Below are 52,906 nucleotides of genomic sequence, written 5' to 3'. Positions count from 1 at the left end.
AACCGTGACGGATGAGGAATTGACTATGATTGAAAACCGATTGAATCATCGCCCCAGAAAGCGACTAGGATTCAAGACACCTCACGAGGTATTCCATGCCTCGTTAAAGCGTGTTGCACTTCGTCCTTGAATCCGCCTTTGATGGCTATGCCATTGAGCGCCACGCCCCTTATGAGCGTGCGCGTGCCGGTATTGGCTACGTGCCACAGGGCCGCGAAATTTTTGCACGCTTGACGGTGGAAGACAACTTGCGCATGGGTTTGGCCACGCAGCCCGCAGGCACAGACATTCCTGCTGAGTTGTACGAATTGTTTCCAGTGCTCAAGCAAATGATGCACCGTCGGGGTGGTGATTTGTCGGGTGGACAGCAGCAGCAATTGGCGATTGCGCGGGCGTTGGCGTCGGGCCCCAAACTCTTGGTGTTGGATGAGCCGACCGAGGGCATTCAGCCCAGCATCATCAAAGACATTGGTCGCGTGATTCGGATGTTGGCCAACCGAGGTGACATGGCCATTGTGTTGTGCGAGCAGTACTACGACTTTGCCGAAGAGCTGGCCGACGACTATTTGGTGATGGAGCGCGGCGAGGTGATTGCACGCGGCCCGGGCTCAGAAATGCAGGCCAAGAACGTGCGCCAATTGGTCGCGATTTAAGCGCAGGCGAGGGGCAAAAATGGCCCCATTCGCCTGCTCACATCGCCCAGATTCGAGGCGGCTGGTCGTTCATGGTCCACAAACCTTTGCGCCATGCCGCCCACACGCTGCGCAGCAGCGTTTGCGCAGGTTCCACCAACGGTGAGAGGGTACGCAGCACGATCACGCGGGGGTGAGGTGCGGTGACCCCTGCATGCAGTCCCGCTGGTGCGTGTTCGGTGAACTCACGCGCAAGCGCCAAGGCTAGGTCGCGACGCTCACGGCTGAGGTCTGTACCGCAGGCAAACACCAAGGTCGCCAAGCACCTTGCCCCCGCTAGGCCGAGGGGGCCATTGAGCAGGCGCTCGTCTTGCGCGTCAATCAAACCACGCTCGAGCCAAACGCCAGCAATTTCAAGGTGCTGTTGCAGCTGACCTTTTTCAAACGGTAAGTTGGCATTGGGCAATCCGAGTGCCGTGATGTCCCACGCCATCAACTCTGCGGTGGGGGCAAGGTCAAACACGGCATGGTTCAAGCCATGGCAGCCGTTGTAGGCGATGGTTTCCAGCGGTAGCCATTCCAAGCGCGTGTGTTCGCCGAGGGTGGCATGTACCTTTTGCGTGGCCAAGCCTTGTTCGCTGCGGTAGAAACGCGTAGCGCCAGGCGTGGTGATCAAGCCGTGTGATTCAGGGGCCAAAGTGACGGTGATGTCCAACACGTCGCCGCCCACCAAGCCGCTAGGGGGGTGAACCAGCACGTTGTGGCACACCGCTTCGCCTTCGGGGTAGAGGCTTTGCAAAATACGCAGAGGGCCATCGTGTTCAAACCGTGCAACGGTTCGCGTGCCCTCTCGCGCGTAGTCCAACGCCAGTTTGGCGTGCCAGCCTTTGACCGTCATCGTCCAGCGGCTTTGTCGGCTTTCACCTGCTTGGCAATGGCCTCGACCTGTTCGTTAGACATGCCGTATTTGGCTTGCAATTTCTTGAGTTTGCGTTCTTCTTCTTCGGTCACGATGTCATCGGCCAACACTTCGCGAACTTCCATTTCATAGAAGGTTTCGCGGCGTTGCACTTGGGCGGTGTAAGCAGTGGCGACCACACCGGTCAAGATCGCGGCCAACGCGATGGCGAGTACTTGGGTCACCACGACCAAAATGGTGCCCACAAAGGTGACAGGGTCCACATTGCCCCAGCCTGAAATGATGGTCAAGATGAACCAATGCATGGCGGCGGGAATAGAGGGGAACACATCAGGTTGTTCATGGCCTTCAATGATGTAGATCAGCGAGGAAAACAACAAACAGCTGATGAACAGCAAAAACATGGCGGACGAAAAGGAATCACGCTCAGCTTTGACCGCTTCGAGCATGTCTTCCATGGCGCTGTTGTAACGCGACAGCTTGAAAATCCGCATCAAACGGAACATGCGCAACACGCGCAAGTCTGCACCCGGAAAGAGCAGTTGCAAGTAAAACGGGACGGTGCTGAAAAAGTCCACCAGCCCATAGGCACTGAACAGGTATTCTTTTCGGCCCTTCCAAGGCGAGTCGTTGTCTGCGGGGTATTTTTCGCTGTAAGACCATATGCGCAAGGCGAACTCGACCGAGAATACCCCCACGCTGACCAAATCAAAATAGTGAAAGAAGCCTTCATAGGCCTCATGAAATTGGTGAACCGATTCCAAGATGATGGCGATCACGTTGGCGATCACCAGCACCGCGATGAAAATTTCGCAGGTATGGCTGGCCTTGTCAGGCACTGCGCCATCCAAAATTTCGAAGGTACGGCGCTTGATGGCTTTGTAAGTACGCATGCTGGTCGGTGTCATTCTTGTGCCGCTTTCTTGTCGGCTTTCACGCGCTCAACCATGACTTGCACTTCTTCATCGGTCAAACGGAATTGGTTTTGCAGGCGCTTGAGGCTGTCACGTTCCGCATCACTGATGTTGTCATCGGCCAAGACTTGAATGAGCTGCTCTTGGTACGCCGATTTCTTGCGAGACATTTGTGTGGCAAAGGCAGAGGCCACGATACCGGTCATGATCGCGGCCATACACACGCCCAAAAAGCCAGTCAGCAACGCGATGATTTCGCCTGCATGTGTGACAGGTTCGACGTTGCCATAGCCCGAGGTGATGGTGATGATGGACCAGTAGATGGAGTGCGGAATGGAGCCAAAAAACTCAGGCTGTTCGTGGCCTTCGGCAAAGTGCATCAGCGAGGCAGACACGATGGTGGCGATCAACAACAAGAAGGCGGCAGAGCCAAAGGCGCGACGCTCTGAATGCACGGCTTGAAACAAGTCTTGCAGCGCAGTGTTGTATTTGGAAAGCTTGAGAATTCGCAGCAAGCGCAAGACACGCAAGATGCGCAGGTCGAGGTAGGGAAAGAACATGTGCAGGTAATGCGGCATGGTGGCAAAGAAGTCGACCAGACCAAAAACACTGAAGATGTAGCCACGACGACCGCGCCAAGCGCCGCCTTCTTCTGGTTTGTAGCGTGCACCCAAGGACCACACGCGCAAGATGTATTCGAGGGTGAAAAACATCACGCTCCAAAATTCCAACTCATGGAAGAAATCTTTGTAGATGGCGTGGATTTCAGGCACAGAGTCCAAGATCACGGCTGAGCAGTTGACCAACACCACGGTGGTGATGAGCAGTTCAACGTATTTGCTGACTTTGTACTTGTGAGATCCGTCTAAGACCTCCATGAGGGAGTGTTGGAAACCGGTAGTCATCGAAAAAAAGTCATCAATCTATGTATCAAAAGAGCCGAGCCACACGAAGGCGTCAAGCTTTGCCCTGAATTTTTTGCCACAGCGCGAATTCGGCATCTGACAAACGCTGGCCTTGCATGGCTGCTTCGTCAAATTTGCTGCTATCGGTTTGAATGCCCAGTTGTCGAATTTGGCCCAACAACATCTTGTAGTGTTCGACAGCCAACTCCGGTGTTTCTGCGATTTTGTGAATGGGTAACGGCGTGCGTTCTTCCAGTTCGTGCTCTTGAATCACTTGGTCAATCAGGGCGTTGATTTCCTCGGTCGACAGGTGCAGCCGTTTCGCTTCTGCACGAATGATGACGGCCTCATCCTCGTCAATACGACCGTCTTTGAGGATGCTGAACAAGTTGGCTTTCAACGCGTCACGTTCTTTCACCAACTCGTCGCTGAAGGCCGATGCCAGCAAGGCGGCAGGAATGGCGAAAATACCAATGCCCAACAACGCCAGCACGATGGTCAATGTACGGCCCACAGGGGTGACAGGCGAAATGTCGCCGTAGCCCACGGACGCCAAGGTGATCACTGCCCAGTAAATGGAGGTGGGGATGTTTTCGAACTTGTCGGGTTGCGCATCGTGTTCAAACAAGTAGCCGAGGCTGGCTGTCAAGATCACCAGCAACAACATGATGAAGGCCGAGGCACTCATGATGGGCCATTCACGCACGACCACTTTCACCAAGACGGCCGTGGCATCACTGCCGCGTGTGAGTTTGAGCAATCGGGCCAAACGGAAGACCCGCAAGAATCGCAAGTCAAAGAGGTGGTGCAAAAACACTTCCAAGTAGAAGGGCAGCACGGCCAAGAAGTCAATGAAGGTCGATGGCGATTTGGCCTGTTTGATGCGACCTAAGACGGCGCCTTTGTAGCCCGGTTCTTCGACACAGGAATACAAGCGCATGCAATATTCCACCGTGAAGATGGCGACAGCCACGGCATCCAAGATCACGAATTGCAAGTTCAAGATGTAGTGCACGCTTTGCACAGATTCCAAAACCACGGCCATGACCGACAGCAAAACCCAAACTGCGATGAACACTTCAAAAATGTTCTGCATGGTGCCGCCGTAGGGGCTGGGGAATACCAAGGCATGGATCTTTTGGCGGAATGTGCGATCTTTGTTGAGGCGTTTGAACTCGGCAATGGCAGGAACCACCACGCGGAACAATTTCAAAATTCGCAGCAATCGCAAGAATCGCAGAACGCGCAAATCAATGGGAATGAACGCCTTCAAGTAGAAGGGAGCGACAGCCAAAAAGTCGATGATGGCGAAAGGGCTGGTGGCAAAAGAAAAGCGCGCATGTTTGGCGGTTTTGAATTCTTCGTCTTCAGGCGCCAAATAAAATCGCAGCAGGTATTCGACCGTGAACACAGTCACGGAGAAGATGTCGAAGAAGTCAAACCAGTGCTTGTAGGGCTCGTACACCGCAGGCACATGCTCGAACATCAAGGTGAACAGGTTGCCTACGATGAGGAAACTGATCCATTTGTCGATGTCTTTTTGGAAATTCCCAGGTATGTGGGGATCCAACAGCCAAGCGTACAGCCACTTGCGCATGGGCAAGTCTTTGGAAATCTCAGCTTCTTGTGCTTGGCCAAGAATGGCCTGCATGTCGATGTCTTTGAGGAAATGGTTGGGTTTTGTCGCCATGATGAACCTCAGAATTCCAACTCGGTGATCTTGACGGGGTAGCCACCCTTGTCGCAAACCGTGATGCGCACCTGCATCTTGTAATCAATCGGATCGCTTTCAACCAAGGGCGTGACCACGAAGGGCACAGGAGAGCCGGGGGGCGTGGCCATCAGGTCTTCCAACACAATGGCGCCCATGATTTGACGGTCTGACGGTATGCATTGCGGCACCAGCTGAGGGAGCTCGTTAAAAAATGGGTTACGTAAATCTTTCAATTCCGTCTCGGCCATCAAGTAGGCCAAGCAGGCGCCCCACGTGCCAGCCACGGGGGTGTCCGATTTGGCGGGGTCTTGTGTGGGTTTGACGCCGCCTTTGCATGCAGGGTGTTTGAAGTCTGCATCAAAGCGTGCCCCGCTTGCCTCGGTCAACCAAACCGCCCAAGCTTCGCCATTGCGTTTGGAGTCTTCAGTCTTGTTACCTTCTCGGTAGTTCAAGACGCCGAGCCAAGTCACGCAGACCAAAACGCCTGCTAAAAACACCATAAACAAATAATCGGCGGTGGTGGGGCCGAGCGCTTTGTTCTCAGGCGTTGGGTCGTGGGGTGAGTCCATGGGGGTGCTGCCGTTGAGATAAAAAAATGGCGATCTTTGTTAAAAAGACCGCCGAGGCCATCTATTCATGATATTCGCAAATTTGACGAATATTTTGAATTTCCATCAAAAATGATGATAGTTTGAGAGGCTGATGGCCCTCTGACAAGCTGTCCACAAGGGCTTCTAAGCGTTCACCCCAGTTGCGGTTTTCAATGATCTTGCGATCCGCGATGTGCCCATCCGGTGGTGTGTTTTTCGATGTAGCTGAACAGCTCATACATCACCATCGCCATGGCGCCCACCACCACCAAGCCAGCAAAGGCCAAGCCCATTTGCATGGCAGAGCCTGCGGAGATCAGCAGATAGCCGATGCCTTCGTTGGCCGCCGTCATTTCTGACACGGTGGTGCCGACAAATGCCAAGGTGATCGCCACTTTGAGTGAGCCGTAAAAATAAGGCATGGAGCGGGGCAGGCCGACTTTGATCAAGACGTCCCAGCGCTTGGCACCCAAGACGCGCAACACGTCTTCGAGCTCTGGCTCCAAGGTGGCCAAGCCGGTGGCGATGTTGACCATGATGGGGAAGAAGCTGATCAAGAAGGCCGTCAAGATGGCTGGGCCCACGCCAATGCCAAACCACACCACCAAGATCGGCACAAAGGCAGCTTTCGGCAGCGCGTTGAAACCGGTCATCAATGGGTAGACGGCGGCATAGGCCAAGCGTGAGCTGCCAATGACGAAGCCCAACAGCACACCCACAACGATGGCAATGCCAAAGCCCACCATGGTCACCCAAAAGGTTCGCCAAGCGTGGGCCGCAATCACGTCACGAAATTCCACCATTTGTTGCCAAATGCGAATCGGTGAGGGGAAGATAAATTCAGACACATTGAAGATCGAGCACAGCGCTTGCCAAATCAGCAAGGTGGCCACGAGCAGGCCCCAAGGCGCCCAAGTTTCGAGTTGTTTTTGAGTCATGGTCTTGCGTTCGAATTACTGCTGAATGGCGGCGCCCGTTTTGCGCATGGCCCCGATGTGGCCGCGCAACTCATGCACGATGTTGGTGAACTCGGGGGTGTAGGTCACCTCTAAGTCACGCGGGCGTGGCAAGTCGATGTCGCGTTTGACCACAAAACGGCCTGGACTCTTGCTCATCACATAGACGGTGTCGGCCAAGAAGACCGACTCGCGCAAGTCGTGGGTGACCAAGATGACGTTGAACTTTTGCTCGGCGTGCAAGTCGCGCAGCGTGCACCACAGCTCTTCGCGGGTGAACGCATCCAACGCGCCGAAGGGCTCGTCGAGCAAGAGCATCTTGGGTTCATGAATCAGCGCGCGGCAAATGCTGGCGCGCTGTTGCATACCGCCCGACAACTCCCACGGGAACTTGCGTTCATAGCCGCCCAAACCCACGGTTTGCAGCAGTTTGAGCGCACGTGCTTCGTACTCCGCTTTCTTCTCTTTGAAGTTGGCGCGGTAGGGTTCCACGATTTCCAAAGGCAACAACACGTTGTCCAGTGTGGTCCGCCAAGGCAGCAGGGACGGCGATTGAAACGCCATGCCGCTGATCTTGAGCGGGCCATTGACAGGCTGGCCATCCACAAAGATGCTGCCACGGCTGGGTTTTTTCAGACCCGTGGTGAGCTTCATGAACGTGGATTTACCGCAACCTGAGGGACCGACGATGGCGATGAGTTCGCCTTGTTTGACCTGCAAGTTGATGTCTTCCACCGCGAAGTGGTCTTGGGCCATCAGCTCGTCGTTGTAGGCGAGCCAGACGTTTTGGAAGTCGACGAAGTTGGAGTCAGAAGCAGTCATCAAGTCGGCGCCAGTTTATTTTTTCGCTTTTGGGGTCGGCAGCACGTCGAGTTCTTTGGCCGTGGGCAAGAACGCACCGTTCCAAATTTCATCGGCTTTCACACGTGTTTTGGTGTTGAACGCGTCAGACACTTGCGACGCCATCAACGACAAACGTGGGCCTTTGATTTGACCAAAGCCTTCGGCGCGTGCGTCCGGGCTGTTGATGACGGTGTCGATGGCCAGCTGCAAGCGACGCGTTTCCATCGGCACGTTGATGATGCCGTCACGTGCTTTCACGGTTTCGATGGACGCGGCGGGGTTACCAATCACGTCTTTCATGCCCTTGGCGAAGGCAGCCAAGAAGGCTTTCACGGCGGCTGGGTTTTCTTTGAGGATCTTGGGGGACGCAATGATGGCGTTGCCGTACAGCTTCACACCGTAGTCTGGGTATTGCAGCACGACCACGTCTTCGGCTTTCACGCCACGGGCTTCAATGTTGAGCAAAGAGGTGAAGGTGAAGCCAGTGATGGCATCCACATCGCCGCGCACCAACATGGTTTCGCGCAAAGGTGGATCCATCGCGGTCCAGGTGACGTTGGCGACGTCGTTGGCCTTGGCAAAAATGGGAAAAGCGCGACGGCCTGCATCAAACACGGGGGCGCCCAGCTTTTTGCCAGCCAAATCGGCGGGCGTTTTGATGCCTGATTTTTTCAACGCCATCACCGAAGCGGGGGTGTTGTTGTAGACCATCATCACGGCCACTGGTTTGTTGGGGGCGTCAGGGTTGTTGGCGTGGAACTCCATCAAGGCAGCCAAATCGGCAAAGCCCATGTCGTAGGAGCCCGAGGCCACGCGGGTTACTGCACCGCCAGAGCCGTTGCCGGCGTCGACCGTCACATCCAGCTTGGCATCTTTGAAATAGCCTTTGGCAGCGGGCACCAAGAACAAGGCGGCAGGGCCTTCAAAACGCCAGTCGAGCTGGAATTTGATGGGGGTGGTTTGCGCAAAGGCGCTGCCAAAGCTGGCGGCCAAAGCCAAGCCGAGCGTGGTTTTCAAAAAGGTGCGTTTGATCATGAGGATTCCTAAAGCCTTTGGCGGCATTGAATGGTGTGATGAACTTACTCTTGCAATAACGGTGCCTGCTTCTCAGTGCTCGGGGCCGTTACTTAGGCGCAAATTGTGCGCGAGTTTGGTTTGTATACAAAACGGGTTTGCACCAAGCGTGGGCGCATGCACCTTGTGTGTGCATTTGTAGAGTTTCGCACCCGCATGAAAAAAGCCAGCTCGCAGGCTGGCTTTTGGGGTGAGGTGAGCGCCTTTTAATGGCTGTCGGCTTGGCGTGCCGCTTCGACAGCGGCTGAATCGTCGGCCGAGGCCCCGTTGAAGAACAGGTTCAACAGCACTGCAGAGAGTGAAGCCAACAAGATGCCGGACTCAATCAGCGGGTGCAGGTTGTGCGGCATCCACTGCTTGAAGTTAGGGGCAATCAGCGGAATCATGCCGATACCGATGGAGATCGCGACCACCAAACTGTTGAAGCGGTTGTTTTTAAAGTCAACGCCGCCCAAGATGCGAATGCCGGTGGCTGCCACCATGCCGAACATCACCAAGCCAGCGCCGCCCAACACCACGGTGGGCAAGGACTCCACCAAGGCAGCCATCTTGGGAATGACGCCCAAGATGATGAGGATGATGCCGCCTGCCACGCACACAAAGCGGCTCTTCACACCCGTGACGGCGACGAGGCCCACGTTTTGCGAGAAGCTGGTGTAGGGGAAGGTGTTGAAGATGCCGCCAATCAGCGTACCCAAACCGTCGGTACGCAAACCACGGGTGAGTGCGGCGCGGTCCACATGGCGGTCGGTCATTTCGCCCAAGGCCAAGAACATGCCGGTGGACTCGATCATCACCACGATCATCACCAAGGTCATGGTGAGGATGAGCACGGGGTCAAACACAGGCATGCCAAACTGGAACGGTGTGACGATGCCAAACCACTCGGCCTTGCCCACTTTGTCAAAGTTCATCAAGCCCATGCCCGTGGCCACGATGCCGCCGATGACAATGCCCAAGAGCACCGAAATGTTGGCGATGAAACCTTTGGCGAACTTGGCAATCATCAAGATGGAAACCAGCACCAAGGCGGCAATGCCCACGCCGGTGAGGTCGGCGTACTTGGGATTGGGCATCTTTGCCATCAAAGCCAAATCTTTGGGCACAGCTGGCAAAGTAGAGCCGGGGGCTGAGGCTGCAGCCGCGGCGTCAGCCAGCCACTTGGCGTGTTCTGGGTTGACAATGGACGGGGCAGTTGGGCCGAAGGGGTTGCCAAAAATCCAGTTGATGCCGATGCGCATCAAGCTGATGCCAATCACGGCAATGATGGTGCCGGTCACGACGGGTGGGAAGAAGCGCAACATGCGACTGACCAAGGGGGCGATCAGCATGGATATCACGCCTGCACCCATGATGGCACCGAAAATGAGTTGTGCACCGCTGTCGCCCGGGTTGGCGTTGGCCATCGACACCATGGGAGCCACGGCCGCAAAGGTCACGCCCATCATGACGGGCAGTCGGATGCCAAACCATTGGGTCGCACCCCAAGACTGAATGAGGGTGACCAAGCCGCACACAAACAAGTCGGCTGAAATGAGCATGGCCACTTGTTCGGGGCTGAGTTTCAAAGCGCGCCCGACGATGAGTGGCACAGCCACAGCACCGGCGTACATCACCAAAACGTGCTGAAGTCCCAACGCGGCGAGCTTGCCCTTGGGCAACCGCTCGTCAACAGGGTGTGTGAAAGAGGTCATGGGAATTTCTCCAAGTTAATCGCATACAAAACTGTATACAGTTTTTAACTTGACGATGCCTAGAAGAAACCCTTGCATCTTTGACGCAACAATAGGCACCCGTTTGTTTTGGCCATCCTTCGCAATATTCAGGAGATCACGCTTTGAATCAATCGACCCGTTACGGCATCATCGGCTGCGGCATGATGGGACAAGAGCATTTGCGCAACATCGCGTTGTTACCGGGTGCCAGCGTGACCCGTATTTTTGAGCCTGATGACGCGATGGCAGAGCGCAGCTTGGCCTTCGTGCCTCATGCCCAGCGCGTGGCCAGCTTGGCCGAGGTGGTGATGGCCGATGACGTGGATTGTTTGTTGATCGCCAGCCCCAACTTCCGCCATGCCGAGCAACTGCGCGAGATCGCAGCGCTGCGCCCCTTGCCTTTGTTGCTTGAAAAGCCGGCCTGTACCTCGTTGGACGATGTGCGAGCCTTAGCCGCCTTGGCCAGCGACTATCCCGCTCCGATTTGGGTGGCGATGGAATACCGCTACATGCCGCCTGTGGCGTTGTTGGCCCAAGAGGTGCACCGCCAGCTCAACACGGGCCCCGTGACGATGCTGTCGATTCGTGAACACCGCTTTCCATTTTTGGTGAAAGTGGGTGACTGGAACCGCTTCAACCAATACACCGGTGGCACCTTGGTCGAAAAATGCTGCCATTTCTTTGACTTGATGCGTCACCTCACCCAAAGCGAGCCTGTGCGCATTTATGCCTCTGCGTCGGTGGCTCACAACCATTTGGATGAGCAGTACCCCTTGGGCACGCCCGATATTTTGGACAACGCCTACGTGGTGGTGGACTTCGCATCAGGCCAGCGTGCGTTGCTGGAGTTGTGCATGTTTGCCGAAGGGGCACGCTACCAAGAAGAGATTTCGGTGGTGGGGCCCAAAGGCAAGGTGGAGTGTTTTGTGCCAGGGCCAGGTCGTTTTTGGCCTGAGCATTTGGGCGAGGCACCTATGCCAAAGCTCGTCATCAGCCCGCGTGAACCCAAAGGTCCGCGCGAGTTGGACGTGCCGGTCGACGCTGTGGCCTTGGCCGCGGGTGACCACAATGGCTCCACGCTTTACCAGCACCAACGCTTTAACGCGGTGGTCCGAGGTGAGGGGGATATCGAGGTGAGCTTGCGCGATGGCTTGGCTGCCGTCGTCATGGGCTTGGCGGCACAAGAGTCGGCGCGCACGGGACAAGCGATTGACTTGACGCATGGCGCGTACGCTTTGGGCACCTTGCTCCACGGCGTTTAACTTGGCGATAACCCCGAGCGTTAGGGACATGGATTCCTTTATTATTCATTCATAGATTTCGCGCGATCGTTTACAGGGTTTTAGATTCAATTTATGGCATCCGTCCAACTCCAACAAGTCACCAAAAGCTACGATGGCAAGCACAACGTCATCCACGGCATTGACTTGGACATTCAACACGGCGAGTTTGTCGTGTTTGTAGGGCCGTCGGGCTGCGGCAAGTCCACCTTGCTGCGCATGATTGCCGGCTTGGAAAGCATCACGGGCGGCGATGTGTTGATTGATGGCGTGCGCGTCAACGACCAAGCGCCGCGCCACCGTGACATTGCCATGGTGTTTCAAGACTACGCGCTGTACCCCCACAAGAGCCTGTACGACAACATGGCGTTTGGCCTGCGTTTGCGCAAGATGCCCGAAGACGAGATCAAGCGCCGCGTCATGGATGCCGCACGCCTGCTGCACATCGACCACATGTTGGACCGCAAACCTGCGGCCTTGTCGGGTGGCCAACGCCAGCGCGTGGCAATTGGCCGTGCCATCGTGCGTCAGCCCAAAGTGTTTTTGTTTGACGAGCCCTTGTCTAACCTCGACGCGCAGTTGCGTGGCGAGATGCGCAGCGAAATCAAAAAATTGCACCAGCGCTTGGGGGCCACCATCATCTACGTCACCCACGACCAAGTCGAAGCGATGACGTTGGCCGACCGCATTGCCGTGTTGAGCGGTGGGCACAAGATGCAATACGCCAGCCCGGACCAGATTTACAACCGTCCCGCTGCCCAGTTTGTGGCCGGCTTCACCGGTAGCCCGCCGATGAACTTGCTGCCGTGTTCGCTTGCGAACGGGTTGGCAGACGTTGGCGGTGCAGGCGTCGCTTTGCCTGCCGATTTGTGGGCGCGTGCCGCAGCGGCAGACGGCCATGTGTTTGGCATTCGCCCCGAAAACATCGCATTGAGTCCCCGCGACGGCCAAGCCCACATCGCCATGAATGCGCAAGTCGTCATCACCGAGCCACTGGGCGCGGAGACTTTGGTGACTTTCCAAGTGGGGCAAGCCGAGTTGGTGGCGCGTTGCGCGCCTGACTTCAGAGCGCCCGCTGGCAGCGCACAAACGATTTACTTGGATGCCTCGGCGCTCCACCTGTTCAATGCATCCTCAGGGCAAGCGCTTTGACGTCGGCCCGCACCTTTGAATTTATCCAACGGAGACAAGCCATGAAAAAACGTCAAGCATTGAAATTCACCGCATTGGCCTTGGCCGCAGGCCTGTGCGCAGGCAGCGTGTGGGCGCAGCAAACCACCTTGCGTGTGTTTGTGGGCCCTAACCAGCGTCCTGACTTGCAGCAAAAGCTCTTTCAGGAATACAACAAAGCCAACCCCAACGTGAAGGTCGAGATTGAGACCGGCGGTGCCACCTCGGAGTTGCAACGCCAGTACCTGTCCACCGTGCTCAACGCCAAAGACTCGGCGATTGACTTGTTCTTGATCGACATCGTGAACCCCGCACAGTACTCGTCCAAAGGCTGGATCGAGCCCTTGGACAAATACGTGGGCGGCCCCGCAGCCTTGCGCAACGACTATTTGCCCGTGTACCAGCAAGCCAACGTGATTGACGGCAAAGTGTTCGCCATGCCCAGCCAAGGCGATGCGATGTTCATGTACTACCGCAAAGACTTGCTCGCCAAATACGGCGTGGCCGAGCCCAAGACATGGGACGAGTTGGCCGCTGCTGCCAAAAAAATCATGGCCGGTGAGGGCAATGCCAATTTACAAGGCTTGTCGATTCAAGGTGCGCCGATTGAGGGGGCTGTGTGTACCTTCTTGTTGCCCTACTGGGGCCAAGGCAAGCAGTTCAACGATGCCGGTGGCAAGCTGACGCTGGACAAACCAGCGGCCGTCAAGGGTTTGAACGCTTGGTTGGGCATGGTTGACCAAGGCGTGATCAAAAAGAACGTCGCCGAGGTGAAAACGCCTGACACGGTCAACGAGTTCAAAGCCGGTCAAGTGGTGTTCGCCATCAACTGGGGTTTTGCATTTGACCGCTTCAAAGACGACGCCGACTCCAAAGTCAAAGGCCAAGTGGGCGTGATGCCACTGCCCGCCATGGCCGGCGGCAAATCGGCCACCTGCATGGGCGGCTGGCAGTGGGCGATGAACGCCTACAGCACCCACAAAGACGAAGCAGGCAAGCTCATCAAGTTCTTGTCGTCTAAGCAAGCCAGCGCGTTTGTGGCCAAAGAGGGCTCCATCTTGCCGGTGTTCCAAAGCGTGTACGCCGACCCTGACGTGAACAAAGTGGTGCCTTGGTTCAAGGACGCCTTGCCCGTGGTGTTGGCCGCCCAAAGCCGCCCCATGGTGAACGACTACGGCCAAGTCTCCGACATCATCCGCACCACCACCAGCGCCATCTTGGCCCGCACCAAAACGCCTGAAGCCGGTGTGGACGAAATTGCCGCGCGCGTCGGTCGCCTGATGCGTTGATGCTGTCTAAGCTGCGCGACCCCAGCGAGAAAACGCTCGCGGTGATGCTGCTGTCACCCGCGTTTGCGTTGCTGCTCGCCATCGTGGTGTATCCGATCGGCAAGCTGATTTACAACAGCTTGTTCGCCATCGACAAAGACGGTGCCTTCTTGGGGCTGCAAAACTATGTTGACGTGTGGCAAGACCCCTTGTTTTGGAACGCCACGCAAAACACCTTGCTCATCACCCTCATCACCGTGCCTGGTGCGTTGATCGTCGGACTGGCCTTGGCCTTGTTGGCGAATTTGCCGTTCAAGCGCAAATGGCCGGTGCGCTTGTCGCTGTTGTTGCCTTGGGCGCTCCCGTTGTCGTTTGCGGGTTTGATCTTTGCGTGGTTTTTTCACACCGAGTACGGCGTGGTCAACGATGTGTTGATGCGTTTGGGGCTGCAAGACGAGCCCACCAGTTGGTTGCTCAAACCGCGCTGGGCCTTTGCCGCCATTTGCCTGACCATCATTTGGAAAACAGCATCCTTCATGGCGCTGATTTTGTTGGCGGGTTTGCAGATGATTCCCCGTTCTTTGTACGAAGCTGCAGAAGTCGACGGCGCGAATTTGTGGCAACAGTTTTGGCAAATCACCATTCCCATGTTGATGCCCAGCATCGTGGTGGCCTTGATTTTTCGAACCATCACCGCGCTGCAAACCTTTGACATTCCGTACACCATGACCAAGGGCGGGCCCGGTGAGGCCACCGAAACCTTGGCCATGCTGATTCACAAATACACCATCGACTATTCCGACATTGGCTTTGGCTCCACGTTGGCCGTCTTCATGTTCGTGATCTCTTTGGTCGTGACGGGCTTTTATTTGAACCACATTGGAAAGAACGCTGCATGAGCATGGCGCAACAACACGGGCTGTGGTCGTCCCCCATGCTGCGCTGGATCGCGGCGGGCATTGTGGTGATCAACGGGTTTTTTCCGGCGGTTTGGATTTTGTTCACCTCGCTCAAGGCCGAGAGCGAACTGGTGCAAAAGCCCATCACGTGGTGGCCGCATGGGCCGACGTTAGACAACTATGTGCGCGCGTTCACCGACCAGCCGCTGCTGACGTACCTCAAAAACAGCGTGTTGGTGGCCTCGGGGGCCACACTGCTATCGCTGGTGGTGTCAGCGTTTGCTGCGTATGCGATTGCGCGTTTGAACCTCAAATACCGCCAGCTCATCTTGACTTGCATCGTGGCGTCGAGCATGTTCCCGTTGGTCACCTTGTTGGTGCCCATTTTTGAGACCATGCGCGCTTTGGGTTGGCTCAACACCTATGCCGCTTTGATTTTTCCGTACGTGGTGCTGAACTTGCCCGTTTGCACCTTGGTGCTGGTGAGCTTTTTCCAGAGCATTCCCAAAGACTTAGAGAACGCCGCCATGATCGACGGCTGCACCCGCATGGGCGCCTTGGTGCGCGTGGTGGTGCCCTTGGCCGCGCCTGGCGTGTTCACGGCGGGCATCTTGGCATTTGTGAATTCGTGGGACGAATTTTTGCTGGCGCTGTCGCTCAATTCCAGCCCTGCCGTGCGCACGTTGCCGGTGGGCATTGCGCTGTACCAAGGCGAGTTCACCTTTCCTTGGCCCATCATTTCAGCGGCGCTGATCGTGTCCATCGTGCCGATTGCGCTCTTGATTGCTGCCTTTCAAGAGCGCGTGGTGGGCGGCTTGACCCAAGGCGGTTTGAAGGGCTGAGGCTTAAGCGGGCAGTGCAGCAAACTGCGCCATTTTGCTGCGGTAATACCCCAGCCCGCCTGCATCGGTGCTGCCAAAGCCGCGCACGGCTCCCAGCACGATGTGGTGGTCACCGGCTTCGATGAGTTGGTGGATGTCGCAATCAAACCAAGCCACGGCGCCTGCCAAGCGCAGACGTTGGCTGTCTAAGCGCGCCACAGGCACGTTGGCGAATCGATCGGCCATGCTGCCTGTGGCAAATTGTCCAGCCAATGCGGCTTGATGCTCGGCCAACACACTCACGGTGAAGCCGCCTGATTGGGTGAACGCTGCGTGGCTGCTGGCCTCGCGGCGAATGCTCCACAGCACCAAGCGGGGGTTGAGCGAGACCGAGCTGAACGAGTTGCACGTCATGGCCCAGTCTTGGCCCTCAAAATGGGCGGTAACCACCGTCACACCGGTGCCGAAGCTGGACAAGGCTTTGCGATAGTCCATCGCGTCTGTTGTGTTGTGCATGGTGTCCTTAAGGCACTTCGTGCCCGCAGGCCAATTCGTAGAGTTCAAACCACGTTTGGCGGTCCATGGGCACGCGCTCGGCTTGGTTGAATTGCGCGATGCGTTCCAGCTGGTTGGTGCCCATCACAGGCAGCACTCGGGCGGGGTGGTGCAGCAACCAAGCGATGGCCACGGCGGTGGTGTCGGTGCCAGCCGCTTGGGCCAAGCTTTGCAGCTTGGGCGCGAGTCGCGCTGCGGCCGTGCCTGCGGTGTGGGCTTGTGTGTGCAGGCGTCCGCCACCCAAAGGCGACCACGCCATCACGGGCATGACATGTTGTTGCGCATGGGCCATTTGGCCGTTGATCAAGGGCTCGGTGTTGAGCAAGCTCACTTCGAGTTGATTGGTTTGCAGCTTGTGCGTCATGCGCGATTGCAGCAGGTCCACATCCCAAGGCATGAAGTTCGACACGCCGACGCCGCGCACTTTCCCACTCTTGATCAGGCCATCCAAGCACTCACCCAAGGCTTGGGCGTCCATCAGCGGGTCAGGGCGGTGGATCAACAGCAGGTCGATCACGTCCACACCGATGCGTTGCAGCGAGCGGTCCACGCTGGCGCGCACATGGGCGGGCGAGGTGTCGTAGTGCTTCACGCGGGTGGTGGGCCATTGCTGCGAGAGCAACATGATGTCGGTTTTGGTGACGACTTCGATCTTGCTTTTCAAGCTGGGGTGCGCTTTGAGGGTCTCGCCAAACAGCGATTCGCAGCGGTAGTCGCCATAAATGTCGGCATGGTCGAAGGTGGTGATGCCTTGGGCCAAACACGCTTCGATGCGCGCCAAATTGGCCTTCACCGAGGTGTCACTGGCTTCGCTCAAGCGCCACACACCGTAGGCCATGCGGCTCAAAGATTGGCCGTTAGGCAGGGTGAGGCGACTCACGGGGGACTGACTCATTTGCGAACTCCTGTGCCCAGCGGTGTGGGCGGTGTGGTAACGGGCACGCGCCCATATTCTTGGGCGAGTGACACGGTTTTGAGGTGGGGCAGCACTTTGGTGCCGAAGATTTCGCATTCGTTCAAGTGCGGATAGCCCGAGAAGATGAAGGCGCGTATGCCCATTTTCATATAGTCGTGGATCTCGCGGAGCACTTGGTCCACGCTGCCCACCAAAGCGGCGCCGCAACCGCTGCGGGCGCGGCCTACGCCGGTCCACAAATGGGGTTCGATGTAGCCCTCTTCGTCAGCGATGTCGCGGTTTTGGCTTTGCAATGCCACGCCTAAGCTCTTGGCGTCCAAGGCTCGATTGCGAATTTCTTGGCCTTTGCCGTCGTCGAGTTTCGACACCAGCTCACGGGCGTACTCGCGGGCTTCGGCTTCGGTGTCGCGCACGATCATGTGCACGCGCAGGCCGTAGTCGAGCAGGCGGTTGTGTTTGGCCGCTTGGGCATGCACGTCGCGCATGCGTTGTGCCAACACGTCTTTGGGCTCGGGCCACATCAGGTAGGTGTCGCAATGGGCTCCGCAGAGGGCCAAGGCATCGGGGCTGTAACCCCCGAAGTAGAGCAGGGGGCCACCATTGATTTGGTAGGGCCGCACGGGGTCGGTGGACAAACCTTTGAGGTTGTAAATCTGGCCTTCGTAGTTGATCTCGTCTTGCGTCCACGCCTGCTTCAAGATCTCCACCACTTCCCACGAGCGGCGGTAGCGGTAGGCACTGTCTTCTTGCTGACCAGGAAAGTCCGACGAGATCACGTTGAGCGTGAGGCGGCCTTCCAAGATGTGATCCAGCGTGGCCACGGTACGGGCCAGCATGGCGGGGTGCATTTCACCGCAACGGATGGCGGCGAGCAAATTCATGCGCGAGGTCTTGGGGGCGACCGCCGCGGCAAAGGTCAGCGTGTCTTGGCCGACTTGGTAAGACGACGGGCACAAGATGTTGCGAAACCCCAGCTCTTCCGCGCGTGTGACGATGCGGCTGGTGTTGGCCCAGTTGCTGCGCAAATCGCCATCGGGTACGCCCAAATGGCGGAAATCGTCGGAACACAAAGGCGCAAACCACGCGACTTCGGCACCCTGAATGTCGGCGCCTCGGACAGGAACAACGCTCATCAAAATCTCCTGATGGAAAAAGTGAATGAATGGTATATGAATTGAGCGATGCGTGTGATGGGTGTTTCCACGCATTTGCGATACTTGGACCCCATGAAGGCCTCCACTCCCGCCAAATCTTTGCCCGTGTATCTGCAAATTGCAGAGTTGTTGACGCGCCAGATCAAGGCGGGTTATTGGCAAAGCGGCGAGCGTTTGCCCACCGAGGCTGAGTTGGCCGAATCGTTGTCGGTGGCGGTGGGCACTTTGCGCAAGTCGCTGGCGCTGCTGTCTGAACAAGGTGTTTTGGAGCGCATTCAAGGTTCGGGCACGTATGTGCGTCGCGCCGAAGGGTCGCAACGCATTTACGAGCTGTTTCGCTTGGAATTGACCACGGGTCCCGGTTTGCCCACGGCGCACATTTTGGATGTGAGCGCTTGTGCCCGCCCTGCACATGTGCCCGTGTTGGGGGCGGACCCCGTTGCACCTGTGTGGCGTGTGCGGCGCTTGCGCTTTTTGAGCCAAGTGCCCGTGGCGTTGGAAGAAATTTGGTTCGATGGCGCGCTGGCGCCTGCTTTGCAAGCGTCAGACTTGGGCGATTCCATGTATCTGTTCTACCAAACCCAGTTCCAAGTTTGGATTGCCCGAGTCGAAGACCGCATCAGCGCCGCGCCTGCGCCCGAGTGGGCAGCACCGCCGTCGGGCATGCAAGTGGGTCAAATCGCGGGCTTCATTGAGCGGCTGTCCTGGACCGCCAACAACACCTTGGCCGAGTTTTCGCAAACTTGGTTTGACCCAGCGGTGTGTCGCTATGCTTCGCGGATTAGCCAGTGAATGGTTTTGTTTACGCATGGGCGCGAGCTTTATGACGGCAGCGGGTCTGCCCGAGTAGGTGGCTGATGACGATGAGGGTTATGTGCGCATGGCGGTGCAGATGGCCCAAGACCGTGCGGCTTTGCTCTCCCTGAAACGCGGCGCGATCGCTTTAAAACTCGTCGAAGCTGGGACGTGGTGGCGCACACCCGGGCGATGGAGCAGGCGTTTGTGGAAATGGTGAGTTAACGCTATTGCGCGACAGTATTGGGTTGACGTGTGACAGATTGCGCGACACAATGGCGCCGAATTCTGTCGCGCAATGGCGCGCTTGCAGGACATGACGTTAGCAATGAAAGGTCAAACTATGTCACGCGCTACACCAAGCGAAGAGCTCCATTTGATCGCGTCTATCGTTTCCGCTCATCCGAATGGCATTGGCATCTCGAACATCGAGGCGGAGATGGTCCGCAGTCAACAGGTCGAGCTCAACCGTCGCACACTGCAGCGGCGGTTGCAAAAACTCATTGAAATGAAGCGCTTGAGCGTTGAGGGTGAAAGTACCGCGTTGGTTTACAAGCCTGTCGCAGGCGCTGTTGTTGCGCTCACAGGCGTTACCGCTTCGGCCTCTGTGGGGCGAGGGGAGGCAGAGCTGTACGTATCTGTTTCCCCTGAGGGCGCGCGCATTCGCGACCAAGTTCGTTTGCCTCTGATGCATCGCCGCCCTGTCGGTTATCAGCGTGAATTTTTAGAGGCTTATCAGCCTGGCCAAACTTTCTATCTGTCGGCGTCATTGCGAAGCCAGTTGCACGACATGGGGCGTACAGCGGCCAACGAACGCCCAGCTGGCACCTACGCCCGAGATATCCTGAGCCGCTTGCTCGTTGATTTGTCATGGGCGTCATCCAAACTGGAAGGTAACACCTACAGTCGTCTGGACACTCAAAACCTCATTGAGTTAGGACAGATAGCCCAAGGGAAGGATGCCATTGAAACGCAGATGATCCTGAACCACAAAGCTGCTATCGAGATGCTGATTGAGGATGCGGATGAGGTTTGCTTTGATGCCTTCACGTTCAAAAACATCCACGCCGTGCTGTCACAGGACTTGATGCGAGACCCGCAAGCAAGTGGACGTTTGCGTCGACGAACTGTCGAAATTTCTGGAACCGTGTTTCACCCAGCAGCTTTGCCGCAAGTTATCGAAGATTGTTTTGAACAATTGCTGAACAAGGCGTCTGCAATCCCAGACCCATTTGAGCAAGCTTTTTTTCTGATGGTGCAATTACCTTACTTACAGCCGTTTGAGGATGTGAATAAGCGTGTCTCGCGTATCGGTGCCAACATTCCGTTGATCAAAAGCAACCTTTGTCCTTTGTCTTTCGTTGATGTTCCAGAACGTGCCTACGTCGAGGGAACTTTGGGCGTGTACGAACTCAACGAAGTTGACTTGTTGCGTGATGTGTTTGTTTGGGCATATGAACGCTCTTGTCAGCGTTACTTAGCCATCACGCAAACCATGGTCGAGCCCGATCCGCTAAAAATTAAGTACCGTGAGGCGCTCATCCAAGCGGTTCAAGTGGTGGTCAAAGGGCTGCTGCGACCGCAGTCTGACGTGATTGCCCAAGTCGCGCGTGATGCTGTCCATGAGGCCGATCGCGATGCGTTCATTCAAATGCTAACTGACGCGTTACGCCAGCTGCATGAAGGCAGCATCGCCCGTTATAGGCTGCGTCGCTCTGAATATCTGGCTTGGCATGCAGGGGTCCATCCGGAGTCAGAGCTTGCCCGCAAACCCTAATGCTGATGATGCTAATCAGCCTCTGACTCAACCCAATAAGTCTTGCAAGGTCCGCGCAATCACCTTCGTGGCACGACGTAAATCTTCCAAGTCCAAACGCTCATCGGCGCGCTTGGCATGACTCTCCAACACCGTGCGCGGACCCGCGCCGTAGATCACACCCGGAATGCCGCGTTCGCTGTACAAGCGCACATCGGTGTAGAGCGGTGTGCCCATGGCGGGAATGGGTTCGCCAAAGAGCGCTTCACCGTGCTTTTGAATGGCATCGACCAAGGGCTTGTTACCCGCCAGCGGTTGCATGCTGTGCGCCATGAGCATGCGCTTGATGTCCACGCTGATTTGCATATCAGCTGCGCGGCCTTGGTTGAAGCCGGTGACCGCATCGGCCATGACTTGGCGAATGCTGGCTTCGACCGCAACAGGGTTTTCTTCGGGAATCATGCGGCGATCGAGCTTGAGCATGACCTTGCCGGGGATGACGTTGGTGTTGGTGCCGCCTTCAATCAGACCCACATTCACATACGGGTGGTTGATGCCCTCGACCTTGGAGGTGATGGCTTTGTACAAGGTGTTTTGGTGGTACAGCGCGTTGAGCACGGCCACGGCGCCTTGCAAGGCATCCACACCAGTTTCGGGAATGGCAGCGTGGGCCATCTTGCCGTGCACGGTGACTTCCATTTGCAAGCAGCCGTTGTGCGCGGTGACCACTTGGTAGCTGAAGCCTGCGGCAATCATCAAGTCGGGTTGGGTCAGGCCTTGGTCTAACAACCAGCCGGGGCCGAGCAGGCCGCCGAACTCTTCGTCGTAGGTGAAGTGCAGTTCGAGGTTGCCGTTGAGCTGGTGGTTCTCTGCAAGGTTCACGGCTTCCAATGCGCGGGTGGCGAAGGTGAAGGTCGAGAAGTCGCACTTGCTCACGGCGCTGGCGCGGCCATAAATTTTGCCGTCCACAATGTCGCCGCCGTAGGGCTTTTGGGTCCAGCCTTCGCCGGGGGGCACCACGTCGCCGTGGGCATTGAGGGCGATGGTTTTGCCAGTGCCGTACTTGCGGCGCACGATGAGGTTGGTGATGGTTTCAAGACCATACGCTTTCACATCGGCGTCGGGCACGGCGTGTTTTTCGGCGTCAAAGCCAAAGTCTTTCAGCAGCGTGGCGGTGCGCTCGGCGTGGGGGGCGTTGTTGCCGGGGGGCGTGTCGGTGGGAACGCGGATGAGTTCTTGCAAGAATTTCACTTGCTCGTCGAAGTGTGCGTCAATCCAGGCGTCGAGTTGGGCGTAGGTGGTGTGGCTCATGGTGTGTCTCGGTGTTTTCGTAGTGGCTGTGACTTCTTGCGTGCGAGGCGTCTTTGGGTTTTGTGGTCGTGTCACGCGTGCGTGTTGTGCAGCAAGTGCATGAAGGCGTCGATGGCCAGTTGCATGTCGTCGCTTGTCGTGGATTCCAGCGGGTTGTGGCTGATGCCTGCGTTTTGGCCACGCACAAACAGCATGGCTTGGGGCATGACTTCGTGCAGTTTCATCGCGTCATGACCCGCGCCACTGGGCAGGTGGAACACGGGCACACCGAGGGACTGCACGGCTTGCTCCCAAAGTGCTTGCAGCTTCGCGTCGCTCGGTGCAGCGCTGGCGCGCATGGTTTCTTCCAGCGTGTAGTGCAAGCCACGGCGTTCGCAAATGGCTTTGAGCACAGCGAGCACGTCGTTCATCAGCGCATCGCGCATGGCATCGGTGGTTGCGCGCAGATCGAGGCTGAATTGACAGCGACCGGGCACCACGTTGATGGAGCCATTGGGCACAGTCAGCATGCCGACGGTGCCGACCAAGTTGGCTTGTTGTGAGGCGCGTTTCTCGACGTAGAGCGCAAGTTCGGCGACGGATGTGGCGGCATCGCGGCGGCGGTCCATCGGCGTGGTGCCTGCATGGCTAGCCATGCCAACGATTTCGCCCACAAAGCGCACGCTGCCGTTGATGGAGGTGACCACGCCCAGTGGAATATCAAGCTCGTTCAGCACAGGGCCTTGCTCGATGTGGACTTCCACAAAGCCCAAATACTCAGCCGCGTTGCGGGTGAGTTTGGGGATGTCGTTGATGTTCAAGCCTGCTTGCTGCATGGCTTGGCGCATCGTGATGCCGTCCGCATCTTGTTGGTCCAGCCACTCGTTTTTAAAGTCACCCACCAAAGCGCCAGAGCCTAGGAAGGTAGCTTTGTAGCGTTGGCCTTCTTCTTCAGCAAAGGCCACCACTTCGAGGTTGAAGGGCAGACGCTGGCCCGCACGGGCCAGTTCGCGCACACAGGCCATGGGCACGAAGATGCCCAAGCGGCCGTCGTACTTGCCGCCGTTGCGCACGGTGTCGTAGTGCGAGCCGGTCATCAAGGTTTTGGCATTGTGTGAGGCCGCTTTGTAGACGCCCACCACGTTGCCTACCGCGTCGATGTGCACGTCGTCAAAGCCGCAAGCCTTCATGCCCAGCTCGATCGTGCGGGCGCATTTCAGGTGCGCGTCGGTCAGGTAAGTGACGGTGAGTTCTTCGCGTGCGACGTATGGCGCGTGTTGGTTGACCACGCCTGCGTCGCTGAACTGGGCCAACCACTCGTGCCAGTCCCACACCTCGTGGCCCAGCGCGGGCTCGTAGCCCAGTTTGTCATTGAGGCGAATCTCCACGATGCGGTGGATGTTGCGCAAGCACTCGGCCAGTTCGTAGTCGGGGTGGTTGTGCAGGCGGCGCTCGAAGGTGCTGATGATTTGCTGCTTGTTCAAGCCAGAGCCACGTGGGCCGCGCACGGCCAAGATGAACGGGAAACCAAACTTGGCGTTGTAGCTCGCGTTGAGCTGCTGGATGTGCGCAAACTCATCAGGCGTGCAATTGGTCAGGCCGGCTTTGGTTTGTTCATGGGTCGATTCAGCGGTGAGGCTTTTGCTCACCATCGCTTTGCCCGCCAACTCGGGGTGGGCGCGGACCAAGGCGAGCTGGGGTTCGCGACCTGCTGTTGCCAGCACCTTCACCATGGCGTGTTTGAGCGCGGCGGCAGATGCAAACGGGCGTGCATCCAGTGCTTGCTCGGCAATCCAATCGGAGTGTTCGTACAAGCCGGTCAGCAACGCGGCAGCCTCTGTGCGGGGCAGGGTGTTGATTTGGTTCAGCGTGATGGTGCTCATGTCGGTGTCCTGCTGTTTAGTTGCCGCTGTAGGGATGCACTTGTTTCCAGTGACGCGCAATGTCAATGCGACGCGCCACCCAAACGCGGTCATGTTTGGCGATGTGGTCTAAAAACTTTTGCAGTGCCACGATGCGGCCGGGCTTACCCAGCAAGCGGCAGTGCATGCCGATGCTCATCATCTTCGGGGCTTCGTCACCTTCGGCGTACAGCGCATCAAAGCTGTCGCGCAAGTACACAAAGAAGTCTTCCGCTTGGCTAAAGCCTTGCGGCAGTGCAAAGCGCATGTCGTTGCAGTCGAGCGTGTAAGGCACGACGAGTTGGGGTACGACGTCGCCATTGGTTTTTTTGACCTTCATCCAAAACGGCAGGTCTTCGCCGTAGTAGTCGCTGTCGTATTCAAAGCCGCCGTGGTCTGCCACGAGGCGGCGTGTGTTGGGGCTGTCGCGGCCGGTGTACCAGCCTGCGCCATGAATGCTGTTGCCGTGTGTGGTGCTCGTTAGGCGCTCGATGATCTCGATGCCCTTGTTCATGTGCGCACGCTCGGTGGCTTCGTCGGTGGTTTGGTAGTTGATCCAGCGGTAGCCGTGGCAGGCAATTTCGTGGCCGAGTTCCACAAACGCGGCAGTGAGTTCGGGGTGGCGCTCGAGCGCCATGCTCACGCCAAACACAGTCAGGGGCAGGCCGCGTTTTTCAAACTCGCGCAAGATGCGCCACACGCCCACGCGTGAGCCGTATTCGTAAATGCCTTCCATGCTCAGGTGGCGGTCAGGAAAGCTGGGCGGGTTGAACATCTCGCTCAAAAACATCTCGCTGCCCGCATCGCCGTGTACGGTGGCGTTCTCGCCGCCTTCTTCGTAGTTCAGCACAAACTGCACTGCAATGCGGGCTTGGTTGGGCCATTGCGCGTGCGGCACTTGGCGGCCGTAGCCCACCAAGTCACGGGGATAGGCGGCGGTGCTGTCGTAAGTGGCGTTGGGGTTGGACATGCAATAACTCCGTATTTAAATAAGCGCAAGCGCTTAGGCCAGCGCCATGGCGATATCGTTGCTGGGCACTTTTCGGTCGAGGGCCAAGCCTTCTTCCACGTTGCGCAAGTGTTCGTCCATCAACTTGACGGCCAAGTCTTCGTCTTTGGCCGCGATGGCTTTCAAGATTTCGGCGTGCTCATCGGCCGAGTGTTCGGCCGCATTGGTGGTTTGGTACATCAGGGTGATCAGGGCACAACGCGAAATCAGTTCGCTCAGAATTTGGGCCAACACCGTGTTGCCCATCAATTCGGCCATGCGCACATGAAAGTCCCCCAGCAAATCGGTGCGACTGGGCACATCACCGCTGTCGACGGCTGCCTTTTCTTGGGCCACGTGGTCCTTGAGTGCTTTGATTTGCGCAGGCGTCACGTGGCGCACAAAGCTTCGGGTCATCTCGACTTCGATCATGCGACGCACCGAAAACACTTGGCGGGCTTCATCGGAAGAGGGGGTCGCCACAAACGCGCCGCGTGCAGGCTCCATGCGGATGAGGCGCTTTTGGGCCAATTGAAACAAGGCTTGTCGAATCAGCGTGCGCGAGACGCTGAAGTGATCGGCCAACTTTTGTTCAGCCAGCTTGGTGCCGGGATGCAAGCGATGCTCGACGATCGCTTTGGTCATCGCGTCCACAATGGTTCGGGTGGCGGTTGAGCTGTCCATTTAGAGTCTCCGTGCGATGTCAATTTTCAGAAATGATAGCCGCAAACGCCAAAACTGTATACACTTTCTGTCGACCAAGTTGGTCGCCATCATTTTTGGGAGCGTTTCATGGGATTGAGCACACACGTTTTGGACACCATGCACGGTGGCCCCGCAGCGGGCATGAAGGTTTCGTTGTTCACCACAGACAACGGGCAAGCCACACTGGTGAAGTCGTTCAACCTCAACCATGACGGACGCAACCCCGATGGCTTGCTCTACGACAACGACAGTTTGAAAAAGGGCACTTACCGCTTGGTGTTTGATGTGAAAGGCTATTTCGCCTCGAAAAAAGTCGAATTGCCTGAGCCGAATTTTTTAGACCAAGTCATCCTCGATTTTGGCGTGGCGCACACGGATCAGCACTATCACGTTCCGTTGCTGGTAAGTCCTTGGAGTTACTCGACCTACCGCGGGTCTTAATTTTTTTGTATACCAAGCAGCATACGTGCTGCGAATTTGGGGTGCATGTCACTAAAATCTAGGTCTTCCCCCCAGATTTCCACACCCCACACCATGACCCAAGTCACCAACACCGTGCGCTTTGTGCTCGACGGCCAGATCGTTGAAGCTCAAGGCGCTCGTCGCACCACCACCGTTCTTGATTACCTGCGCGAGCAGCTTCACCGTACCGGCACCAAAGAAGGTTGCGCTGAAGGCGACTGTGGCGCCTGCGTGGTGATGGTGGGTGAGCTCAATGCCGCTGGCACGGGCGTGGACTATGTGGCCACCAACGCATGTATCCAGTTGTTGCCTTCGCTCGACGGCAAATCCATCAAGACCGTGGAAAGCTTGAAAAAAGCTGACGGCACCTTGCACCCCGTGCAAGATGAGATGGTCAAGTGCCACGGCTCGCAGTGCGGCTTTTGCACCCCCGGCATCGTGATGAGTTTGGTGAACCTGGTGCAAACCAACACCTCGCCCGTGCGCCAAGAGATCACCGACGCCTTGAGCGGCAACTTGTGCCGTTGCACAGGCTACGCGCCCATCATCGACGCGACAGCCAAGGCTTGTCAGAAGAAATCAGCTTTGAAAGTCGACGACAGCGCCGACTTGCCGCTGCTCAAAGAAATCAAGCGTGCAAGCACCCCCACCATGAGCCTCGACGGCGAGATCATCGTGCAGCCGGTGGTGCGCACCAAGAAGGGCAACGAGTTTGTGTCACCCGCCACCTTGGCGGAAGTGTCTGACTACTTGGTCAAGCACCCCACCACCACTTTGTTGGCTGGCAGCACCGAAATTGGTTTGCAGGTGAACAAGCAGTTCGCGCGCCCCGACCACATCATGTATTTGGGCAACGTCAAAGAACTGCGCCAAGTCACTGAGACCGACAAGGCTTGGCGCATTGGCGCTGCGGTGTCGCTGGCCAAAGTGGAAGAGTTGGTGGCCAAGGCCTACCCCGACTTTGCCGAAGTGCTGCGCCGCTTCGGTTCGCCCCCCATCCGTTCGACCGCTACCTTGGCGGGCAACATTGCCAACGGTTCGCCCATTGGTGACTCCATGCCTTGCTTGCTGGCGCTGGGTGCCAACCTCGTGTTGCGCCGTGGCGAGAAGACCCGCAACGTGTTGCTGGAAAACTTCTACACCGGCATGAAAAAGAGCGTGCTCGAAGCCGGTGAGTTCATCGAAGCGGTGGAGTTGCCCAAGCCCGTGGCCGGCCAAGTGTTCCGCGCCCACAAGGTGAGCAAGCGTTTTGAGCAAGACATTTCGGCCACCTGCGCGGCCATCAGCTACACGCTCAAAGGCGGCAAGTTGGCTGGCGTGAAGCTGGCCTACAACGGCCTCAGCCCATTCCCGGCGCGTGCACCCAAACTCGAAGCTGTGCTTGAAGGCAAATCGCCAGCAGACGTGAAAGCTGCAGATCTGGATGCCGCGATTGCCGCCAGCTTCACTGCACGCGACGGCCTGCGCGCCACATGGGCGTATCGTGCTTTGGTGGCTCGCAACTTGGCCTTGGAATTCATCGAAGAACAAACGAAAGAGGTGGCTTGAATGAACGCTCCTACCGCACTCAAAAACCTGTTGCCCGCTTCGGGCGTTCAGCAAGGCACGGACGTCGTTCACGAATCCGCACACCTGCACGTGACCGGCTCGGCCACTTACATCGACGACATCCCTGAGCACGCCGGCACCTTGTATGCCGCGCTCATCTTGTCGCCTGTGGCGCATGGCGAGTTGATCGGCGACGGCATTGACCGCGAAGCCATCTTGCGTGAGCACGGCGTGGTGGCGGTCTACACCGCCAAAGACATTCCCGGCGAAAACAACTGCGGCCCCATCGTGCACGACGACCCGTTCCTCGCCGCTGGCAAGGTCGAGTTCGTTGGCCAAGCTGTGGCCGTGGTGGTGGCGCGCGACATGCTTTACGCCCGCGAAGCCGCGCACAAAGCCAAGGTGTTGGTGAAAGAACTCAAGCCCATCTTGACGGTGGAAGAGGCGATGGAAGCCAACAGCTTCATCATGCCGCCCAAGGGCATCACACGCGGTGACGCTGCTGCGGCCATTGCCAGTGCACCTCACACCATCAAAGGCACCACGCGCACGGGTCAGCAAGAACAGTTCTATTTGGAATGCCAAATCACCTATGCGGTGCCTAAGGAAGACGGCCAGCTCACGTTGTACGTGTCGACCCAACATCCAGACGGCAACCAACGCGAAGCCGCACATGCTTTGAACCTGCACACCAACGACGTCGAAGTGATATGCCGCCGCATGGGTGGTGGCTTTGGTGGCAAAGAAGGCAACGCCAGCATCTTCAGCCAAAGCGCTGCCTTGGCTGCGTTCAAGTTGCAAAAGCCCGTCAAGTTGCGCATCAACCGCGACGACGACATGACCATCACCGGCAAGCGTCACGATTTCCGCATCGATTACGAAGTGGGCTTTGACGACAACGGCCGAGTCTTGGGCGCTGACATCACGCTCATGTCGCGCTGCGGTTACAGCACCGACTACTCTGGCCCTGTGAACGACCGCGCTTGCCTGCACATCGACAACAGCTATCACATCCCAGCTTTGAAGTTGGTGAGCCACCGCTGCAAAACCAACACGCAAAGCGCCACCGCTTTCCGAGGTTTTGGCGGCCCACAAGGCATGTTCGGCATCGAGACGGTGATGGACGAGATTGCGATGACTTTGGGCAAAGACCCGCTGGAAGTGCGCAAGCTCAACCTCTACAAAGACCCCGCCATCAGCGGCACGCCCGACACCATGACCACCCAATACAACCAGCTCATCGAAGACTGGGTGGGTGACAAGGTGATCGCGCAGGTCGAACACGAATCTAACTACGCCGAACGCCGCGCAGCGGTGCAAGCCTTCAACGCGAAGAGTAAAACCCGCAAGCGCGGTTTGTCGCTCGTGCCTTTGAAGTTCGGCATCAGCTTCACGGCCACACATTTGAACCAAGGTGGCGCGCTGTTGGTGGTGTACATGGACGGCTCGGTCAGCTGTAACCACGGTGGTACCGAAATGGGTCAAGGCCTCAACACCAAGATGGCACAGGTGTGTGCCGATGGTTTGGGCATCAGCGTGGACCACGTGCGTATCACGGCGACCGACTCACAAAAAGTGCCCAACGCTTCGGCCACTTCCGCATCGAGCGGTGCTGACATCAACGGCGCAGCCATCATGAACGCGACCATGCAAATGCGCGAGCGCTTGAAGCCTGTGGCAGCCCGCATGTTGGGCTGTGTTGAAGGCGATGTGACCTTTGCAAACAACGAAGTCCACGGCGGCGGCAAGTCCGTCAAGTGGGCCGATGTGACCAAGCAAGCGTGGCTCGACCGCGTGGGCTTGAGCGTGACGGGCTTCTACATGACGCCCGAAATCAAATACGACTTCACCACCCTGAACGGCCGTGCTTTCTATTACTACTGCTACGGCGCGGCCGTGAGCGAAGTCGAGATCGACACCCGCACCGGCGAGTGGTGGCTCAAGGCCGTGGACATCGTGCACGACGTGGGCCGCAGCATCAACCCAGCCCTGGACAAAGGCCAGATCGAAGGCGCGTATGTGCAAGGCATGGGCTGGCTCACCATGGAAGAGTGCATTTGGGACAAGAAGGGCAAACTGCTCACGCACGGGCCAAGCACCTACAAAATTCCAGTGGCGGGCGACATCCCTGAGCACTTCAAGGTGTCGCTGTTTGAAAACCAAAACAACAAGCCCACGCCTTTCAACAGCAAGGCCACGGGCGAGCCACCGTTGATGTTGGGTCTGTCTGCCTTCTTCGCCCTGCGCGATGCCGTGGCTGCCAGCGCCGACCACAAAGCGGTTGTGCACATGGATGCACCGGCCACGCCTGAGCGCATCTTGATGGCGTGCGAAGCCGTCAAGGCCAAGGCCGCGGCTTAAACCTACGTGCCTCGCCACACCGCTGAGCTGCTGAACCAACTCCAACATGCCGATGGCGTGTTGGTGTCGGTCGACAGCGTGCAGGGCTCGGGTCCGCGTGAGGTGGGCGCATGGATGGCCGTTTTCCCGCAGACCTTGGTCAACACCATTGGTGGCGGGCATTTGGAGTTTCAGGCGATCGCAGAAGCGCGCGCTTTGTTGTCGCGGCCTGCGCATATCAACCTTCTCGACAATGCAGCGCCGTCTGTCAACGGTCACGCCGCATCGCCGCTCACGCACGAAGACAACGCGCTCACCACGCGCTACGCCCTTGGCCCCGCCCTGGGCCAGTGTTGCGGCGGCGTCGTGCATTTGAAGTTTGAGCGCATCAGTGCCGCTGACGCATCCTCTCTCAAACAACGACTCTTGGCCAACGGCCAACCCCTTGCACTCTTTGGTGGCGGCCATGTGGGCCGAGCTTTGGTGAATGTGCTTAGCACCTTGCCCTACAACGTGCAGTGGGTGGACAGCCGTGACGAAATCTTCCCCGCTCACTTGCCGCCCAACGTGGTGTGCGAACACTCTGACCCTGTGCACGCCGCCGTGGCTGATTTGCCCAGCGGGGCGAGCGTGCTCATCATGAGCTTCAGCCATGCCGAAGATCTAGACGTGGTGGCCGCTTGCCTCCAACGCCAACGCCTGCATGGCGATTTGAAATTTGTGGGCCTGATTGGCAGCAAAACCAAGTGGGCCACGTTTCAGCACCGCCTTGAAGCCAAGGGCTTCACCGCGCAAGAGTTGGCCTTCATCACCTGCCCGATTGGCGTGAGCGGCATCACGGGCAAAGAGCCCGAAGTCATTGCGGTGGCGGTGGCCGCGCAGTTGCTGCAGTTGCGCTGACTATCAACCTCAGTATCAGTCCTTCATCACCTCGCGCATCAACGTGCGCACTTTGCCAAGCAGTGGCGGCTCGGTGCGTGATGCCATGGTGATCAGGCCAAATCGCGCGTTGGCATTCAGGGCGGGCGAGAGGTCGATTTCCACCAAATCAGGGGCAGACGCACGAATGGCCAGCACGATGGCGTCGCCCTTACGCGCCACATCCAGCAAGCTCGATATTTCTTCACAGCGCAAATTCACCAAGGTGTCGGGGTGTGCTGCTGGGCCAAATTTCTCGATTAGCAATCGCGCCACTTCATCGCTCAAGGGCGTGGAGGCAATGGGGTAGTCGCGCAGTTGCGCAAAGGCCACGCTGCGTTTTTTTGCCAGTGGGTGACCACGGCGGCACATGAACGTGCCTTTCATTTCTTGCAAGGCTTCGATCTTCAAGTCGGTGGCGGGTTTGAGTGAGCGAATGTCCAGCACCAAGGCGTCGAGCGTGCGTTCGCGCAGCGCCTGCACCAACAGCGCCGTGCTGCCGCGTGAAATGTCGATGTGCGCCTGCGGATGTTCGGTGGCCATCAGCATGAGCAAGGGCGTCATCAGCATGGCGCCTGGGCCTGAACCGAGGCCTATCCGAAATTGGCCGATCTCGCCTTTTTTCAGCTGCAAACTGGTTTGACGTAACTCGTTGGCCTCGTCCACCAACACGCGGGCGCGCTGCACGATGTGTGTGCCAAACGCCGTGAGCTCATTTTTTCGACCGACACGGTCGAACAAGGGCTGCCCCAATTCATCCTCGAGTGCTTTGATGCTGCGGCTCAAGGCGGGTTGGGTGAGGTGCAGTTTGATGGCCGACTGGCTGAATGACCCGCTGGTGGCCAGTTCGATCAAATGCTTGAGTTGAACCAAGGTCATGGCTGTTCCCATCTATGCATAAAAGTTATGCTAATTGTCATAAAAATGCATTGGACATTATAGGAACGGCTTTTTACGATGCAGCCATAACAACCACTTTGGAGTCGAGACATGTCAAACCAATTCATCCGCTGGGCCGCTTTGCTGAGCGGTTTGTTCTTGGCGGGCGCGGTCTGCGCGCAGAGTTATCCCAGCAAACCCGTCACTTTGATGGTGCCGTACCCCGCAGGTGGTTTGTCGGACGTGATTGCCCGCACCGTCAACAACACCTTGTCCAAAAACTTTGGACAACCGGTGATCATTGAAAACTTGGGCGGTGCCAGCGGCTCCATTGCGGCGCAAAAAGTGTTGAATGCACCCGCAGACGGTCAGATCATTTTTCAGGGCTCGCCCAACGAGTTGATCTTGGCCCCCTTGGCCATCTCGGCCGTCAAGTTCAAGAGCGAAGACTTCCGTTTGGTGCAGATGATTGCCACGGCTCAAATCGGTTTCTTGGCGCGCAAAGACTTGCCCGTGAACAATGTGGATGAGTTTTTAGACTACGCCCGCAAAGAAGCCAAAGCCGGACGTCCCATCACGTACGCCAGCGTGGGCCCAGGCTCGTTCTACCACCTGTTGGGCGAGCACTTGTCCAAAGTGACCGACATTGAAATGACACATGTGCCCTACAAAGGCGCGGCCCCGGCCAACCAAGATTTGTTGGGCGGTCAGGTGGATATTTTCTTGGCTCCGTTTGGCAAGTCGTATGAAGAGTTGCAAAAGCAAGGTAAGCTCAAAGTGTTGGCCATGCTCAACCGCGATCGCTTGGAGTCGGTGAAAGACTACCCCGCCATCAGCGAGAGCAAGTCCTTGAAAAACTTCACCTTCAACATTTGGACAGGCTACTTCGTCAAGAAGGACACGCCCGAGGCCACGGTGCAAACCATCCACAAAGCCATCACCGATGCATTGACCGATCCAGCCGTGCGCAGTGGCTTAGAAGCCAACAGCCAGCTGGTGGCCAAGCCCCTGTCCTTGCAAGATGTGGGCAAAGCGTATGTAGACGGCACGGCGCAGTTCCGCGCCATTGCCAAGTCGATCAACCTGCAGCCTCAGTGACATGACCTACTTGCGTGATGCGCTCACCGACCGAGTGGGCGAGTTCATTCAGCTGCGACGCGACATTCACCGCCATCCCGAGCTGGCGTTTGAAGAGCACCGCACCTCTGAGTTGGTGGCTGCCAAGTTAGAAAGCTGGGGCTATGCCGTGCATCGCGGTTTGGGTGGCACCGGCGTGGTGGGCACCTTGAAGCGGGGCAGCAGCTCACGCTGCTTGGGCCTGCGCGCGGACATGGATGCCTTGCCCATTCAAGAAGCCACAGGCGCTGAGTGGGCCAGCGTCAAGCCTGGCCTCATGCACGCCTGCGGCCATGATGGTCACACCGCCATGCTGTTGGCTGCCGCTAAAACGTTGGCGCAAGACCCGACGTTTGACGGCACCTTGAATTTGATTTTTCAACCCGCCGAAGAGGGCGGCGGTGGTGCGGTGCGCATGATGGCCGATGGCCTCTTCGAACAACACCCTTGTGATGCCGTGTTTGCCATGCACAACATGCCGGGCACGCCTGTGGGCCACTTTGTGTTTCGCGACGGCGCGGCGATGGCCTCAAGCGATTACGTCACCCTGCGCATTCATGGCACGGGCGGGCATGGCGCCATGCCGCACCGCGCGGCCGATCCGTTGGTGGCTGCAGCTTCCATCGTGATGGCGCTGCAAACCGTGGTGTCGCGCAACGTCGATCCGCTGCACACCGCCGTGGTCACCGTGGGCGCGTTGCATGCGGGGCAAGCCAACAACGTCATTCCGGCGTTGGCGACGTTGGAGCTCAGCGTGCGCTCGCTCGACCCTGGGGTGCGTCGCTTGTTAGAGCAACGTATCAAAGCCTTGGTGACCGCACAAGCCGAGAGTTTTGGCGTGCGGGCCGAGATCGATTGGCGGCCGGGTTATTGCGTGTTGGTGAACTCGGCGGCTGAGACCGACTTTGCGCGTCAAGTGGCGCTCGATTTGGTGGGGCCAGAGCGCGTCACCTTGCAGGGCCCCGCGTTGACGGGCAGTGAAGACTTTGCCTTCATGCTTGAAAAAATTCCTGGCAGCTACTTGTTGATTGGCAATGGTGACGGCGACTCTGCGGGGGCGTGCATGGTGCACAACCCCGGCTACGACTTCAATGACGACAACATCGCCACCGGCGCCGCCTATTGGGTCGCGCTTGTTGAAAGGTTTTTCACTCACTAAAATGATCTGAAATTGATTCGACCTTGTGTCGACGTGTGATCGGGAGAGACTGCCAACGCCAACGTGTGCTGGGCAGCGCCGAAGGAGCAACCGCCCCGGAAACTCTCAGGCAAAGGGACCGGTCACACGCACTTATCTCTGAAGAGCTGCTGCCGCATTCGTCTGCCAGTGCACCGAAGGAGCAAGCGCGCTGCGTTCAGCCGTGCGTGAATCTCTCAGGTCCAGAAACAGAGGGGGCGCACTAGGCATGCGGCTTGCGTGCTTGGCGCTCAATCCCCTGACGTTTTTGAAAGCTCATTTCCTATGAAAACAATTGCAGTCATTGGTGGCGGCATCACCGGTGTCACCACCGCTTACGCCTTGGCAAAACGCGGTTTTAACGTGACCTTGTTCGAACGCCATCGCTACGCCGCGATGGAAACGTCGTTTGCCAATGGTGGCCAGCTCTCGGCGTCCAACGCCGAAGTCTGGACGCACTGGTCCACCATCCTCAAGGGCTTGAAGTGGATGCTCAAAAGCGATGCACCGCTGTTGGTCAACCCCGCACCGACTTGGCACAAACTGTCTTGGTTTGCCGAGTTCATTGCCGCCATGCCCCATTACGAGCGCAACACGGTCGAGACGGCGCGCATGGCCGTTGCTGCCCGTGAACATTTGTTTGCTTGGGCGCAAGAGGAGGGCATCGACTTTGATCTCAAGCGCGAAGGCATCCTGCACATTTATCGCGATAAAAAGGGTTTTGACCACGCAGGCCGAGTGTCTGTCATGCTCGCCAAAGGCGGTTTGCCACGTCGTGCAGTCTCGCCTGAAGAAATGAAAGCGATTGAACCCACGTTGGCGGGGACGTACTACGGTGGCTACTTCACGGAGAGCGACTCGACAGGCGATATTCACAAATTCACTCATGGCCTCGCCGCTGCCGCTGAGCGTTTGGGAGTGCGCACCTTGTACGGCCAAGAGGTCACATCGGTGCAGACCAGTGGCCAGCAAGCCGTGGTGACCGTGACACAACAAGCCGTCACACCCAGCGTGCACACCTTTGATGGCGTGGTGGTTTGCGCCGGCGTGGCCAGCCGTGACTTTGCGGCCCAATTGGGCGACCGTGTGAACATTTACCCCGTCAAAGGCTATTCCATCACCGTCAATTTGAACGATGAAAAAAGCCAAGCTGGCGCGCCCAATGTCAGCCTGCTGGATGACGAAACCAAGTTGGTTACCAGCCGCTTAGGCCTCAACCGCTTCCGCGTGGCAGGCACCGCGGAGTTCAACGGCATTGACCGCGACATTCGCGCCGATCGCATTCGCCCGCTGATTGCGTGGGTGGAGCAGTGCTTCCCCAACATCAACACCCGATCGGTGGTGCCATGGGCGGGCTTACGTCCAATGATGCCCAACATGATGCCGCGCGTGGGCCGAGGCAAAGCCGCCAATGTGTTTTACAACACGGGCCACGGACATTTGGGGTGGACCCTGTCAGCGGTCACCGCCGATATGGTGGGGAATGTGGTGGCCGAGTCTGCCCGTGGTGTTCAGATGACTGGCGCTCTGCAACCCGCTTGATGCCCTTGGCAAAGCCCCGGCTAGGCGTGCGTCTTGCTAGGGTTTCTCCGAGACTTGCCCGCTATGCTTGGCGACAAAAAGTGTATACACTTAGTGTCACCTGTCGCAGCGGAGCAGGCCTTGGTGTCGAGGCCTAGTTCGCGACCCTCGTGTCTTCACAGTGCCCGCAGTGGTGAATGACAAACTTTGAATCAAGTGACTGAGGTTCGACATGGACACCTATTTTCTCGACTGGGCCAACCTGCTATTGCGTTGGGTACACGTCATCACAGCCATTGCATGGATTGGCTCGTCCTTCTACTTTGTCTTCCTCGACAACAACCTGATCAAACCCAATTCGCCTGATCTGCTGGAAAAAGGCGTGGATGGCGCGATGTGGGCGGTGCATGGCGGCGGTTTTTACAACCCGCAAAAGTACATGGTGGCCCCGAAGAAGATTCACACCAAGCTGCACTGGTTCTATTGGGAAAGCTATTCCACATGGCTCACAGGCTTTGGCTTGTTCACGGTGCTGTACCTCTGGAACGCGGGCACATTCTTGATCGACAAGTCGCTGATGGACTGGTCGCCCGCCGCGGCCATCACCGCTGCTTTGAGTTTTTTGGTCGCGTTTTGGTTGATCTACGACGCGGTGTGCCGCGTGTTTGGTTTCCGTGAAAACGGTGAGCGCACCGTCGCAGGTTTGATGATTGTGGTGGTCGCGTTTGCGGCTTGGCTGTCATGCCAGTTGTTCGCGGGCCGTGCCGCCTTTTTGTTGGTCGGTGCCATGATTGCCACATCCATGAGCGCCAACGTGTTCTTTTGGATCATCCCTGGTCAACGCAAAGTGGTGGCCGCCATGACTTCGGGCGTGGCGATGGACCCCAGAGAGTTGGCCACCCACGGCAAGCGCGGCAAGCAGCGCAGCGTGCACAACACGTATTTCACGCTGCCCGTCATCTTTGCGATGCTGAGCAACCACTACAGCTTTCTGTACACGCATGAACACCATTGGGTGATCTTGGTGTTGATGATGTTATCGGGCGCCTTGATTCGCCAGTTCTTTGTGCAACGCCATGGTTACCACTTGGGTCGCGCCAAGAACCCGCTGCCATTTGCGATTGCAGGCGTGGTGATTTTGCTCAGCGTCATTGTGTGGATGCGGCCTGCGCCCTCGGCTTCGGTTGCTGGTAAAACCGCGGTGGAAGCGCCAGTGAGCTTTGCCGAAGTGAATGCGGTGTTTGTGCAGCGTTGCCAAGCATGCCATGGCGAACAAGTGCAAATGAAGAATGTGCGTTTTGATACCCCCGAAGGCGTCAAGCTGCACGCTTTGAACATTTACCAACAAGCCGTGGTGACCAAGCAAATGCCAATGAACAACGCCACGGGTATTACCGAGGCAGAGCGTGCCACCATCAAGCGTTGGTACGAGGCGGGCGCTGCACTGAATTGATTCAGCGCAGTGGGTGCATCAAGGCCGCTATCTATACTGACGCGACTTTGATTCACCCCTCAAATTTTCCATGACATTGCGTTTGTTTCTGGCCTTAGCTGGCTCGCTGTTTGGTGCGCTGGCGCAAGCCGGCGAAGTGACGGTGGCAGTGGCCGCCAACTTCACCGCCCCCATGCAAAAAATCGCCCAAGCGTTTGAGCAAGACACGGGGCACAAAGCGCAGCTGGCCTTTGGCGCGACAGGCAAGTTTTACGCGCAAATTAAAAACGGTGCGCCGTTTGCCGTGTTGTTGGCCGCCGATGACGAAACCCCCGCACGTTTAGAAAAAGAAGGCCTCGTTGTTGCAGGCACGCGCTTTACCTATGCCACGGGGCGCTTGGCGCTGTGGAGCAAAAGTCCCAGCTTGGTGGACGACCAAGGCGACGTGTTACGCGGCAACCGCTTTGAAAAACTGGGTATTCACAAGATTGCCTTGGCCGACTCCAAGCTCGCACCGTATGGCGCAGCAGCGATGGAGGTGATGACGCATCTCGGCGTATGGCCTGCCGTTAAGACGAAGCTGGTGCAAGGCGAAAGCATTGGCCAAACCTACCAGTTCGTCAGTACCGAAAACGCACAGCTTGGCTTTGTGGCCTTGTCACAAATCTCATTCGACGGTCGTATCACCCAAGGCTCTGCGTGGGTCGTGCCGCAAAGCATGCACACCGCCATCAAGCAAGACGCCGTGTTGCTCAACGCAGGCAAAGACAACGCCGCCGCAATCGCGTTGTTGAAATACCTACAAGCCGACAAAGCCAAGACCATCATTCGCCAATACGGCTACGCCTTGTAAAGTGTGGGCATGAATTTAAGCGCCGAAGATTTCCAAGCCATCGCACTCACGCTGCAACTCGCCAGCGTGACCACCGTGCTGCTGCTGTTGCTTGCCACGCCGGTTGCGTGGTGGCTGGCGCACACGCGATCTGCTTGGCGCGCGCCTGTGGCCTCGCTCGTGGCGCTGCCTTTGGTGTTGCCGCCTACGGTGCTGGGTTTTTATTTGCTCATTGCTTTGGGACCCCATGGTCCGATTGGACAGTTCACGCAATGGGCGGGCTGGGGCACGTTGGCGTTTAGCTTTTGGGGCTTGGTGTTGGGCTCAGTCGTTTACTCGCTGCCGTTTGCCGTGCAGCCGCTGGCCAATGCATTTGAAGCTATGGGGCCGCGCCCCATGGAAGTGGCTGCCACCTTGCGGGCCAGCAAGTGGGATGCGTTTTTTACCGTGGCCGTGCCGCTGGCCAAGCCCGGTTTTGTGATGGCCGCCATGCTGAGCTTTGCGCACACCGTCGGTGAGTTTGGTGTGGTGCTGATGATTGGCGGCAACATCTCAGACAAAACGCGCGTGGTGTCCACCCAAATTTATGGCCATGTGGAAGCGATGGCATATTCACAAGCGCATGGCTTGGCTGGCGTGATGTTGGTGTTTTCGTTTGTGGTGTTGTTGGGGCTGACGTGGTTTAACCGTCGCTCAGACCAGCGCAACAAGGTGGGCGTATGAACATCCATCTCAAGCTAGACATTGCGCGTACCGACTTTGATGTGTCGGTCGATGTGCAGCTGCCCGCGCATGGCATCACTGTCATTTATGGTTCATCGGGCTGCGGCAAAACCACCTTGCTGCGTTGCGTCGCTGGGCTAGAGCCCTCGTCACGTGGCTTTGTGCAGCTGGGCCATGAGGTTTGGCAAGACGATACGCAAGGTGTGAACTTGCCTACGCATCAACGCGCCTTGGGTTATGTGTTTCAAGAGGCGTCGTTGTTTGACCACTTAGACGTGGCGGGCAACTTGGCCTATGGCCACCAACGTGCCGAAAAAAACAACCGCAATGCGATGAGCCAAGCCGTGCAACAGCAAGCCATTGAGTTGCTGGGCATTGGCCACTTGCTCAAGCGCCGCAGCCACGAAATGTCGGGCGGCGAGCGCCAACGCGTGGCCATCGCCCGAGCCTTGGTCACGCAACCGCGCTTGCTGTTGCTCGACGAACCCTTGGCCGCACTTGACCACGCTCGTCGACAAGAAGTGCTGCCATGGCTAGAAAAACTGCGCGATGACCTGAACATTCCCATGCTCTATGTGACGCACGCGGTGGACGAAGTGGCCCGCTTGGCCGACACCCTGATGGTGATGAACCAAGGCCGCGTGCAAGCCAACGGTCCTGTGGCCGACGTGCTGACCCAAGCCAACCTGCCCGTGGTGGTGGGCGAGGATGCGGGTGCGTTGCTGACAGGCATCGTGCTCAACATCGACACCCAATGGCACTTGGCTCAAGTCGGCTTTGCCGGTGGTGCGCTGTGGGTGCGCGATAGTGGTTTGAGCGTAGGCCAAACCGTGCGCCTGCGCGTGCTGGCCCGCGACGTGAGCGTGACGTTGAACGAAGCGACGCAGACCAGCATTCAAAACCACGTGCCCTGCGTGGTGGACGCCATCACGCCAGAGGCACATCCCTCACAAACTCTGCTGCGCTTGCGTTGTGGTGACACCGTGCTGCTGGCGCGTGTTACTGCGCGTGGGGTGCACGAGTTGGGGCTGCAGGTGGGCATGCCCGCTTGGGCGCAGGTGAAGTCGGTGGCGTTGGTGAAGTAAAACCTAAGCCTTTCTCTACAGCCCTTACTTATCGCAATTGAACAGACAACGACTTGAATCAATGAGGAATTGAAATGAAAATTGTAGAAATCAGAGAAGTCACCTTGCCGATCAGCTCGCCGATTCGCAATGCCTACATCGACTTTAGCAAAATGACATTGAGCCTTGTGGCCGTCATCACCGATGTGATCCGCGATGGCAAGCCTGTCGTGGGTTACGGCTTTAACTCCAACGGTCGCTATGGGCAGGGCATGTTGATGCGCGAGCGATTCATCCCTCGCGTGCTCGAAGCCAAGCCAGAGAGCTTGCTCGACGACAGTGGTAACAACCTCGACCCCCACAAAATTTGGGCCACGATGTTCACCAACGAAAAGCCTGGTGGCCATGGCGAGCGTTCGGTGGCCATGGGCACCATCGACATGGCGGTGTGGGACGCGGTGGCCAAGATTGAAGGCAAGCCCTTGTTCCAGTTGTTGGCAGATCGCTATGGCAACGGCCAACCCAATCGCAAAGTGTTTGTGTATGCGGCCGGCGGTTATTACTACCCAGGCCAAGACCACGAAAAACTCAAAGACGAAATGCGCAGCTACATCGACCGTGGCTACTCGGTGGTGAAGCAAAAAATCGGTGGGGCGTCTTTGGACGAAGACCTGCGCCGCATTGACTCGGTTTTGAGCGTGCTGCAAGACGGCCAAAAGCTGTGCGTCGATGCCAACGGTCGCTTTGACCGTGACACTGCCGTGGCTTATGCCAAAGCCTTGTCGCAATACGATTTGTTTTGGTACGAAGAGGCGGGCGATCCCCTCGACTATGAGCTGCAACAAACCCTGCGCAGCTACTACAAGAACCCCATGGCCACGGGTGAAAACCTGTTCTCGATGCAAGACGCGCGCAACCTCATCCGTTATGGCGGCATGCGCCCTGACCGCGATTGGTTGCAGTTCGACTGCGCCTTGAGCTACGGTTTGGTGGAGTACCTGCGTACCTTGGACATGCTCAAAGAGCACGGCTGGTCAGCCAGCCGTTGCGTCCCGCATGGCGGCCACCAAATGTCTTTGAACATTGCGGCAGGCTTAGGCTTGGGCGGCAACGAAAGTTACCCCGATTTGTTCCAACCCTTCGGCGGCTTCCCCGACGGCGTGAAGGTGGAGAACAGCTACATCACCATGCCAGACCTGCCCGGCATTGGCTTTGAAGGCAAGTCGGATTTGATCAAGGTGATGCAGGACTTGTCGCGCTAACTCGCTTGGTCTTGCTTTAAAACCACCAAGCCACGGCATACGGAATCGCCACCGCGCCGACGATGCCGTGCAGACCCATGCCGAGGCTGGCATAAGCCCCTGCCTCGGCATTGACGCTGAACGCGCGTGAGGTGCCAATGCCATGTGCGGCCACGCCCAGTGCAAAACCGCGTTGCCACCACTGCGTGATGCGCAAAGCGTCCAGCACATAACGGCCCAGCACAGCACCCAAGATGCCGGTGCTCACCGCAAAGATGGCGGTCAAGGTGGGCGAGGCCTGCACGCGTTCGGCAATGCCCATCGCAATGGGCGCGGTGACCGACTTGGCCACCAAGCCACGCACCAGCGACTCGTCCACACCCAACCATCGCGCCACGCCCACCGCGGTGAAGACGGACGTGATGCCACCCGCGACCAGCGACAACATCAACACGCCCATGCGCCCCTTGAGCGACGCCAAACCTTTGTAGATCGGAATGGCCAGCGACACCGTGGCTGTGCCTAACAAGAAGTGCACAAACTGCGCGCCCTCGAAATATTTGGCATACGGCATGTCGAGCACGCTGATGCTGAGCGTGACCACCACCACCGCAATCAACACAGGGTTGGCCAGCGGGTTGCGCTGGCTGCGCTCGTACAGCGTGAGGCCCAGCAAATACGCGCTCAGCGTCAGTACCAGAGCCAGCAGCGGGCTGCCCGAGAGGTACACCCAAATGTCAGAGATGGGCGGCAAGTGCGTTTGGAATTCGTTACTCATGTGCTTGGTCCCTTTTTGCCAACACTTTGAGCAAGCCCGCCGTCACCGCCACCGTGGCCACCACGCTCACCACCAGTGCTGCGCTGATGGCCCATGCGTTGGCCTGCAACACCGGCAAATAAAGCACCACGCCCACCGATGCGGGGATGAACAACAATCCCAAGTGCTGCAGGATGCTGCCGCCCACCAAATCAATCGCCGCAGGCACGTGGCCGCGCACGCTGAGATACGCCAACAACAACACCAAGCCCAACACGGGGCCAGGGATGAAGGGCAGGGCGAACTTAGAGACCAGTTCGCCTAGGGCTTGGAAGATGAAGAGTTGGACGAGGCCTTGGATCATGGTCGCAGTGTAGGCGTGCGCGTGTGTTGGGGAGAGTGCCAACAGTTTTGACTTTTCGTTTAACTCTCTTTTGCTGTGGCTTCTATAAATAAACCGCGTTGCTGAGCTTTTCCCAGTTAAACATGAAAGTATCTAAATGGATACAATGAAGCGCTACCACCTAGAGCAAACATCCGCGTTCAGTCGCTGGCTCAAAAGCCTGAAGGACTTGCAAGCCAAGGCAGCCATTGTGTTGCGGCTCAAGCAAGTGCAAGCTGGCCACTTGGGGGATGTGAAGCATGTGGGTGGTGGCGTGTCTGAATTGCGGTGGCACTTGGGGCCTGGCTACCGCGTGTATTTTTGTAAACGCGGAGATCAGATTATTTTGTTGCTCGCAGGCGGCGAAAAATCAACACAGCAGCGCGATATTGTTCGCGCTCAACAATTGGCCAGGGAGCAAACGCATGGGTAAGACAACAGAATTTGATGCAGCCAGCTATCTCGATAGCGAGGAAATGATTGCTGAGTATTTGAACCAAGCCTTGGCAAGCGGCGACACCGACTTGTTGCTGTCAGCGATTGGTGATGTGGCCAAGGCCAGAGGCATGGCGCAGATTGCGCGTGATACGGGTTTGGGGCGTGAAAGCCTTTACAAGGCTTTTGCAACAGGGGCTAAGCCGCGGTTTGATACGGTCCTCAAAGTTTTGCGTGCATTGGGCGTTGAAATACACGCCTATCCTCAAGCTCATTGAGCTTTACTTTGCCCCCAACGCCAACTGCAAAGCCAGCTGGTTATGCCTCTCAATCAACGGCCCCATGTCCACCGTTGCAATCTCACCCTTGCGCACCACCACGCGACCATTCACGATCGTGTAGTCCGCGTTGTCGCTGGCGCACAGCAGCAGCGCGCCGACGGGGTCGTGCACTGCGCCACCGGCCATGCTGAGCGTGTCTGTGCGGAACATGGCGATGTCGGCGCAATAACCCTCTTTGATTTGCCCCAGCTCGTGTGCGCGGCCCAGCACTTCTGCGCCGCCGCGTGTGGCTAGGCGCAGGGCGTCGCGGGGTGTCATCTCGGCGGGGCCGTGGTCGCAACCGAAGTCATCGAGCGCTCGGCCCACGCGTGCCAGCAGCATGGCTTGGCGGGCTTCGTTCAGCAGGTGGGCGGCGTCGTTGCTGGCGCTGCCGTCTACGCCTAGGCCAATGGGTACGCCGGCGTCTAGCATTTTGCGCAGGGGCAAGATGCCGCTGGCCAATCGCATGTTGCTGCATGGGCAGTGGGCAATGCCGGTGCGCGTGCGGGCAAACAAATACGTGCCTTCGTCGTCCAGCTTCACGCAGTGGGCGTGCCACACGTCGTGGCCCACCCAGCCTAGGTCTTCGGCGTATTGCGCGGGCGTGCAGTTGAATTTTTCTTTCGTGTACGCAATGTCGTGGTCGTTCTCGGCCAAGTGCGTGTGCAGGCGCACCTTGTGTGCGCGGGCCAGTTTGGCGGCTTCGCGCATGAGGTCTTGGCTCACGCTGAAGGGCGAGCAGGGGGCCACGGCCACATGCGTCATCGCACCAAAGCTGGCGTCGTGGTAGGTCTCAATCAGGCGTTGGGTTTCTTTGAGGATGAAGGCTTCTTTTTCCACCACGCGGTCCGGCGGCAGGCCGCCTTGGCTTTCGCCCACGCTCATGCTGCCGCGTGTGGCTGTAAAGCGCATGCCAATGGTGTGCGCAGCTTCAATGCTGTCGTCCAATCGCACGCCGTTGGGGTAGATGTACAGGTGGTCGCTGCTGGTGGTGCACCCACTCAGCAGCAGCTCGGCCATAGCCACTTGGTTAGACACCAACACCATCTCGGGCGTGAGCCCCGCCCAAATGGGGTACAGCCCTTTGAGCCAGCTGAACAGCTCGGCGTTTTGCACCTGTGGCACGGCGCGCGTGAGGCTTTGCACCATGTGGTGGTGAGTGTTGATCAGGCCCGGCGCCACCACGTGGCGGCGGGCGTCAATCACCTCATCCACTTGCTTCAGTAGCTCGTCGATGTTTTCGTCGGCTGGAATGATGCGTTCAATGCGGCCACCCTTCAGCAGCAGCGAGGCGTCGTTGAGTTCGGTATTGGCATCGTCTTGGGTGGCGATGCAGCGGGCGCGGTGGATGAGCAAGGTGGTCATGGCGAAGACTTTAACGCCTCAGAAACAAACGCCACAAACGCTTGCACACGCGCAGCTGTTTGGTGGCGGGGTGGGTAAACGGCATAAATGTCAGCGGCGGGTGTGGGGTAGTTGTCCAGCACTTGCCGCAAGCGGCCACTGTGCAGGTATTTGGCGATATCCCACTCGGCGCGCATGAGCACGCCGTGTCCTGCCAATGCCCAGCTGACGGCAATTTCGCCGTCGTTGGTGCTCAGCGTGCCACGCACTTTGACGGTGTCCATTTTTTTGCCATTCAGAAAATGCCAAATGCCATAGGCCTCATCGCCTTGGCGAATGCCAATGCAGCTGTGTTGCGCCAAATCTGCCGGTACTTTGGGCGTACCGTGCTTGGTCAAATAGGCTGGCGAGGCGCAAATCAAACGTCGGTTCGACGCGATGCGCTTGGCCATCACGCGCGCGTCTGGCGGCTCACCAAAGCGAATGCACACATCAAACGCATCGTCATTCAAAGGCGGCGGGTTGACCGTGAGTTGCAACTGAACCTCCACCTCGGGGTAGCGTTTGGCAAATTGTGAGATCAACGGCGCGATGTGGCTGCGGCCAAACCCCAGTGTGGCGTTGACACGCAGCAAGCCTTTGGGGGCGGCAAGGGCGCTGCTGACTTGGCGCTCCATGTCGTCAATGTCAGCCAAGATGCGGCGAGCGTGGGCCAAATACAACTCGCCTTCAGGCGTGAGGCTCATGCGTCGCGTGGTCCGGTGCATGAGTTGCACGCCCAAGCGGCTTTCCATTTGCGAGAGTCGTTTGCTGACTGCGGGCGTGGTGACGTTGAGTTCGCGTGCGGTGGCCGACAAGCTGCCGGTACGCACTAGCAGACTGAAAAAAGCCATTTCAGAAGGGGCAGAGCTGGGGGTGGCCATTGTTGAATCATATTCAACAGTGGGTTCAATTTGTGATTGTTTGTAAATTTACAAGTCGCATAAGGTTGAGACTTGTTTCAACCTCCACAGACAGCCCCTATTTATGAAGACCTACAAAATCGCATGCATTCCTGGTGACGGCATTGGCAAAGAGGTGGTACCCGCCGGCCAGCAAGTGCTGGAGGCCCTCGCGGCAGCCCGCCAAGATTTCAAATTCGAGTTCACCAGCTTTGGCTGGGGCGGCGACTGGTACCGCACCCACGGCGAGATGATGCCCAAAGACGGCCTCGACGCCCTGCGCCCTATGGATGCCATCTTGTTTGGCTCGGCCGGTGATCCGCACATTCCTGACCACATCACGCTCTGGGGCTTGCGCCTGAAGATTTGCCAAGGCTTTGACCAATACGCCAATGTGCGCCCCACGCGCATCTTGCCCGGTATTGACGCGCCCTTGAAGCGCTGCACAGCCAACGACCTCGATTGGGTCATCGTGCGCGAAAACTCCGAGGGCGAATACTCGGGCGTGGGTGGTCGCGCGCACCAAGGTCATCCGATTGAAGTGGCCACCGACGTGTCGATGATGACCCGCGCTGGTGTGGAGCGCATCATGCGTTACGCCTTCAAGCTGGCCCAATCGCGCCCTCGCAAATTGCTGACCGTGGTGACCAAGTCGAACGCGCAGCGCCATGCGATGGTGATGTGGGACGAAATTGCCGTGCAAATCAGCCAAGAGTTTCCTGACGTCAAGTGGGACAAAGAGCTGGTCGACGCAGCCACGGCGCGCATGGTCAATCGCCCCGCCACGCTGGACACCATCGTGGCCACCAACTTGCACGCAGACATCTTGAGCGACTTGGCGGCGGCGTTGGCAGGCAGCCTTGGCATTGCCCCCACGGGCAACATCGACCCCGAGCGTCGTTACCCCAGCATGTTCGAGCCCATTCACGGCTCGGCCTTCGACATCATGGGCAAAGGTCTGGCAAACCCTGTAGGTACTTTCTGGAGTTGCGTCATGCTGTTGGAGCACTTGGGCGAGCACGATGCCGCCAAGGTGTTGATGCATGCCATTGAGCAAGTCACAGCCAACCCTGCTTTGCACACAGGCGACTTGGGCGGCAAAGCGACCACCGCACAAGTGACCCAAGCCGTCTGTGCCTTGATGGCCTAATGAATTAAAACTAGGAGACACCACCATGCGTTTCAAATTGCCTTTGCGTGTTCTGACCGCTCTGTCTGCGCTGCTCACCGCAGCCGCTTTTGCCCAGCCGTGTCCCGATAAAAACGTGCAGTACTGGCAGGCATTTCCACCTGGTGGCGAGTCCGACTTGTCGGCACGTCACCAGCAAGCCGTGCTGAAAAAGAAGTGCGCGGCCATCGACACCATCGTGCAATACAAAGCCGGTGCAGGCGGCGCCTTGATGTGGACGCAGATGAACAGCCTGCCTGCAGACGGCGTGAACGTTGTGGGCATCAACTTGCCGCACATCGTGTTCCAGCCCATTGAGGGCCAAGTGCAGTACAAGACCGCTGACGTCACGCCGGTGTATTGGTTCCACTACACCCCTGACATCTTGGTGGTGCCTGTGGCCAGCCCAATCAAAACCTTTGCTGAGTTTTTAGCCGCCGCTAAAAAAGAGCCGGGCAAGTTGTCCCTCGGTGGTTCGGGTTTGAACTCGGCCAACCATGCCGCGCATGAGCGTTTGAACGCAGCTTTTAACGTCAAAACCATCTACATCCCCTTCAAAGGAACGGGTGACATGACCACCGCCGTGTTGGGCAGCCAAGTCGATGGTGCCATCACCTACACGCCGTTTGCCATCAGCAACAAAACGCGGGTGCGTGCCTTGGCTGTGGCGATGGAGCAACGTCATCCGCTGATGCCCGATGTGCCCACGTTCAAAGAGTTGGGTGTGAACTGGGTGGACGGTGCATATCGCGGCATTGGCGTGCCAAAATCAGCCACGCCCGAGCAGCGCAAGCGTTTGTCTGAGCTGTGGGCCAACCTCAACAACGACCCCGAAATGAAAGAACTCGCAGCCAAAAACGGCTTTGAATTGGTCAACATCGGTGTGGATCAAATGGATGCCTTCATGAAAGAACGCACCCAGCTCTACACCGAAGGTGCTGCGCGTTTGGGTCTCGGCAAAAAGTGAGCTTCCTCTGATTTCTTCGACCCCCTCTGTTTTTCAGTCGCCTGCAGCTGTGTCCGCACAGCCGCAGGTTTTTTTACGCCAGCTGTACGACGCCGCGGTGTTGCGCGCCTTGCCGCTGCACAACACAGCCGCGTATTTGCCCAACCCGCCCAAGGGGCGCACGGTGGTGCTAGGCGCTGGCAAAGCGGGTGGCGCCATGGCGCAAGCGGTGGAGGCGTTGTGGCCCGCTGACAAACCGCTGTCGGGTTTGGTGGTCACGCGTTATCACCACATCCCGCCACGTCCTGCAGGCTTGCCTGAGCGCATTGAGGTGGTCGAGGCTTCGCACCCTGTACCTGATGCCGCAGGTTTGGCAGCTGCCGAACGCATTTTGGAATTGACCCAAGGCTTGACCGAAAACGACTTGGTGTTGTGCTTGATTTCAGGCGGCGGCTCGGCCTTGTTGACCTTGCCTGCCGAAGGTTTGACGCTGGAAGACAAGCAGCGCATCAACCGCGATTTGCTCAACAGCGGTGCCAACATTGGCGAGATGAACTGTGTGCGCAAACATTTGTCCCGTATCAAAGGCGGGCGTTTGGCGGCAGCTTGTGCACCCGCGCAAGTGGTGACGCTGACCATCAGCGATGTCCCAGGTGACGACCCCTCGGTCATTGCCAGCGGCCCCACCGTGGCCGACCGCACCACCTGCGCCGATGCGTGGGCGATTTTGCAGCGCTACAAAATTGAGGTGCCTGCCGCGGTTGAAGCCGCGTTAAAGGCAGGCACGTTAGAAACGCCCAAGCCAAGTGCGCAATGGGACAAGCAGCCGGTTCACATGATTGCCACACCTCAGCAATCGCTCGATGCCGCGGCAGAGCTAGCCCGTGCGGCAGACTTGAATGCGTATGTCTTGAGCGATGAGCTCGAAGGCGAGTCACGCGAAGTGGGCAAGGTCCATGCCGCTTTGGCGCGCGCTGCGGCGCATGGCAAAGGCCCGTTTCAAAAACCCTGCGTCATTTTGAGTGGTGGCGAAACCACGGTCACCATCCGCAAGCAACCCGAGGGAACGCCCAAAGGTCGTGGCGGTCGGGCCGGCGAGTTTTGTTTGGGGCTGGCTGTGGCCCTCCAAGCACAAGAGGGGGTATGGGCCATTGCCGCTGACACCGATGGCATCGACGGCATCGAAGACAACGCCGGTGCCGCCGTGTCACCCGACACCTTGGCTCGTGCCGAGGCGCAAGGACTGAAGCCTGCCAATTGCTTAGACCGCAACGATGCCTATGGTTTTTTCAGTGCGGTGGGCGACTTGGTCATCACCGGCCCCACGCACACCAACGTCAACGACTTTCGGGCGATGCTGGTGCTTTAATCGCACAGGCTGCGAATGGATGGCGGAATGGCCACCGCACGGATGCCGGGCTGCGAGGCGTTGGCGCCTTCGCGGTGTGCGGCAAAGATGCGCACCTCATCGCACGCCATGATCAAGTCTTCGCCACGGCGAATGTCGTAATGCATCACGAAGCTTTTTTCACGCCATTCGGTGATGCTGGTGTGAATTTCCAGCAAATCACCATAACTGGCAGTTTTGACAAATCGTGCATGCGTGTCGACCAACGGCGTGCCGATCACGCCCAAGGTTTGCTCAGTCTCGTGCCATGACGGCACGCCGCATTGGACAAAGAAGTGGCGCGATGCCGCGTCAATCCAGCGAAAGAAGTTGGGGAACCAGACGATGCGCGCTGGATCGCAATCGCCAAATTCGACTTTTTGTGGGTAAACGATGGTTTTGCTCATGCTGGGATTGTCTGGCATTTAAGGGGTTTTTCTGGAGCTGGGTGTCGCGGGCACGGCCCTTGCGTGCTGTTAACCTTGTGTGCTTCACGAGCTTCGATGTTTTGTAATGTCCAGTCCCCGTTTGTCTCTCGCGCAAATCACCAAGCGCTACCCCGCTGTGGTGGCCAACGATGCCGTCAGTTTGACCGTGCAACCTGGCGAAATCCACGCCGTGTTGGGTGAAAACGGGGCGGGTAAGTCAACGTTGATGAAGATCATCTACGGCGCCGTGAAGCCCGATGCGGGTGAGATGCGTTTCAACGGCGAAGTGGTGCACATTCGCAATCCGCAAGAGGCGCGCCGCTTGGGCATCAGCATGGTGTTTCAGCACTTCAGTTTGTTCGACACGCTCAGCGTGGCCGAAAACGTGTGGCTGGGCTTGGACAAGTCACTGCGCCTCGCCGAGGTCACCCAGCGCATCACCGACACTGCCTCGCAATATGGTTTAGACATTGACCCGCAGCGCTTGGTGCACACCTTGAGTGTGGGTGAAATGCAGCGGGTGGAAATCATCCGCGCGTTGTTGACCAACCCGCAACTTTTGATCTTGGATGAACCCACCTCGGTGCTAACGCCACAGGCGGTGGAGAAATTGTTTGTGGTGCTGCGTCAACTCGCATCTGAAGGGCGCAGCATTTTGTACATCAGCCACAAATTGCACGAAATTCGTGCGTTGTGCACCGCATGCACCGTGATGCGTGCCGGTCGCGTGACCGGTGTGTGCGATCCGCGCCAAGAAACCAACGCGTCGCTGAGTCAACTCATGATTGGCAGCTTGCCGCCTGAACTGAACGTGCGCACACACCAGCCCGGCGCAGAGGTGTTGACAGTGCGCGATTTGCGTTTGATGGCTGACGATCCGTTTGGCGTGGACTTGAAGGGCCTCAACTTGCACGTGCGTGCAGGCGAGGTGGTGGGCATTGCCGGTGTGTCGGGCAATGGCCAGCGTGAGTTGCTTTTTGCCTTATCGGGTGAAGACCGACGTGCCCCGCACGACAGCATTGCTTTGTCCGGCCAATCGGTCGGCCGATGGAGCCCTGACCAACGCCGTACGCAAGGCTTGCATTTTGTGCCTGAAGAGCGTTTGGGGCGGGGCGCCGTGCCCAGTCTGAGTTTGGCGCAAAACCTGTTGCTCACCCGCCATGAAGCGGTGGCCAGCACGGGCTGGCTCAAAGCGCTGGGTTGGCTGAATTTGAAGACGTTGCAAACTCAAGCCGAGGCCATCATTGCGCGCTACCAAGTCAAAGCCGGTGGCCCCGATGCCGCAGCGCGTTCATTGTCGGGCGGTAATTTACAAAAGTTTTTGATGGGGCGCGAAATCGAAGCGGCCCCGAAGTTGTTGATCGTGTCGCAGCCCACGTGGGGTGTAGATGTGGGTGCTTCGGCACAAATTCGCGCCGCATTGCTGGCCCTGCGTGATGCAGGCTGTGCGGTGCTGGTGGTGAGTGAGGAGTTGGACGAATTGTTGGAACTGTCAGACCGTTTGCATGTCATCGCGCATGGTGAGTTGTCGCCAGCGCTGAGCCGTGAAGAGGCCAGCGTGTCACGGATTGGTGCTTGGATGAGTGGCTTGTGGAAAACACCGGCAGCCGTACAAGAGGAGGTGGCCCATGCTGCGCCTTGAGCCCCGTGCGCAGCCATCCACGCTTTGGCGCTATGCCTCACCCGTGTTGGCCTTGGCCATCACGGTGATCTTGGGTGTTGGGCTCTTCATGGCTTTGGGCAAAGACCCCGTGCGTGGCTTGGGGGTGTTCTTTTGGGAGCCCATCAAGAGCGTGTATGCCTTGTCTGAGCTGATGGTCAAAGCAACGCCCTTGTTGTTGATTGCGTTGGGCTTGGCCGTTTGCTTTCGATCGAACGTGTGGAACATTGGTGCCGAAGGTCAGTTCGTGATGGGCGCGGTCTTTGCCTCGGGCGTGGCCTTGATGGCCGACGCCAACACGGGCTCTGGCTTTTGGGTGTTGATTTTGTTGGCTGGCGTGGTGGGCGGCATGGTGTGGGCCAGCCTCACCGCGGTGCTGCGCGATCGCTTCAATGCCAGCGAGATTTTGGTCAGCCTCATGTTGGTGTACGTGGCGGTGATGACGCTGAACTACTTGGTCTACGGTCCATGGAAAGACCCCTTGGGTTACAACTTCCCGCAAACCAAAACCTTTGATGCCATCACGCAAATTCCCAAACTCATCACGGGGACCCGTGTGAATATCGGTGTTCTGTTGGCACTGGCCGGTTCTGCGGGCTTGTGGGTGTTTTTGTTTCGCACACATGCCGGTTTTGCGCAGCAGGTGGGCGGCTTGGCGCCCGATGCGGCCCGTTACGCCGGGTTCTCATCGCGCAAGGCCCTGTGGCTCGCCTTGCTCACGTCTGGTGCTGCTGCGGGTTTGGCAGGCGGCTTGGAAGTGGCGGGGCCGTTGCGTCAACTCACGCCCTTCGTGCCTGCGGGTTATGGCTTTGCCGCCATCATCGTGGCGTTTGTGGGGCGCTTGCATCCGGTGGGCATGGTGCTGTCGGCGGTGTTGATGAGCATGTTCTACATCGGGGGTGAGCTGGCGCAATCGCGCTTAGGACTACCCCGTTCGTTGACGGGCGTGTTTCAAGGCTTGTTGTTGTTCACGTTGTTGGCCTGCGACACCTTGATGCAATACCGTGTGCGCTGGGTGTCTAGTGCGTCGAATTCGCGTTCTGAGGGAGCACTGTGATGGAAACCTACGCACTGTTGTGGGCTGCCACCATGAATGCGGGCACTGTTTTGGCGCTGGCATCTTTGGGGCTTTTGATCAACGAAAAAGCGGGCATCGTGAATTTAGGGGCAGAGGGCATGATGCTCTGCGCGGCCATCGCAGGTTTTGCCACGGTCGCCACCACAGGGAGCGATGTGCTGGGTTTGTTGGCGGGTATGGCGGCCGGTGGCTTGATGGCGGCACTGTTTGGTTTGTTGGTGATTTGGATGAACACCAACCAGTACGCCACGGGTCTCGCGCTCAGTTTGTTTGGCGGCGGCTTCTCTGCCTTTGTGGGAACGAGCTTTGTGCAGGCCAAGTTGCCCGAGCGCATGCAGTTTGAGGTGCCCTTCTTGGCCGACCTGCCACTCATAGGCCCGGCTTTGTTCAGACACCATCCTCTGGTGTACGGCGCGATTGCACTGACCTTCGCTTTGATTTACTTCCTCTACCGCACCCGTGCGGGCTTGGTGTTGCGCGCCGTGGGCGAGTCGCCAGAGTCCGCGCATGCTTTGGGTTATCCCGTGCGTCGCATCCGTTTGTTGGCGGTGATCGCTGGCGGGTCGTTGTGCGGTTTGGCAGGGGCTTACATCTCCATCGTCTACACACCGCTCTGGGTGGAAGGCATGATCGCAGGCAAAGGCTGGATCGCATTGGCCCTCACGACCTTTGCCACTTGGCGTCCGGCACGCGTGTTGCTTGGTGCTTATCTGTTTGGTGGTGTCACGATGCTGCAATTTCATTTACAGGCGTCCGGCGTGGATGTGCCTAGCCAGTTCTTGAGCATGCTGCCTTACCTCGCCACCATCGTGGTGTTGGCTTTGATTTCACGCAATCCGCGTTGGTTGCGCGTGAACATGCCCGCTTCGATTGGTAAACCGTTTTTCCCCGGAACATAAATTGTTCGCTTGGCGGATTCAAGGACGAAGTGCAACACGCTTTAACGAGGCATGGAATACCTCGTGAGGTGTCTTGAATCCTAGTCGCTTTCTGGGGCGATGATTCAATCGGTTTTCAATCATAGTCAATTCCTCATCCGTCACGGTT

The 52,906-nt window shown here is 57.7% G+C and carries 50 protein-coding genes, 1 pseudogene and 1 riboswitch; of the genes and pseudogenes, 29 read left to right on the top strand and 22 right to left on the bottom strand.

Features of this window, described 5'->3' with window-relative positions; translation table 11 throughout:
* Positions 1–137: 137 nt before the first annotated feature.
* Positions 138–653, top strand: a pseudogene (locus RMS95_RS11465) (ATP-binding cassette domain-containing protein); the annotation flags it as partial.
* Between the two features lie 37 nt (positions 654–690).
* Here RMS95_RS11465 and RMS95_RS11460 read toward each other — a convergent pair.
* The 9 genes from RMS95_RS11460 to RMS95_RS11420 form a co-directional block, all read right to left on the bottom strand.
* A complete protein-coding gene (locus tag RMS95_RS11460; protein ID WP_310646292.1) occupies positions 691–1,530 on the bottom strand; it encodes an urease accessory protein UreD in 840 nt (279 codons plus the stop codon).
* Complete coding sequence (locus RMS95_RS11455; protein WP_310646291.1) at positions 1,527–2,444, bottom strand: ion transporter; 918 nt, start codon at positions 2,442–2,444, stop codon at positions 1,527–1,529. The genes RMS95_RS11460 and RMS95_RS11455 overlap by 4 nt, the downstream gene beginning before the upstream one ends.
* 11 nt (positions 2,445–2,455) lie before the next feature.
* Entirely contained in the window at positions 2,456–3,370 is a 915-nt protein-coding gene (locus RMS95_RS11450) for an ion transporter (RefSeq protein ID WP_310646289.1), read from the bottom strand.
* 52 nt (positions 3,371–3,422) lie between these two features.
* Positions 3,423–5,060 carry an ion transporter gene (locus RMS95_RS11445; protein ID WP_310646287.1) on the bottom strand — a complete coding sequence of 546 codons (1,638 nt, stop codon included), beginning with the start codon at positions 5,058–5,060 and terminating at the stop codon, positions 3,423–3,425.
* 8 nt (positions 5,061–5,068) lie between these two features.
* Complete coding sequence (locus tag RMS95_RS11440; RefSeq protein ID WP_310646285.1) at positions 5,069–5,653, bottom strand: hypothetical protein; 585 nt, start codon at positions 5,651–5,653, stop codon at positions 5,069–5,071.
* Positions 5,654–5,844: 191 nt separating this feature from the next.
* Positions 5,845–6,612: an ABC transporter permease gene (locus tag RMS95_RS11435; protein ID WP_310646283.1), complete on the bottom strand. Its 768-nt coding sequence runs from the start codon at positions 6,610–6,612 to the stop codon at positions 5,845–5,847.
* Positions 6,613–6,627: 15 nt separating this feature from the next.
* The gene (locus tag RMS95_RS11430) at positions 6,628–7,452 is read right to left on the bottom strand and encodes an ABC transporter ATP-binding protein (RefSeq protein WP_310646282.1); all 825 of its coding nucleotides are present in this window, start codon (positions 7,450–7,452) and stop codon (positions 6,628–6,630) included.
* Between the two features lie 15 nt (positions 7,453–7,467).
* Positions 7,468–8,508: an ABC transporter substrate-binding protein gene (locus tag RMS95_RS11425; RefSeq protein ID WP_310646280.1), complete on the bottom strand. Its 1,041-nt coding sequence runs from the start codon at positions 8,506–8,508 to the stop codon at positions 7,468–7,470.
* Positions 8,509–8,753: 245 nt separating this feature from the next.
* Positions 8,754–10,241 (bottom strand): nucleobase:cation symporter-2 family protein, encoded by a 1,488-nt coding sequence (locus RMS95_RS11420; protein ID WP_310646278.1) that lies wholly within the window; start codon positions 10,239–10,241, stop codon positions 8,754–8,756.
* A 143-nt stretch (positions 10,242–10,384) separates the two neighbouring features.
* Here RMS95_RS11420 and RMS95_RS11415 point away from each other — a divergent pair, with 143 nt between their 5' ends.
* The 5 genes from RMS95_RS11415 to RMS95_RS11395 all read left to right on the top strand — a co-directional run bounded on the left by RMS95_RS11415 (position 10,385) and on the right by RMS95_RS11395 (position 15,721).
* Positions 10,385–11,524, top strand: a complete 1,140-nt coding sequence (locus RMS95_RS11415) for a Gfo/Idh/MocA family oxidoreductase (protein WP_310646276.1) — start codon at positions 10,385–10,387, stop codon at positions 11,522–11,524.
* Positions 11,525–11,617: 93 nt separating this feature from the next.
* A complete protein-coding gene (locus RMS95_RS11410; RefSeq protein WP_310646274.1) occupies positions 11,618–12,694 on the top strand; it encodes a sn-glycerol-3-phosphate ABC transporter ATP-binding protein UgpC in 1,077 nt (358 codons plus the stop codon).
* A 41-nt stretch (positions 12,695–12,735) separates the two neighbouring features.
* Positions 12,736–14,001, top strand: coding sequence for an ABC transporter substrate-binding protein (locus tag RMS95_RS11405; protein WP_310646272.1), 1,266 nt, complete (start codon positions 12,736–12,738; stop codon positions 13,999–14,001).
* A complete protein-coding gene (locus RMS95_RS11400; RefSeq protein WP_310646270.1) occupies positions 14,001–14,879 on the top strand; it encodes a sugar ABC transporter permease in 879 nt (292 codons plus the stop codon). The genes RMS95_RS11405 and RMS95_RS11400 overlap by 1 nt, the downstream gene beginning before the upstream one ends.
* On the top strand, positions 14,876–15,721 hold the full coding sequence (locus tag RMS95_RS11395; protein ID WP_310646268.1) for a carbohydrate ABC transporter permease: 846 nt from the start codon (positions 14,876–14,878) through the stop codon (positions 15,719–15,721). The genes RMS95_RS11400 and RMS95_RS11395 overlap by 4 nt, the downstream gene beginning before the upstream one ends.
* Before the next feature lie 3 nt (positions 15,722–15,724).
* Here RMS95_RS11395 and RMS95_RS11390 read toward each other — a convergent pair whose 3' ends face one another.
* The 3 genes from RMS95_RS11390 to RMS95_RS11380 are packed head-to-tail and all read right to left on the bottom strand — an operon-like array spanning position 15,725 to position 18,304.
* The gene (locus RMS95_RS11390) at positions 15,725–16,216 is read right to left on the bottom strand and encodes a flavin reductase family protein (RefSeq protein WP_310646267.1); all 492 of its coding nucleotides are present in this window, start codon (positions 16,214–16,216) and stop codon (positions 15,725–15,727) included.
* Positions 16,217–16,223: 7 nt separating this feature from the next.
* Entirely contained in the window at positions 16,224–17,150 is a 927-nt protein-coding gene (locus tag RMS95_RS11385; RefSeq protein ID WP_310646265.1) for an aldo/keto reductase, read from the bottom strand.
* On the bottom strand, positions 17,147–18,304 hold the full coding sequence (locus RMS95_RS11380; protein WP_310646263.1) for an LLM class flavin-dependent oxidoreductase: 1,158 nt from the start codon (positions 18,302–18,304) through the stop codon (positions 17,147–17,149). Before RMS95_RS11380 ends, RMS95_RS11385 begins: the two co-directional genes overlap by 4 nt.
* Positions 18,305–18,397: 93 nt before the next feature.
* On the opposite strand from RMS95_RS11380, the gene RMS95_RS11375 reads away from it, so the two are divergent.
* The 3 genes from RMS95_RS11375 to RMS95_RS11365 all read left to right on the top strand — a co-directional run bounded on the left by RMS95_RS11375 (position 18,398) and on the right by RMS95_RS11365 (position 20,897).
* Positions 18,398–19,117, top strand: coding sequence for a GntR family transcriptional regulator (locus RMS95_RS11375; protein WP_310646262.1), 720 nt, complete (start codon positions 18,398–18,400; stop codon positions 19,115–19,117).
* 58 nt (positions 19,118–19,175) lie between these two features.
* Entirely contained in the window at positions 19,176–19,340 is a 165-nt protein-coding gene (locus tag RMS95_RS11370; protein ID WP_310646260.1) for a hypothetical protein, read from the top strand.
* Positions 19,341–19,463: 123 nt separating this feature from the next.
* Positions 19,464–20,897, top strand: coding sequence for a Fic family protein (locus RMS95_RS11365; RefSeq protein WP_310646258.1), 1,434 nt, complete (start codon positions 19,464–19,466; stop codon positions 20,895–20,897).
* Positions 20,898–20,924: 27 nt separating this feature from the next.
* Here RMS95_RS11365 and RMS95_RS11360 read toward each other — a convergent pair whose 3' ends face one another.
* The 4 genes from RMS95_RS11360 to RMS95_RS11345 all read right to left on the bottom strand — a co-directional run bounded on the left by RMS95_RS11360 (position 20,925) and on the right by RMS95_RS11345 (position 25,739).
* A complete protein-coding gene (locus RMS95_RS11360; protein ID WP_310646256.1) occupies positions 20,925–22,187 on the bottom strand; it encodes a M20/M25/M40 family metallo-hydrolase in 1,263 nt (420 codons plus the stop codon).
* 71 nt (positions 22,188–22,258) lie between these two features.
* Positions 22,259–24,049: a 2-oxo-4-hydroxy-4-carboxy-5-ureidoimidazoline decarboxylase gene (gene uraD / locus RMS95_RS11355; protein ID WP_310646255.1), complete on the bottom strand. Its 1,791-nt coding sequence runs from the start codon at positions 24,047–24,049 to the stop codon at positions 22,259–22,261.
* A 16-nt stretch (positions 24,050–24,065) separates the two neighbouring features.
* On the bottom strand, positions 24,066–25,037 hold the full coding sequence (gene puuE, locus RMS95_RS11350; RefSeq protein WP_310646253.1) for an allantoinase PuuE: 972 nt from the start codon (positions 25,035–25,037) through the stop codon (positions 24,066–24,068).
* A gap of 33 nt (positions 25,038–25,070) precedes the next feature.
* Positions 25,071–25,739, bottom strand: a complete 669-nt coding sequence (locus RMS95_RS11345; protein WP_310646251.1) for a GntR family transcriptional regulator — start codon at positions 25,737–25,739, stop codon at positions 25,071–25,073.
* Between the two features lie 108 nt (positions 25,740–25,847).
* Here RMS95_RS11345 and uraH point away from each other — a divergent pair, with 108 nt between their 5' ends.
* The 4 genes from uraH to xdhC all read left to right on the top strand — a co-directional run bounded on the left by uraH (position 25,848) and on the right by xdhC (position 31,010).
* Positions 25,848–26,201, top strand: coding sequence for a hydroxyisourate hydrolase (uraH, locus tag RMS95_RS11340; RefSeq protein ID WP_310646249.1), 354 nt, complete (start codon positions 25,848–25,850; stop codon positions 26,199–26,201).
* A gap of 93 nt (positions 26,202–26,294) precedes the next feature.
* Positions 26,295–27,770 carry a xanthine dehydrogenase small subunit gene (gene xdhA, locus RMS95_RS11335; RefSeq protein ID WP_310646248.1) on the top strand — a complete coding sequence of 492 codons (1,476 nt, stop codon included), beginning with the start codon at positions 26,295–26,297 and terminating at the stop codon, positions 27,768–27,770.
* On the top strand, positions 27,771–30,131 hold the full coding sequence (xdhB, locus tag RMS95_RS11330) for a xanthine dehydrogenase molybdopterin binding subunit (RefSeq protein ID WP_310646247.1): 2,361 nt from the start codon (positions 27,771–27,773) through the stop codon (positions 30,129–30,131). It abuts the gene before it with no gap.
* A 6-nt stretch (positions 30,132–30,137) separates the two neighbouring features.
* Entirely contained in the window at positions 30,138–31,010 is an 873-nt protein-coding gene (gene xdhC / locus RMS95_RS11325; protein ID WP_310646245.1) for a xanthine dehydrogenase accessory protein XdhC, read from the top strand.
* A 15-nt stretch (positions 31,011–31,025) separates the two neighbouring features.
* On the opposite strand, the gene RMS95_RS11320 is transcribed toward xdhC, so the two are convergent.
* Positions 31,026–31,907 carry a LysR family transcriptional regulator gene (locus RMS95_RS11320; RefSeq protein WP_310646244.1) on the bottom strand — a complete coding sequence of 294 codons (882 nt, stop codon included), beginning with the start codon at positions 31,905–31,907 and terminating at the stop codon, positions 31,026–31,028.
* A 111-nt stretch (positions 31,908–32,018) separates the two neighbouring features.
* On the opposite strand from RMS95_RS11320, the gene RMS95_RS11315 reads away from it, so the two are divergent.
* From RMS95_RS11315 to RMS95_RS11280, 8 genes are all read left to right on the top strand, one after another.
* Positions 32,019–33,005, top strand: coding sequence for a tripartite tricarboxylate transporter substrate binding protein (locus RMS95_RS11315; protein ID WP_310646242.1), 987 nt, complete (start codon positions 32,019–32,021; stop codon positions 33,003–33,005).
* A gap of 1 nt (position 33,006) precedes the next feature.
* Positions 33,007–34,182: a M20 aminoacylase family protein gene (locus RMS95_RS11310; protein WP_310646240.1), complete on the top strand. Its 1,176-nt coding sequence runs from the start codon at positions 33,007–33,009 to the stop codon at positions 34,180–34,182.
* Between the two features lie 30 nt (positions 34,183–34,212).
* Positions 34,213–34,313: riboswitch (glycine riboswitch) on the top strand.
* Between the two features lie 172 nt (positions 34,314–34,485).
* The gene (locus RMS95_RS11305; protein WP_310646238.1) at positions 34,486–35,742 is read left to right on the top strand and encodes a D-amino acid dehydrogenase; all 1,257 of its coding nucleotides are present in this window, start codon (positions 34,486–34,488) and stop codon (positions 35,740–35,742) included.
* 211 nt (positions 35,743–35,953) lie between these two features.
* Positions 35,954–37,174, top strand: a complete 1,221-nt coding sequence (locus tag RMS95_RS11300) for a urate hydroxylase PuuD (RefSeq protein WP_310646237.1) — start codon at positions 35,954–35,956, stop codon at positions 37,172–37,174.
* Between the two features lie 70 nt (positions 37,175–37,244).
* Entirely contained in the window at positions 37,245–38,006 is a 762-nt protein-coding gene (modA, locus tag RMS95_RS11295; protein WP_310646235.1) for a molybdate ABC transporter substrate-binding protein, read from the top strand.
* A 9-nt stretch (positions 38,007–38,015) separates the two neighbouring features.
* The gene (gene modB / locus RMS95_RS11290) at positions 38,016–38,708 is read left to right on the top strand and encodes a molybdate ABC transporter permease subunit (protein WP_310646233.1); all 693 of its coding nucleotides are present in this window, start codon (positions 38,016–38,018) and stop codon (positions 38,706–38,708) included.
* A complete protein-coding gene (gene modC / locus RMS95_RS11285; protein WP_310646231.1) occupies positions 38,705–39,793 on the top strand; it encodes a molybdenum ABC transporter ATP-binding protein in 1,089 nt (362 codons plus the stop codon). The genes modB and modC overlap by 4 nt, the downstream gene beginning before the upstream one ends.
* Positions 39,794–39,867: 74 nt before the next feature.
* The gene (locus RMS95_RS11280; RefSeq protein ID WP_310646229.1) at positions 39,868–41,034 is read left to right on the top strand and encodes a mandelate racemase/muconate lactonizing enzyme family protein; all 1,167 of its coding nucleotides are present in this window, start codon (positions 39,868–39,870) and stop codon (positions 41,032–41,034) included.
* Positions 41,035–41,050: 16 nt separating this feature from the next.
* Here the strand turns inward: RMS95_RS11280 and RMS95_RS11275 are convergent, their stop codons facing one another.
* Both RMS95_RS11275 and RMS95_RS11270 read right to left on the bottom strand, forming a co-directional pair.
* Positions 41,051–41,791 carry an LrgB family protein gene (locus tag RMS95_RS11275; protein WP_310646228.1) on the bottom strand — a complete coding sequence of 247 codons (741 nt, stop codon included), beginning with the start codon at positions 41,789–41,791 and terminating at the stop codon, positions 41,051–41,053.
* Positions 41,784–42,134, bottom strand: a complete 351-nt coding sequence (locus RMS95_RS11270; protein ID WP_310646226.1) for a CidA/LrgA family protein — start codon at positions 42,132–42,134, stop codon at positions 41,784–41,786. Before RMS95_RS11270 ends, RMS95_RS11275 begins: the two co-directional genes overlap by 8 nt.
* Before the next feature lie 136 nt (positions 42,135–42,270).
* Here RMS95_RS11270 and RMS95_RS11265 point away from each other — a divergent pair, with 136 nt between their 5' ends.
* Positions 42,271–42,585, top strand: a complete 315-nt coding sequence (locus RMS95_RS11265; RefSeq protein WP_310646225.1) for a type II toxin-antitoxin system RelE/ParE family toxin — start codon at positions 42,271–42,273, stop codon at positions 42,583–42,585.
* On the top strand, positions 42,578–42,865 hold the full coding sequence (locus RMS95_RS11260) for an addiction module antidote protein (protein WP_310646224.1): 288 nt from the start codon (positions 42,578–42,580) through the stop codon (positions 42,863–42,865). The genes RMS95_RS11265 and RMS95_RS11260 overlap by 8 nt, the downstream gene beginning before the upstream one ends.
* Positions 42,866–42,868: 3 nt before the next feature.
* Here RMS95_RS11260 and RMS95_RS11255 read toward each other — a convergent pair whose 3' ends face one another.
* Together RMS95_RS11255 and RMS95_RS11250 are read right to left on the bottom strand one after the other, a co-directional pair.
* Positions 42,869–44,272 carry an 8-oxoguanine deaminase gene (locus tag RMS95_RS11255; RefSeq protein WP_310646222.1) on the bottom strand — a complete coding sequence of 468 codons (1,404 nt, stop codon included), beginning with the start codon at positions 44,270–44,272 and terminating at the stop codon, positions 42,869–42,871.
* Complete coding sequence (locus tag RMS95_RS11250) at positions 44,269–45,174, bottom strand: LysR family transcriptional regulator (RefSeq protein ID WP_310646220.1); 906 nt, start codon at positions 45,172–45,174, stop codon at positions 44,269–44,271. Before RMS95_RS11250 ends, RMS95_RS11255 begins: the two co-directional genes overlap by 4 nt.
* A 103-nt stretch (positions 45,175–45,277) precedes the next feature.
* On the opposite strand from RMS95_RS11250, the gene RMS95_RS11245 reads away from it, so the two are divergent.
* Genes RMS95_RS11245 through RMS95_RS11235 form a run of 3 tightly spaced genes read left to right on the top strand, consistent with a single transcriptional unit; the run spans position 45,278 to position 48,675 of the window.
* Positions 45,278–46,342, top strand: a complete 1,065-nt coding sequence (locus RMS95_RS11245; RefSeq protein ID WP_310646218.1) for a tartrate dehydrogenase — start codon at positions 45,278–45,280, stop codon at positions 46,340–46,342.
* Positions 46,343–46,367: 25 nt separating this feature from the next.
* Positions 46,368–47,327 (top strand): tripartite tricarboxylate transporter substrate binding protein, encoded by a 960-nt coding sequence (locus RMS95_RS11240; protein WP_310646216.1) that lies wholly within the window; start codon positions 46,368–46,370, stop codon positions 47,325–47,327.
* A gap of 49 nt (positions 47,328–47,376) precedes the next feature.
* Positions 47,377–48,675 carry a glycerate kinase gene (locus tag RMS95_RS11235; protein ID WP_310646215.1) on the top strand — a complete coding sequence of 433 codons (1,299 nt, stop codon included), beginning with the start codon at positions 47,377–47,379 and terminating at the stop codon, positions 48,673–48,675.
* Here the strand turns inward: RMS95_RS11235 and RMS95_RS11230 are convergent.
* Positions 48,672–49,118, bottom strand: a complete 447-nt coding sequence (locus tag RMS95_RS11230; protein WP_310646213.1) for an acyl-CoA thioesterase — start codon at positions 49,116–49,118, stop codon at positions 48,672–48,674. The genes RMS95_RS11235 and RMS95_RS11230 overlap by 4 nt on opposite strands.
* Positions 49,119–49,206: 88 nt before the next feature.
* On the opposite strand from RMS95_RS11230, the gene RMS95_RS11225 reads away from it, so the two are divergent.
* Genes RMS95_RS11225 through RMS95_RS11215 form a run of 3 tightly spaced genes read left to right on the top strand, consistent with a single transcriptional unit; the run spans position 49,207 to position 52,758 of the window.
* Entirely contained in the window at positions 49,207–50,763 is a 1,557-nt protein-coding gene (locus tag RMS95_RS11225; protein ID WP_310646211.1) for an ABC transporter ATP-binding protein, read from the top strand.
* On the top strand, positions 50,750–51,838 hold the full coding sequence (locus RMS95_RS11220; RefSeq protein ID WP_310646209.1) for an ABC transporter permease: 1,089 nt from the start codon (positions 50,750–50,752) through the stop codon (positions 51,836–51,838). Before RMS95_RS11225 ends, RMS95_RS11220 begins: the two co-directional genes overlap by 14 nt.
* Positions 51,838–52,758: an ABC transporter permease gene (locus tag RMS95_RS11215; protein ID WP_310646208.1), complete on the top strand. Its 921-nt coding sequence runs from the start codon at positions 51,838–51,840 to the stop codon at positions 52,756–52,758. The genes RMS95_RS11220 and RMS95_RS11215 overlap by 1 nt, the downstream gene beginning before the upstream one ends.
* Positions 52,759–52,906 lie beyond the last annotated feature (148 nt).

It is taken from the genome of Limnohabitans sp., assembly GCF_031539175.1.
GTDB lineage: Bacteria > Pseudomonadota > Gammaproteobacteria > Burkholderiales > Burkholderiaceae_C > Limnohabitans.
Note: the sequence above shows the minus strand (reverse complement) of the source record. Positions and strands in the feature narration are given on the sequence as shown.

Bases quoted from the DNA above. Each gene is read 5' to 3' on its own strand.
- RMS95_RS11460 (WP_310646292.1), bottom strand. From the start codon at position 1,530: ATGACGGTCAAAGGCTGGCACGCCAAACTGGCGTTGGACTACGCGCGA.
- RMS95_RS11455 (WP_310646291.1), bottom strand. From the start codon at position 2,444: ATGCGTACTTACAAAGCCATCAAGCGCCGTACCTTCGAAATTTTGGAT.
- RMS95_RS11450 (WP_310646289.1), bottom strand. From the start codon at position 3,370: ATGACTACCGGTTTCCAACACTCCCTCATGGAGGTCTTAGACGGATCT.
- RMS95_RS11445 (WP_310646287.1), bottom strand. From the start codon at position 5,060: ATGGCGACAAAACCCAACCATTTCCTCAAAGACATCGACATGCAGGCC.
- RMS95_RS11440 (WP_310646285.1), bottom strand. From the start codon at position 5,653: ATGGACTCACCCCACGACCCAACGCCTGAGAACAAAGCGCTCGGCCCC.
- RMS95_RS11435 (WP_310646283.1), bottom strand. From the start codon at position 6,612: ATGACTCAAAAACAACTCGAAACTTGGGCGCCTTGGGGCCTGCTCGTG.
- RMS95_RS11430 (WP_310646282.1), bottom strand. From the start codon at position 7,452: ATGACTGCTTCTGACTCCAACTTCGTCGACTTCCAAAACGTCTGGCTC.
- RMS95_RS11425 (WP_310646280.1), bottom strand. From the start codon at position 8,508: ATGATCAAACGCACCTTTTTGAAAACCACGCTCGGCTTGGCTTTGGCC.
- RMS95_RS11420 (WP_310646278.1), bottom strand. From the start codon at position 10,241: ATGACCTCTTTCACACACCCTGTTGACGAGCGGTTGCCCAAGGGCAAG.
- RMS95_RS11410 (WP_310646274.1), top strand. From the start codon at position 11,618: ATGGCATCCGTCCAACTCCAACAAGTCACCAAAAGCTACGATGGCAAG.
- RMS95_RS11405 (WP_310646272.1), top strand. From the start codon at position 12,736: ATGAAAAAACGTCAAGCATTGAAATTCACCGCATTGGCCTTGGCCGCA.
- RMS95_RS11400 (WP_310646270.1), top strand. From the start codon at position 14,001: ATGCTGTCTAAGCTGCGCGACCCCAGCGAGAAAACGCTCGCGGTGATG.
- RMS95_RS11395 (WP_310646268.1), top strand. From the start codon at position 14,876: ATGAGCATGGCGCAACAACACGGGCTGTGGTCGTCCCCCATGCTGCGC.
- RMS95_RS11390 (WP_310646267.1), bottom strand. From the start codon at position 16,216: ATGCACAACACAACAGACGCGATGGACTATCGCAAAGCCTTGTCCAGC.
- RMS95_RS11385 (WP_310646265.1), bottom strand. From the start codon at position 17,150: ATGAGTCAGTCCCCCGTGAGTCGCCTCACCCTGCCTAACGGCCAATCT.
- RMS95_RS11380 (WP_310646263.1), bottom strand. From the start codon at position 18,304: ATGAGCGTTGTTCCTGTCCGAGGCGCCGACATTCAGGGTGCCGAAGTC.
- RMS95_RS11375 (WP_310646262.1), top strand. From the start codon at position 18,398: ATGAAGGCCTCCACTCCCGCCAAATCTTTGCCCGTGTATCTGCAAATT.
- RMS95_RS11365 (WP_310646258.1), top strand. From the start codon at position 19,464: ATGTCACGCGCTACACCAAGCGAAGAGCTCCATTTGATCGCGTCTATC.
- RMS95_RS11360 (WP_310646256.1), bottom strand. From the start codon at position 22,187: ATGAGCCACACCACCTACGCCCAACTCGACGCCTGGATTGACGCACAC.
- uraD (WP_310646255.1), bottom strand. From the start codon at position 24,049: ATGAGCACCATCACGCTGAACCAAATCAACACCCTGCCCCGCACAGAG.
- puuE (WP_310646253.1), bottom strand. From the start codon at position 25,037: ATGTCCAACCCCAACGCCACTTACGACAGCACCGCCGCCTATCCCCGT.
- RMS95_RS11345 (WP_310646251.1), bottom strand. From the start codon at position 25,739: ATGGACAGCTCAACCGCCACCCGAACCATTGTGGACGCGATGACCAAA.
- uraH (WP_310646249.1), top strand. From the start codon at position 25,848: ATGGGATTGAGCACACACGTTTTGGACACCATGCACGGTGGCCCCGCA.
- xdhA (WP_310646248.1), top strand. From the start codon at position 26,295: ATGACCCAAGTCACCAACACCGTGCGCTTTGTGCTCGACGGCCAGATC.
- xdhB (WP_310646247.1), top strand. From the start codon at position 27,771: ATGAACGCTCCTACCGCACTCAAAAACCTGTTGCCCGCTTCGGGCGTT.
- RMS95_RS11320 (WP_310646244.1), bottom strand. From the start codon at position 31,907: ATGACCTTGGTTCAACTCAAGCATTTGATCGAACTGGCCACCAGCGGG.
- RMS95_RS11315 (WP_310646242.1), top strand. From the start codon at position 32,019: ATGTCAAACCAATTCATCCGCTGGGCCGCTTTGCTGAGCGGTTTGTTC.
- RMS95_RS11310 (WP_310646240.1), top strand. From the start codon at position 33,007: ATGACCTACTTGCGTGATGCGCTCACCGACCGAGTGGGCGAGTTCATT.
- RMS95_RS11305 (WP_310646238.1), top strand. From the start codon at position 34,486: ATGAAAACAATTGCAGTCATTGGTGGCGGCATCACCGGTGTCACCACC.
- RMS95_RS11300 (WP_310646237.1), top strand. From the start codon at position 35,954: ATGGACACCTATTTTCTCGACTGGGCCAACCTGCTATTGCGTTGGGTA.
- modA (WP_310646235.1), top strand. From the start codon at position 37,245: ATGACATTGCGTTTGTTTCTGGCCTTAGCTGGCTCGCTGTTTGGTGCG.
- modB (WP_310646233.1), top strand. From the start codon at position 38,016: ATGAATTTAAGCGCCGAAGATTTCCAAGCCATCGCACTCACGCTGCAA.
- modC (WP_310646231.1), top strand. From the start codon at position 38,705: ATGAACATCCATCTCAAGCTAGACATTGCGCGTACCGACTTTGATGTG.
- RMS95_RS11280 (WP_310646229.1), top strand. From the start codon at position 39,868: ATGAAAATTGTAGAAATCAGAGAAGTCACCTTGCCGATCAGCTCGCCG.
- RMS95_RS11275 (WP_310646228.1), bottom strand. From the start codon at position 41,791: ATGAGTAACGAATTCCAAACGCACTTGCCGCCCATCTCTGACATTTGG.
- RMS95_RS11270 (WP_310646226.1), bottom strand. From the start codon at position 42,134: ATGATCCAAGGCCTCGTCCAACTCTTCATCTTCCAAGCCCTAGGCGAA.
- RMS95_RS11265 (WP_310646225.1), top strand. From the start codon at position 42,271: ATGGATACAATGAAGCGCTACCACCTAGAGCAAACATCCGCGTTCAGT.
- RMS95_RS11260 (WP_310646224.1), top strand. From the start codon at position 42,578: ATGGGTAAGACAACAGAATTTGATGCAGCCAGCTATCTCGATAGCGAG.
- RMS95_RS11255 (WP_310646222.1), bottom strand. From the start codon at position 44,272: ATGACCACCTTGCTCATCCACCGCGCCCGCTGCATCGCCACCCAAGAC.
- RMS95_RS11250 (WP_310646220.1), bottom strand. From the start codon at position 45,174: ATGGCCACCCCCAGCTCTGCCCCTTCTGAAATGGCTTTTTTCAGTCTG.
- RMS95_RS11245 (WP_310646218.1), top strand. From the start codon at position 45,278: ATGAAGACCTACAAAATCGCATGCATTCCTGGTGACGGCATTGGCAAA.
- RMS95_RS11240 (WP_310646216.1), top strand. From the start codon at position 46,368: ATGCGTTTCAAATTGCCTTTGCGTGTTCTGACCGCTCTGTCTGCGCTG.
- RMS95_RS11230 (WP_310646213.1), bottom strand. From the start codon at position 49,118: ATGCCAGACAATCCCAGCATGAGCAAAACCATCGTTTACCCACAAAAA.
- RMS95_RS11225 (WP_310646211.1), top strand. From the start codon at position 49,207: ATGTCCAGTCCCCGTTTGTCTCTCGCGCAAATCACCAAGCGCTACCCC.
- RMS95_RS11220 (WP_310646209.1), top strand. From the start codon at position 50,750: ATGCTGCGCCTTGAGCCCCGTGCGCAGCCATCCACGCTTTGGCGCTAT.
- RMS95_RS11215 (WP_310646208.1), top strand. From the start codon at position 51,838: ATGGAAACCTACGCACTGTTGTGGGCTGCCACCATGAATGCGGGCACT.